The sequence below is a fragment of the Reyranella sp. CPCC 100927 genome (assembly GCF_007859315.1).
Classification (GTDB): Bacteria; Pseudomonadota; Alphaproteobacteria; order Reyranellales; family Reyranellaceae; genus Vineibacter.
Genome location: NZ_VOHA01000009.1, coordinates 115,344 through 171,987 on the forward strand (window position 1 = coordinate 115,344; position 56,644 = coordinate 171,987).

General features: G+C 67.0%; 52 protein-coding genes (1 of these 52 running past the window's edge). 37 read left to right on the forward strand and 15 right to left on the reverse strand.

Annotated features, from left to right (window positions below; all coding sequences use genetic code 11):
* Positions 1-21 precede the first annotated feature (21 nt).
* The 3 genes from FQU96_RS23400 to FQU96_RS23410 all read left to right on the forward strand — a co-directional run bounded on the left by FQU96_RS23400 (position 22) and on the right by FQU96_RS23410 (position 3,311).
* The gene (locus FQU96_RS23400) at positions 22-1,713 is read left to right on the forward strand and encodes an AMP-binding protein (protein WP_146543768.1); all 1,692 of its coding nucleotides are present in this window, start codon (positions 22-24) and stop codon (positions 1,711-1,713) included.
* Between the two features lie 309 nt (positions 1,714-2,022).
* Positions 2,023-2,838: a hypothetical protein gene (locus FQU96_RS23405; RefSeq protein ID WP_146543769.1), complete on the forward strand. Its 816-nt coding sequence runs from the start codon at positions 2,023-2,025 to the stop codon at positions 2,836-2,838.
* 101 nt (positions 2,839-2,939) lie between these two features.
* Positions 2,940-3,311 carry a potassium channel family protein gene (locus tag FQU96_RS23410; RefSeq protein WP_146543770.1) on the forward strand — a complete coding sequence of 124 codons (372 nt, stop codon included), beginning with the start codon at positions 2,940-2,942 and terminating at the stop codon, positions 3,309-3,311.
* Positions 3,312-3,593: 282 nt separating this feature from the next.
* Here the strand turns inward: FQU96_RS23410 and FQU96_RS23415 are convergent, their stop codons facing one another.
* Complete coding sequence (locus tag FQU96_RS23415; protein WP_146543771.1) at positions 3,594-4,136, reverse strand: peptide deformylase; 543 nt, start codon at positions 4,134-4,136, stop codon at positions 3,594-3,596.
* Positions 4,137-4,153: 17 nt separating this feature from the next.
* A complete protein-coding gene (locus FQU96_RS23420; protein ID WP_146543772.1) occupies positions 4,154-5,290 on the reverse strand; it encodes an amidohydrolase family protein in 1,137 nt (378 codons plus the stop codon).
* 118 nt (positions 5,291-5,408) lie between these two features.
* Here FQU96_RS23420 and FQU96_RS23425 point away from each other — a divergent pair, with 118 nt between their 5' ends.
* Positions 5,409-6,176 (forward strand): NYN domain-containing protein, encoded by a 768-nt coding sequence (locus tag FQU96_RS23425; RefSeq protein ID WP_146543773.1) that lies wholly within the window; start codon positions 5,409-5,411, stop codon positions 6,174-6,176.
* A gap of 109 nt (positions 6,177-6,285) precedes the next feature.
* Complete coding sequence (locus FQU96_RS23430; protein ID WP_146543774.1) at positions 6,286-8,772, forward strand: serine/threonine-protein kinase; 2,487 nt, start codon at positions 6,286-6,288, stop codon at positions 8,770-8,772.
* A gap of 16 nt (positions 8,773-8,788) precedes the next feature.
* Here FQU96_RS23430 and FQU96_RS23435 read toward each other — a convergent pair whose 3' ends face one another.
* Together FQU96_RS23435 and FQU96_RS23440 are read right to left on the reverse strand one after the other, a co-directional pair.
* Positions 8,789-9,952, reverse strand: coding sequence for a M20 family metallopeptidase (locus FQU96_RS23435; protein ID WP_146543775.1), 1,164 nt, complete (start codon positions 9,950-9,952; stop codon positions 8,789-8,791).
* Between the two features lie 15 nt (positions 9,953-9,967).
* The gene (locus tag FQU96_RS23440) at positions 9,968-11,221 is read right to left on the reverse strand and encodes a Zn-dependent hydrolase (RefSeq protein WP_146543912.1); all 1,254 of its coding nucleotides are present in this window, start codon (positions 11,219-11,221) and stop codon (positions 9,968-9,970) included.
* Positions 11,222-11,318: 97 nt separating this feature from the next.
* Here FQU96_RS23440 and puuE point away from each other — a divergent pair, with 97 nt between their 5' ends.
* Together puuE and FQU96_RS23450 are read left to right on the forward strand one after the other, a co-directional pair.
* Positions 11,319-12,227 carry an allantoinase PuuE gene (gene puuE / locus FQU96_RS23445; RefSeq protein WP_146543776.1) on the forward strand — a complete coding sequence of 303 codons (909 nt, stop codon included), beginning with the start codon at positions 11,319-11,321 and terminating at the stop codon, positions 12,225-12,227.
* A gap of 188 nt (positions 12,228-12,415) precedes the next feature.
* Positions 12,416-13,975 (forward strand): AMP-binding protein, encoded by a 1,560-nt coding sequence (locus FQU96_RS23450; RefSeq protein WP_146543777.1) that lies wholly within the window; start codon positions 12,416-12,418, stop codon positions 13,973-13,975.
* 217 nt (positions 13,976-14,192) lie between these two features.
* Here FQU96_RS23450 and gpt read toward each other — a convergent pair whose 3' ends face one another.
* Positions 14,193-14,702 carry a xanthine phosphoribosyltransferase gene (gene gpt, locus FQU96_RS23455; protein WP_146543778.1) on the reverse strand — a complete coding sequence of 170 codons (510 nt, stop codon included), beginning with the start codon at positions 14,700-14,702 and terminating at the stop codon, positions 14,193-14,195.
* A 152-nt stretch (positions 14,703-14,854) separates the two neighbouring features.
* Here gpt and FQU96_RS23460 point away from each other — a divergent pair, with 152 nt between their 5' ends.
* From FQU96_RS23460 to FQU96_RS23490, 8 genes are all read left to right on the forward strand, one after another.
* Positions 14,855-15,610: a TerC family protein gene (locus FQU96_RS23460; protein WP_255468454.1), complete on the forward strand. Its 756-nt coding sequence runs from the start codon at positions 14,855-14,857 to the stop codon at positions 15,608-15,610.
* A 10-nt stretch (positions 15,611-15,620) separates the two neighbouring features.
* Positions 15,621-16,052 (forward strand): universal stress protein, encoded by a 432-nt coding sequence (locus FQU96_RS23465; protein WP_146543779.1) that lies wholly within the window; start codon positions 15,621-15,623, stop codon positions 16,050-16,052.
* Positions 16,053-16,098: 46 nt separating this feature from the next.
* On the forward strand, positions 16,099-17,298 hold the full coding sequence (locus FQU96_RS23470; protein WP_146543780.1) for a deoxyguanosinetriphosphate triphosphohydrolase: 1,200 nt from the start codon (positions 16,099-16,101) through the stop codon (positions 17,296-17,298).
* Positions 17,299-17,477: 179 nt separating this feature from the next.
* The gene (locus tag FQU96_RS23475) at positions 17,478-17,672 is read left to right on the forward strand and encodes a hypothetical protein (RefSeq protein WP_146543781.1); all 195 of its coding nucleotides are present in this window, start codon (positions 17,478-17,480) and stop codon (positions 17,670-17,672) included.
* A gap of 647 nt (positions 17,673-18,319) precedes the next feature.
* Positions 18,320-20,437 carry a serine/threonine-protein kinase gene (locus tag FQU96_RS23480; protein ID WP_146543782.1) on the forward strand — a complete coding sequence of 706 codons (2,118 nt, stop codon included), beginning with the start codon at positions 18,320-18,322 and terminating at the stop codon, positions 20,435-20,437.
* A gap of 17 nt (positions 20,438-20,454) precedes the next feature.
* Entirely contained in the window at positions 20,455-21,675 is a 1,221-nt protein-coding gene (locus FQU96_RS23485; protein WP_146543783.1) for an OmpA family protein, read from the forward strand.
* Positions 21,676-21,861: 186 nt separating this feature from the next.
* A complete protein-coding gene (locus tag FQU96_RS42260; protein WP_178130664.1) occupies positions 21,862-22,047 on the forward strand; it encodes a hypothetical protein in 186 nt (61 codons plus the stop codon).
* A 114-nt stretch (positions 22,048-22,161) separates the two neighbouring features.
* On the forward strand, positions 22,162-22,812 hold the full coding sequence (locus FQU96_RS23490; RefSeq protein ID WP_146543784.1) for a hypothetical protein: 651 nt from the start codon (positions 22,162-22,164) through the stop codon (positions 22,810-22,812).
* 67 nt (positions 22,813-22,879) lie between these two features.
* Here FQU96_RS23490 and FQU96_RS23495 read toward each other — a convergent pair whose 3' ends face one another.
* Positions 22,880-23,680: an IclR family transcriptional regulator C-terminal domain-containing protein gene (locus tag FQU96_RS23495; RefSeq protein WP_146543785.1), complete on the reverse strand. Its 801-nt coding sequence runs from the start codon at positions 23,678-23,680 to the stop codon at positions 22,880-22,882.
* A gap of 98 nt (positions 23,681-23,778) precedes the next feature.
* Here FQU96_RS23495 and FQU96_RS23500 point away from each other — a divergent pair, with 98 nt between their 5' ends.
* From FQU96_RS23500 to scpB, 7 genes are all read left to right on the forward strand, one after another.
* Positions 23,779-25,095, forward strand: a complete 1,317-nt coding sequence (locus FQU96_RS23500) for an aromatic ring-hydroxylating dioxygenase subunit alpha (protein WP_146543786.1) — start codon at positions 23,779-23,781, stop codon at positions 25,093-25,095.
* 222 nt (positions 25,096-25,317) lie between these two features.
* Positions 25,318-26,754 (forward strand): glutamine synthetase family protein, encoded by a 1,437-nt coding sequence (locus FQU96_RS23505; protein WP_146543787.1) that lies wholly within the window; start codon positions 25,318-25,320, stop codon positions 26,752-26,754.
* A gap of 326 nt (positions 26,755-27,080) precedes the next feature.
* The gene (gene argS / locus FQU96_RS23510; RefSeq protein ID WP_146543788.1) at positions 27,081-28,832 is read left to right on the forward strand and encodes an arginine--tRNA ligase; all 1,752 of its coding nucleotides are present in this window, start codon (positions 27,081-27,083) and stop codon (positions 28,830-28,832) included.
* Positions 28,833-28,838: 6 nt separating this feature from the next.
* The gene (locus FQU96_RS23515; RefSeq protein ID WP_146543789.1) at positions 28,839-29,798 is read left to right on the forward strand and encodes an SPOR domain-containing protein; all 960 of its coding nucleotides are present in this window, start codon (positions 28,839-28,841) and stop codon (positions 29,796-29,798) included.
* A gap of 121 nt (positions 29,799-29,919) precedes the next feature.
* Positions 29,920-30,951 (forward strand): beta-N-acetylhexosaminidase, encoded by a 1,032-nt coding sequence (nagZ, locus tag FQU96_RS23520; RefSeq protein WP_146543790.1) that lies wholly within the window; start codon positions 29,920-29,922, stop codon positions 30,949-30,951.
* A gap of 143 nt (positions 30,952-31,094) precedes the next feature.
* Positions 31,095-31,997, forward strand: a complete 903-nt coding sequence (locus tag FQU96_RS23525; protein ID WP_146543791.1) for a ScpA family protein — start codon at positions 31,095-31,097, stop codon at positions 31,995-31,997.
* Between the two features lie 12 nt (positions 31,998-32,009).
* On the forward strand, positions 32,010-32,882 hold the full coding sequence (gene scpB, locus FQU96_RS23530; protein WP_146543792.1) for an SMC-Scp complex subunit ScpB: 873 nt from the start codon (positions 32,010-32,012) through the stop codon (positions 32,880-32,882).
* A 9-nt stretch (positions 32,883-32,891) separates the two neighbouring features.
* On the opposite strand, the gene FQU96_RS23535 is transcribed toward scpB, so the two are convergent.
* A complete protein-coding gene (locus FQU96_RS23535; RefSeq protein ID WP_218574836.1) occupies positions 32,892-33,602 on the reverse strand; it encodes a helix-turn-helix transcriptional regulator in 711 nt (236 codons plus the stop codon).
* A 104-nt stretch (positions 33,603-33,706) separates the two neighbouring features.
* Between FQU96_RS23535 and FQU96_RS23540 the strand changes: the two genes are divergently transcribed.
* Both FQU96_RS23540 and FQU96_RS23545 read left to right on the forward strand, forming a co-directional pair.
* Complete coding sequence (locus tag FQU96_RS23540; RefSeq protein WP_146543793.1) at positions 33,707-35,077, forward strand: MFS transporter; 1,371 nt, start codon at positions 33,707-33,709, stop codon at positions 35,075-35,077.
* 12 nt (positions 35,078-35,089) lie between these two features.
* Complete coding sequence (locus tag FQU96_RS23545; protein ID WP_146543794.1) at positions 35,090-36,202, forward strand: P1 family peptidase; 1,113 nt, start codon at positions 35,090-35,092, stop codon at positions 36,200-36,202.
* Here FQU96_RS23545 and pobA read toward each other — a convergent pair.
* On the reverse strand, positions 36,196-37,377 hold the full coding sequence (pobA, locus tag FQU96_RS23550) for a 4-hydroxybenzoate 3-monooxygenase (protein ID WP_146543795.1): 1,182 nt from the start codon (positions 37,375-37,377) through the stop codon (positions 36,196-36,198). The two genes, FQU96_RS23545 and pobA, sit on opposite strands and share 7 nt — an antisense overlap.
* A gap of 52 nt (positions 37,378-37,429) precedes the next feature.
* Here pobA and FQU96_RS23555 point away from each other — a divergent pair, with 52 nt between their 5' ends.
* Complete coding sequence (locus FQU96_RS23555) at positions 37,430-37,966, forward strand: hypothetical protein (protein WP_146543796.1); 537 nt, start codon at positions 37,430-37,432, stop codon at positions 37,964-37,966.
* A 295-nt stretch (positions 37,967-38,261) separates the two neighbouring features.
* On the opposite strand, the gene FQU96_RS23560 is transcribed toward FQU96_RS23555, so the two are convergent.
* Genes FQU96_RS23560 through FQU96_RS23575 form a run of 4 tightly spaced genes read right to left on the reverse strand, consistent with a single transcriptional unit; the run spans position 38,262 to position 42,515 of the window.
* The gene (locus FQU96_RS23560; RefSeq protein WP_146543797.1) at positions 38,262-39,869 is read right to left on the reverse strand and encodes an acyl-CoA carboxylase subunit beta; all 1,608 of its coding nucleotides are present in this window, start codon (positions 39,867-39,869) and stop codon (positions 38,262-38,264) included.
* Positions 39,870-39,881: 12 nt separating this feature from the next.
* Positions 39,882-40,388, reverse strand: a complete 507-nt coding sequence (locus FQU96_RS23565; RefSeq protein WP_178130671.1) for an acetyl-CoA carboxylase biotin carboxyl carrier protein subunit — start codon at positions 40,386-40,388, stop codon at positions 39,882-39,884.
* A gap of 1 nt (position 40,389) precedes the next feature.
* Positions 40,390-41,865 carry an acetyl/propionyl/methylcrotonyl-CoA carboxylase subunit alpha gene (locus FQU96_RS23570; protein WP_146543799.1) on the reverse strand — a complete coding sequence of 492 codons (1,476 nt, stop codon included), beginning with the start codon at positions 41,863-41,865 and terminating at the stop codon, positions 40,390-40,392.
* Positions 41,862-42,515, reverse strand: coding sequence for a TetR/AcrR family transcriptional regulator (locus FQU96_RS23575; protein WP_178130672.1), 654 nt, complete (start codon positions 42,513-42,515; stop codon positions 41,862-41,864). Before FQU96_RS23575 ends, FQU96_RS23570 begins: the two co-directional genes overlap by 4 nt.
* Positions 42,516-42,603: 88 nt before the next feature.
* On the opposite strand from FQU96_RS23575, the gene FQU96_RS23580 reads away from it, so the two are divergent.
* On the forward strand, positions 42,604-43,815 hold the full coding sequence (locus FQU96_RS23580; RefSeq protein ID WP_146543801.1) for an acyl-CoA dehydrogenase family protein: 1,212 nt from the start codon (positions 42,604-42,606) through the stop codon (positions 43,813-43,815).
* Positions 43,816-43,856: 41 nt separating this feature from the next.
* Here FQU96_RS23580 and FQU96_RS23585 read toward each other — a convergent pair whose 3' ends face one another.
* The gene (locus FQU96_RS23585) at positions 43,857-44,768 is read right to left on the reverse strand and encodes a LysR family transcriptional regulator (RefSeq protein WP_178130673.1); all 912 of its coding nucleotides are present in this window, start codon (positions 44,766-44,768) and stop codon (positions 43,857-43,859) included.
* A 75-nt stretch (positions 44,769-44,843) separates the two neighbouring features.
* Between FQU96_RS23585 and FQU96_RS23590 the strand changes: the two genes are divergently transcribed.
* From FQU96_RS23590 to FQU96_RS23610, 5 genes are read left to right on the forward strand one after another with little or no spacing between them, the layout of a single operon-like run.
* On the forward strand, positions 44,844-46,082 hold the full coding sequence (locus FQU96_RS23590) for a CaiB/BaiF CoA-transferase family protein (RefSeq protein ID WP_218574837.1): 1,239 nt from the start codon (positions 44,844-44,846) through the stop codon (positions 46,080-46,082).
* 37 nt (positions 46,083-46,119) lie between these two features.
* Positions 46,120-47,130, forward strand: coding sequence for an ABC transporter substrate-binding protein (locus tag FQU96_RS23595; RefSeq protein WP_146543804.1), 1,011 nt, complete (start codon positions 46,120-46,122; stop codon positions 47,128-47,130).
* Between the two features lie 23 nt (positions 47,131-47,153).
* Positions 47,154-48,356, forward strand: a complete 1,203-nt coding sequence (locus tag FQU96_RS23600; RefSeq protein ID WP_146543805.1) for an LLM class flavin-dependent oxidoreductase — start codon at positions 47,154-47,156, stop codon at positions 48,354-48,356.
* Between the two features lie 5 nt (positions 48,357-48,361).
* Positions 48,362-49,177, forward strand: coding sequence for an ABC transporter ATP-binding protein (locus FQU96_RS23605; protein ID WP_146543806.1), 816 nt, complete (start codon positions 48,362-48,364; stop codon positions 49,175-49,177).
* The gene (locus tag FQU96_RS23610; RefSeq protein WP_146543807.1) at positions 49,174-50,022 is read left to right on the forward strand and encodes an ABC transporter permease; all 849 of its coding nucleotides are present in this window, start codon (positions 49,174-49,176) and stop codon (positions 50,020-50,022) included. Before FQU96_RS23605 ends, FQU96_RS23610 begins: the two co-directional genes overlap by 4 nt.
* Before the next feature lie 60 nt (positions 50,023-50,082).
* Here FQU96_RS23610 and FQU96_RS23615 read toward each other — a convergent pair whose 3' ends face one another.
* Positions 50,083-50,937 carry an SDR family oxidoreductase gene (locus FQU96_RS23615; RefSeq protein WP_146543808.1) on the reverse strand — a complete coding sequence of 285 codons (855 nt, stop codon included), beginning with the start codon at positions 50,935-50,937 and terminating at the stop codon, positions 50,083-50,085.
* A 12-nt stretch (positions 50,938-50,949) separates the two neighbouring features.
* The gene (locus FQU96_RS23620) at positions 50,950-51,729 is read right to left on the reverse strand and encodes an enoyl-CoA hydratase-related protein (protein WP_146543809.1); all 780 of its coding nucleotides are present in this window, start codon (positions 51,727-51,729) and stop codon (positions 50,950-50,952) included.
* 193 nt (positions 51,730-51,922) lie between these two features.
* Here FQU96_RS23620 and FQU96_RS23625 point away from each other — a divergent pair, with 193 nt between their 5' ends.
* From FQU96_RS23625 to tatB, 6 genes are all read left to right on the forward strand, one after another.
* Positions 51,923-52,897 carry a tripartite tricarboxylate transporter substrate binding protein gene (locus FQU96_RS23625; RefSeq protein ID WP_146543810.1) on the forward strand — a complete coding sequence of 325 codons (975 nt, stop codon included), beginning with the start codon at positions 51,923-51,925 and terminating at the stop codon, positions 52,895-52,897.
* A gap of 98 nt (positions 52,898-52,995) precedes the next feature.
* On the forward strand, positions 52,996-54,168 hold the full coding sequence (locus FQU96_RS23630; protein WP_146543811.1) for an alpha-hydroxy acid oxidase: 1,173 nt from the start codon (positions 52,996-52,998) through the stop codon (positions 54,166-54,168).
* 245 nt (positions 54,169-54,413) lie between these two features.
* Positions 54,414-54,593 carry a hypothetical protein gene (locus FQU96_RS23635; protein WP_146543812.1) on the forward strand — a complete coding sequence of 60 codons (180 nt, stop codon included), beginning with the start codon at positions 54,414-54,416 and terminating at the stop codon, positions 54,591-54,593.
* A 96-nt stretch (positions 54,594-54,689) separates the two neighbouring features.
* Positions 54,690-55,811, forward strand: a complete 1,122-nt coding sequence (locus FQU96_RS23640) for an ABC transporter ATP-binding protein (protein ID WP_146543813.1) — start codon at positions 54,690-54,692, stop codon at positions 55,809-55,811.
* A 118-nt stretch (positions 55,812-55,929) separates the two neighbouring features.
* On the forward strand, positions 55,930-56,190 hold the full coding sequence (locus FQU96_RS23645) for a twin-arginine translocase TatA/TatE family subunit (RefSeq protein WP_146543814.1): 261 nt from the start codon (positions 55,930-55,932) through the stop codon (positions 56,188-56,190).
* Positions 56,191-56,213: 23 nt separating this feature from the next.
* Positions 56,214-56,644, forward strand: partial view of a Sec-independent protein translocase protein TatB gene (tatB, locus tag FQU96_RS23650; RefSeq protein WP_146543815.1) — the 5' portion only. The gene runs 121 nt beyond the window's last position; 431 of the gene's 552 nt are visible here — the first part of the coding sequence; its start codon is at positions 56,214-56,216; its stop codon lies off the right edge, out of view.

The window sequence follows — 56,644 nt, forward strand, 5'->3', positions numbered from 1 at the left end:
AAGGCAGGGAGGAACGCGTTCATGACAGCACTGCCGTCCTATGATCACGGCACGTCGACGACCAAGCTGATCGGCGAGACCATCGGCGTGTTTTTCGACAAGGCAGCCACGCGCTGGCGGGACCGCGATGCCCTGATCGTGCGGCATCAGAACGTACGGTGGACGTACGGCGAGCTGGCGCGGCGGGTCGATGACCTGGCCGCCGGCCTGCTGGCGCTGGGCCTGGAGCCGGGCGATCGCATCGGCATCTGGTCGCAGAACAACGCCGAATGGGTCCTGACCCAGCTCGCCACCGCCAAGGCCGGCCTGATCCTGGTCAACGTCAACCCGGCCTACCGCAAGGCCGAAATCGAGTACGCGCTGAACAAGGTGGCCTGCAAGGCGCTGATCACCTCGCCGGCGCTGAAGACCAGCGACTATATCGCGATCCTGAACGACCTGATGCCGGAGATCGCGACATCGGCGCCCGGCAAGCTCAAGGCCAAGGCGGCACCGGAGCTGCGCACGGTGATCCGGCTGGGCACCGACAAGACGCCCGGCATGATGAACTTCGACGAGATATCGGCGCTGGGCGGCAACGCCGAGCGCAGCCGGTTGGTCGAGCTGGCCGACCGCCTGCAGTTCGACGACCCCATCAACATCCAGTTCACGTCGGGCACGACGGGGTTCCCCAAGGGCGCCACGCTCAGCCACCACAACATCCTCAACAACGGCTATTTCATCGGCGAGGCGATGCGGCTGACGCCGGAGGATCGCCTGTGCATTCCGGTGCCGCTCTATCATTGCTTCGGCATGGTGCTGGGCAACCTGGCCTGCATCACCCACGGCGCGGCGATGATCTACCCGGCCGAGGCCTTCGAGCCGCTGGCCGTGCTGCAGACCGTGCAGGAGGAGCGCTGCACGGCCTTGCACGGTGTGCCCACGATGTTCATCGCCGCGCTCGATCATCCCGCGTTCAAGACGTTCGATCTCTCGAGCCTGCGCACCGGCATCATGGCGGGCTCGCCCTGTCCGATCGAGGTGATGAAGCGCGTGGTGGCGGAGATGAACATGCAGCAGGTGACGATCGCCTACGGCATGACCGAGACATCGCCGGTCTCGACGCAAAGCTCGACCGACGATCCGCTGGAGCGGCGCGTGGCGACGGTAGGCCGGGTGCAGCCGCATATCGAGATCAAGATCGTCGACACCGACGGCCGCATCGTGCCGCGTGGCACCACGGGCGAGTTCTGCACCCGCGGCTATTCGGTGATGACCGGCTACTGGAACGACGTGGAGAAGACCCGGGAGGCGATCGACGGCGGCCGCTGGATGCACACCGGCGATCTCGCCACCATGGACGACGAGGGCTACGTCAACATCGTCGGCCGCCTGAAGGACATGGTGATCCGCGGCGGCGAGAACGTCTATCCGCGCGAGATCGAAGAGTTCCTGTACCGCCACCCCAAGGTGCAGGACGTGCAGGTGATCGGCGTGCCCGACGTCAAGTATGGTGAGGAGATCTGCGCCTGGGTGAAGCTGCGCGAGGGCCAGTCGGCGACCGCTGAGGAAATTCGCGCGTTCTGCAGAGGGCAGATCGCGCACTACAAGATCCCGCGCTATGTCCGCTTCGTCGACGAGTTCCCCATGACCATCACCGGCAAGATCCAGAAGTTCGTGATGCGCGAGCAGACGATCAAGGCGCTGGAACTGAAGGAACAGAAGACCGCGTGATCGCGGCGAGCCGCGCAACGCGGCTCTGGTCAGGGCGATCGCATACGGTTCAAGGGGGCGCGCCACGCCGTGGCGCGCCCCCAACGTTTGAGGTGCCGCCCAGACCGGGAAGCGCGCCGTCTCAAAGAAATTCTTATAGCCTCGATTTGAAGAGCCAATGGGCCTTCATGAGCCTTTTTGCAGTTGCACCGGAATACTTCGGCGCTTCTTGCGTCTGTTCACCAGGGATGGGTCATCAGCACGGTCGCCGACCTTCCCCCGCACAGCGTTGTTGGACCTCGTTGAATCCCTTCGGAATCGGAGTCCACAATGGACCTTGCCTTTCACAACTTCACCATCAATCCCGTCGGCCTCGCCGGTACGGCAGCACGGCAGTACATCGCCCAGGTGCACGAGCATTTGCGCTGGATCCATCGCACCACCAGCGGCCGGATCCTGCTGAATGTCATTCGCCGCCCGACTTTTCCCGTCGAGATCCGCCCCTACGCGGGAGCCGACTGCAATGCCATGGGCGGCGGTGAGTTCAAGACTCCCGGCAACCTGTCGGGCTTCGTCGAATACTCGCCCGGAACGTTTTCGCGGCACGGCGCCTGCAGCGCCCTGCCGGCAGGCCAGGATCGTGGACGCATCTGGGACGAGATCCTGTTCCACGAACTGGTGCACGTGTTCAGGAACGCGACCCGCAAGTGGGATGCGGCGACGCCGCTGTCCTTTGCGATGCGTCACTACAACAACAACGAAGAATTCATCGCCGTGCTGTGCACGAACATCTACGTGTCGGACCGCACGAACCGCATCAAGAGCGGCCTGCGCAAGGGCCACATCGATTACTCCGCCATGGATCCGCTCGATGCCACGCGATTCGGACTCTTCCTGAGTTCGAGGAACGCCTTCGCCCTGGTCAAGAAGTTCTGCGACGACAACCCGATCTTCACCAAGGCGCTGAGCGACAAGCTGCCGGACATCGTCTACAACCCGATCGCCGACTACTATCGCTACCCGAAGTTCTGCGAGGCCCTGTCGGTCTTCGGTGCCATGAAGGACCGGATGGCGCTGTCGAAGTCGCTCACGTCGCTGGGCGTGCCCAAGCCCTTCGTCGATTGGATCGTGTCGGCGGTCATGTGAGGGCGGGCTTCCCTGCTTCCCTTGTTTCCGTTCACCCGCCGAGCCCGTATCATCGGGTACCCCGGCGCAGACCGGGCAAGGGAAGAAAAGCAGGGGCAGTCATGAAGAAGCTCATCGACGCGACGGATACGTTCAAGGAGCTCGGCGCGATCTATCTCGGCGTCGTTTCGCTGGCGGCCGTGGTCTATCACATGGCGGAAGGAAAGCCGCTCCAGGAAGCGTTCTGGTGGGCCTTCGTCACGGCAACCACGGTGGGCTACGGCGATATGTATCCCGTGACCTGGGTCGGCAAGATCGCCGCCATCCTGCTCATGCACGTCGTGCCGTTGTTCGTGCTGCCGCTGATCGTCGCCCGGTTGCTGAACAAGGTGCTGGTCGACCGGCACGAGTTCAGCCATGAGGAGCAGGAAGCGATCAAGCGCGACCTGGACGCCATCAAGCAGGCACTGGGCGTGAAAACGCCGGTTGCGTAGAGCGGTTCGTACGTTGATCGGCTGATCGTCGTCCTGACAGCCTGTGATTTTTTGAGCCCACGCCTGTCATCCCGAGCGTAGCGAGGGATCTTTTCGGCCGCGAACGGCGCGAAAAACTGCTGAAAGCTTCCTCGCTACGCTCGGAATGACAGCGCGCGGCAATAAGATCACAGCCTCTGAGCGGAGCGAAGGACCTTGCGGCGGATCACTCAAAGAATCGGGCCATGGTGATCATCAGTGCCGATAGCGCCGATGCCAGCACCGCAAGATCCTTCGCTGCGCTCAGGATGACGGTGAACCGCTTCCATTAAGACGTGACTCACTCCAGGTACCAAGCCCGCGCTTGGCGTATCGCTTGGTGAGCCGGTCCCGCTTCAGGCGGGAGAGCCGGTAGATCCAGAAAATGCCGTCGAGCTGGTCGATCTCGTGCTGCAGGCATACGGCCAGCAGGCCATCGGCTTCCTCGGTCCGCGCCGCACCGCCGATGTCCTGGTAGTGCACGCGCACCCGCGCCGGCCGTTCGACGTCCTCGGTGATGCCCGGCATGGAGACGCTTCCTTCCGCGTGCCGCGCCGTTTCGGCCGACGTCCAGACGATTGCCGGGTTCACGTAGGTGCGCCCGCCCGCGGTGTCGTCGAGGGCGATCACGGTCACGCGCTGCAGTACGCCGATATGGGGTGCGGTGATGCCGATCCCGGGTGCGGCGCGCATCGTCTCCAGCAGGTCGTCGGCCAGCGCGCGCAGGCCGTCGCCGAAATCCGTCACCGGCGCGGCGGCCAGGCGCAGGCGGGGATCGGGAAACCGCAGGATCGGCTGTACGGCCATCGGCGCCAGCGCGGCATCTACTGCAGGCGGTAAAGTCTGGCCGCGGTGTCGCGAACGATCTTGCGGCGCGTCGCCTCGGGCAGATGGCTGAGTTCGCGGGTGATGAATTCCTGCGAGTCGGGCCAGATCCCGTCGGGATGCGGGAAGTCGTTACCCCACATCACGTTGTCGATGCCCAGATCGTCGATCAGCTTGATGCCGATCGGATCGGTCTGGTACGTCGCGTAGCATTGCCGGTGCCAGTAGTCGCTGGGCTTCATCTTCAGTTCGAGATCCTTGAACTGGTCCTCCCACTCCAGATCCATGTGCTGCAGCACATAGGGAATCCAGCCCAGGCCGGCCTCGCCGATCACCACCTTCAGGTTCGGATAGCGCTCCAGCGCGCCGCTGTAGATCAGCTGCATCAGCATGTAGCTCATATGCATCTGGAAGCCGGTGATGTGCACGGCAAAGGCGCGGCGCGCGATCTTGCGCGTCATCTTGGTGTAGTCGGGCGAGCGGCCGCCAATGGTATGGAAATGCACGGGCAGGCCGGTCTCGTGCGCGATGCGCCACAGCGGCTCGTAGACCTCGTCGAACAGCGGGATCATGTCGGGCCGGTTGGCGACGTCGATGCCGCGCACGCCGCGGTCGGCGGCGCGCTTCACCTCGGCCACCGCCGCATCGATGTCGTGGCTGGGGATGTTGGCTAGCCCGATCAGGCGGTCGGGATGGCTGCGGCAGAAATCGTGCAGCCAGTCGTTGTAGATGCGCAGCATCTCGACGGCGGCCTCGCCGTCATTCAGCCGGCCGCTGGAGCCCAGCACGCCGTACAGCACTTCGGCCTGCACGCCGTCGCGGTCCTGGTCCTGCAGCCGCAGCGCCGGGTCGGTCAGGCGGCGAATGCCCTTCCTGCCGTCATCGTAGAGACCGGTCGATGCCATGCGGTCGGAGCGATGGATGACGCCCGGCTCGTACTTTCGCCCGGCCGATCCCATGCCGTTCACCAGGCCGAAGCGGGCACCGTTGCGGCTGACCCAGTGCGGACCGTCCAGGCCCTCCTCGACATAGGGCATGCGGTCGCGAAACCTCGCCGAGGCGTTGGCGGTGAAGAGATCGGGCGGCAGCCAGATGAGATCGATATGTCCGTCGGCCGAAATGACATCGTACTGCATGGGGCTTGGCTCCGATGTGCCGGTATCCCTGGTCTAGTCGACGGCCCGTTTGAGGAGGATACTCAGTGTAGCATGGGACGTATGTAACGTGCCTGTGGCACAGGCAGGATGGTCGTTCATGGCAACGGAAACACGCTCGCCGCGACTGGCGGTGCTGATCGATGCGGACAATGCGTCGCCCCGCATCGCCGACGGATTGTTCGAGGAGGTCGCCAAGCTGGGCGAAGCCAGCGTGCGGCGCATCTACGGTGATTTCTCGGGCCCGCGTTTGAAGGCGTGGGCCGAGATTCTCGCCAAGCACGCCATCATCCCGCAGCAACAATTCGCCTACACGACGGGCAAGAACGCATCCGACATCACGCTGGTGATCGACGCCATGGACCTTCTGCACAGCGGCCGCTTCGACGGCTTCTGCCTGGTGTCGTCGGACAGCGATTTCACCCGGCTGGCGGCGCGCATCCGCGAGCACGGCATCGATGTCTTCGGCTTCGGCGAGCAGAAGACTCCGGAGAGTTTCCGCCAGGCCTGTCGCCGGTTCATCTATACCGAGAATCTGCTGCCCGGCGCCCCGGCGCCGGGGCAGGACGTGGCGGCGCCGGCCAGCGCGTTGGAACGGCCGACCGCGGCTGTTCCCATCCTGACGCGGGTCATCGCGCAAATGGATGCCGAGGACGGGTGGGTCGATCTCGGGACCGTCGGCCGCCGGCTGTTCAATCTGGCGCCCGACTTCGATCCGAGGACGTACGGCTACGGCAAGCTGAGCGACCTGGTGCGCGGCACCGATGCGTTCGACGTCGATCAACCCAAGGGTCGGGGCATGCGCATTCGCATCAAGGCAACGCAACAAACCGGTCGCCGGCGCAGCAGAACGTCATCGCCGGCGTGACATCGGCATGACCACCGATCGAATCATGGGCGTTTCGCGGCGCTTTCCTGGACGTCAGACGATCGGCCTCGCAGCCTCGTAGCCCGATCATCGATGCGGGGGGAGTGCTGTGGCTGCAGGCGATTCACCCGACGAAGCCCTGCCGCACCCGTCACCACTGAAGGCGGGTGCGCGGATCAGACAGTATCGCATCGGCAAGCTTCTGCGGCGCGATGCGCTGGGCATCACCTACGCTTGCCGGGACATGGCGCTAGAGCGCGATGTTGCCATCACGGAATATCTGCCCTCGGGTGTCGCCGTCCGTGACGGCGATACTGCCGTCGTGCCGTGTCCGACGCGGTGGGCCGAGGACTTTCGTTGGGGTTGCAACCGTTTTCTGGCCGAAGCTCGAACTCTGAACGAACTGGCGGGAACGCCGGCCATCGTCGGCGTGTACGACGCGCTGGAAGCGCATGGAACGGCCTATGTCGTGACGCATCCCATGCGCGGTCAGACGCTGGCCATGCGCCTGGCGCGTTACGGCACGCTGCCGCGCGATGCCGTGGAGCGCCTGCTGCCGCCGCTGCTCGTGGGTCTCGACAGGGCGCATGCCCGCGACCTGTTGCATCTGAACATCACGCCGTCGACGATCGTGATCGACCGCTGGAATCGGCCGACCCTGATCGATTTCCGGGCCGTAACCGCCGCGCTGGCCGCGCGCCGACAGGTCACGGTGGCGCACAGCCCGGGATATGCCGCCGTCGAACTGATCTCCGATGGGCATACCGGGCCGGCCACGGACATCTATGCCCTGGCGGCAACACTCTATCGCTGTGTCACCGCCGCCGCGCCGCCGCCGGTGATCAACCGCCTGACCGAACCGATGGCGCCGGCCGCACAGCAGGCGATCGGGCGCTATCCGCACGGCTTGCTGGCGGCCATCGACGCCGGCCTGGCGTTCCGATCCGCCGACAGGCCGGCATCGATCGCGGGTTGGCGCCCCGTGTTCAACACGCGTGCGCCGATACCCGTGCCATCCGATGTGGCGGCGCTGGTCCCGACGGTTGCATCGTCGCCGTCCCCGGCGCTCGATACGGCCGAACCGCAGCCCCGGCTGGACGACGGCGCACCGGCCGCCACGACGTGGGCCACACTGACCGGTCGACTATCGTCGATGGCCACGCCCATCGATCTAGGCCCGTTGCGGGTGAAACTGCGCGCGACACACCGCGGCGCCAGCCGGCGCGTATCGGCGCTCGTGGCGAATGTCAGTGCCGCTCGTTTACATCGTCATTCGCGGACAGTGTTGCGTGCGACGTCAACGGCGCTGCGCGATCGGCTGTCATCACTCGTTGCCTATGTTCGTGACGACGGTGGGCGCACCAACGCGCGCATGGCCGTCGCCGGGCTGGCTGTCCTCGTCGTGACCATGGGGCTTGCCGCCAGCAAGACGTTGCAGCCCGAGCCTGAACCGGATGTGACTCGGCCCGATCGCCCCACCGTCTCACAGGAAGCGGCGGCTTTGCGGCAGCGGGAGGAAGCCGAAGCCAAAACGCGTCTCGATGCGCAGCGACGTCAGGACGAGGCTGCAGCGCGCGCGGAGGCCGAAGCCCGGCAGCAGGCGGAAGCTGACGCCCGGGCGCGAGCCGAGGCGGACGCCAGGCGCCAGCATGAAGAGGCGGCGCGCCAGGCGGCTGCGATGCGCGCGGAGGCCGAGGCCCGGCAGCAGGCGGAAGCTGACGCCAGAGCACGCGCCGAGGCGGCAGCGCAACAGCGTGCTGCCGCGGCAGCAGCGATGCGCGAACAGGCGGAAGCCGCTGCCAGACGTCAGGCCGAGGATGAAGCGCGCAGGCTGGCAGCGGAGAAGGCAGCGGCTGTCGAACGGCAGCAGCAAGCGGAAGCGGCTGAACGTGCGCTGGCGCTCACACCACGGGATCGCGGGCGGGTGCAGGTCGCGTTGACGGCACTCGGCTTCGATACCGCCGGTATCGACGAGGTGTTCGGTCCCCGCACGCGGCAGATGGTCGGGTCATGGCAGAAACGCCAGGGCATGCCGGAGACCGGTTTTCTGACGGCGGCACAGGTCGCCATCCTGGTACGGCAGGCCGCTGCGGCGGTAGCGCGATACGACGCCGAGGAGACGCGTCCGGCCAGCAATCTGCGGCGCGCGGAACTGGCCGACACGACTGACACCGGACAACGGCCGGTCACGGCCGCACGTGGGGCCACCAGCGACGTACCCGTGACCGCGGCGCTGGCGCCTGCGCCGAACGCGGATCCCTCGACGCAGTCGGCGGAATACAGAGGTTCGCGGCGTATCCCGCTGTATGGCAGCAGCGATCCGCGCATGTACGCGGAGTACACGCTGATCCTGCGTGTCGCCCGCTCCACGGTCAGCGGTGTTGTCACGCGCTATTGTCCGGCCTGCGCGTCCGACGGCGGCGAGGAGCGCAAGAGCTATTCCTGCGGTGCCGAGGCACTTCGCTTCGGCGGCGGGTTCAGCCTGCACTGCGATCCCATCTCGGTCTGGGGCGACCTGAAGAGCGCGCGGATCCATCACTCCGCCAATGTGGGTGGCATCCCCATCCCGCTGACGCGGGTGGACGACGGTGGATGAAACGCCGTGGTCGCCCTTACGACCGGCGCAGCCCGTTCAGCTGGCCCACGACATCGAGCAGGATATGCGCGGCGTCTTCCATCTGTGCGACCGGGACGGACTCGTTTGCCGCGTGCCCCTGGACGCCGGAGCCGGGCCCGAAATTGATGATCTCGATGCCGTCGTCGGCGAAATAGCGGCCGTCGCTGACGCCGGTGGCGTTGAGGAACCGGGCTTTCCGGCCGGTGCGCGACCTGATGGCGGCTTCGAGAGCGCCGACGCCGGCGCCGTTCTCGGGCGCGAAGAAGCCGTTGGTGCCGGTGAGGAACTCGACCTTGTAGCTGGCGCGCGGTTCGCCGGCGGAATCGGCGACCTTTTTCAGCTCGGCAAAGGCCGTCTTGACCCGCTCGGTCGGCAGCAGGCGGCGATCGATTTCGACAGTGCAGGCACTGGGCACGACATTGGTGTTGTGGCCGCCATGGAACATGCCGACATTGACCGTCGACTTCATCGCGCCGGACGTTCGCTTGCGCAGCGCGCGGTCGTAGAACGCCTGCAGCGCCCCGACCAGGCGCATCATGCGCAGGATGGCATTGTCGCCGGCGGCGGGATTGCCGGCGTGCGCCGCCTTGCCTGACGTGGTGATGCGGGCCCACATCACGCCGCGCTCGGCGACGATGAGCTGGTTCTCGGTCTGCGCGCCCAGGATCAGCACGTCGGGCTTCACCTTGCGCGCCGCGCGCAGGAATTCCATCCCGTTGGGACCGAGATTTTCCTCGTCGGCGACGAAGGTGAAAACCACCTCGCCCTGCACCGGCCCGCCGCACCGGGCGATCTCCTCGGCCAACCACAGCTGCACGGCCATGCTGCCTTTGCAGTTGCCGGCGCCCAGGCCGTAGACCAGCCCGCCCTTGTGTACGGCCTTGAACGGATCGGTCTTCCAGTTGCCGCGTTCACCGACGCCCACCGTATCGACATGGGCGTTGAACACGGTGCTCGGGCCCTTGGTCGAGCCTTTCAGGCGCGCCACGACGTTGTCGACGCCCTTGACCTTGCGCACGACCTCGACCTTGTAGCCCGCCTTCCTCAGGCGCCTGGCCGCATAGGCGCAGATGTCGACACTCTCGCCGGGCGGGTAGGGGCTGGGGATCGCGACCAGGTCGGACAGGATGCCGACGAGCGGCTTGGCGAGCGCGGGCATTCGGAATCCTTCGTCTCAACGGTTTGCAAGTCGTACCAGCGCCTCGACCAGCACGCGCGTGCCGGCGGCAAGATCGGACGGCGTCGCGTTCTCGATCTCGTTGTGGCTGACGCCGCGCTCGCAGGGCACGAAGACCATGCCGGCGGGGCACAGCGCCGCGATATGCATGGCGTCGTGGCCGGCGCCCGAGGGCATGTCCATGTTGCTGAAGCCCTGGCGCTGCGCTGCATCGCGCACCAGGCCGATCACGCCAGGATCGAACACCGTCGGCGCCACCGACGTCAGGCGCTCGATGGTGGCGGTGCAGGGGGCTGCCTTGCTGGCGACGATCGCGCGCAGTTTGGTTTCGTGCGCCTCCAGCACCTCCATCGACGGATGGCGCATGTCGATGGTGAAGCTCACGCGGCCGGGCACGGTGTTGGGCGAGCCGGGCAGCACGTCGACACGCCCGATGGTGAACCGCAGCGTATCGTCGGCATCGCGCGTGGCGTCCTGCATGGCGCCGGCGATGGCGACGGCGGCGACGAAGGCATCCTTGCGTGCGGCGCGCGGCGTGGTGCCGGCATGCGCTTCATCGCCCAGGATCTCGACCATGAAGCGGCGGCTGCCCTGGATGCCGGTGACGACGCCGATGGTCGTCCTGGCATCTTCCAGCCGTGGGCCCTGCTCGATATGCGCCTCGACATAGCCGTCGAGCGCGAAGCCCGGCGTATCGCCGCGGCGCGGCGCCGGTGCCGCCGCCAGAGTCTCGGCCAGCGCATCGCGCAACACGACGCCTTTCCAATCCTTGACCGCCAGCATGGCATCGAGTGCGTTGTGGCCGGCGAACACGGCCGAACCCATGGCGCCGGGCTGAAACCGGCTGCCTTCCTCGTTGGTCCAGGCGACCGCCTCGACCGGCCGCTTGGTGCGCACGCCGGCGTCTTCCAGTGCCTCCAGCGCTTCGAATGCCGCCAGCACGCCGTACATGCCGTCGAAACGGCCGCCCGTGGGCTGGCTGTCCATGTGCGAGCCGCTGAGGATCGGCTTCGCACCCGCATCGCTGCCTTCGCGGCGCACGAACAGATTGCCGATGACGTCGGTGAAGACCGAGAAGCCGCGCGCCGCGGCCCAGGACATCAGCAGGTTGCGGGCCGCGGCATCTTCGGCCGACAGCGCCTGGCGGTTGACGCCGCCCCTGGGCGTGCCGCCCAGCTTCGCCATGTCCATGTGCCGCTGCCACAGCCTGTCCTCGCGAACCGCCTGCGCCGCACGCTCGAAATCGCTCATCATCCCGACCCGTTCGCATGTGCCGCGCGACGGCGGCATCGTCCCTGCTATACAAAGGCAGCCACGCATCGGCAATGCCGGGCCGAGGGGAGGATATATGCTGCGCGATCATCAGACCCGGGACCTTGTCGGCTACGGCCCCCATCCGCCCGATCCGCAATGGCCGGGCGGCGCGCGCATCGCCGTCAGCTTCGTGCTGAACTACGAGGAGGGCGGTGAGAACACGGTGCTCAACGGTGACGCCGGTTCGGAGGTCTATCTCAGCGAGACGCCGGGCGGCCAGCCGTTCGCCGGCGTGCGCGATCTCAGCACCGAGACGGTCTACGAATATGGCAGCCGCGCCGGTTTCTGGCGCATCCTGCGCCTGTTCGCCGAGCGCGATATCCACTTCACGTCCTGGGCCGTGGGGCGGGCATTGGACCTCAACCCCGCCGCCGGCCAGGCGATGGTGCAGGCCGGCCACGAGGTCGCCAGCCACGGCTGGCGCTGGATCAACTACAAGGACGTGACCGAGGCCGAGGAGCGCGACCACCTGCAGCGCGCCGTGCGCGCCATCGAACAGGCCTGTGGCCGCCCGCCCGTGGGCTGGTACACCGGCCGGCTCAGCGCCAACACGCTGCGGCTGGTGGCCGAGCACGGCGGCTTTCTCTATTCCAGCGACTCCTATGCCGACGATCTGCCCTACTGGGTGCGGGTGGCCGGCCAGCCGCACCTGATCATCCCCTACACACTTGACGTGAACGACATGAAGTTCGCCGTGGCGCCGGGCTTCACGTCGGGCGACGGCTGGTTTGCCTACATGCGCGATGCCTTCGACGTGCTCTATGCCGAGGGCGCCACGGTGCCCAAGATGATGTCGATCGGATTGCACTGCCGGCTGGCCGGCCGGCCCGGCCGTGCCGCGGCATTGGCCAGGTTCATGGACCACGTGCTGAGCCACGATCGCGTCTGGGTCGCCCGTCGCGAGGACATCGCGCGCCACTGGATGAAGGTCCATCCGGCGTAATTCCCTTCCCCGCTTGCGGGGAAAGGTGGCCGAAGGCCGGATGAGGACCCGACGTGGTCTCTGTTATCAAGACCACGTCGGGTCCCCTCCGCCCACCGACGTTTCGACGCCAAGCGTCGAAACGTCGTATCGGGGCACCTCCCCAGCAAAGCTGGGGAGGAAAAACATTAACAAAGGAAGGAAACGCCATGACTGCGCTCTACGGCTGCCCGACAGGAGTCGATCTCTCGCTGCGGGCCTTGCGGCGGCATCCGGATCGTACCGCCTTTGCCTGGGATGGCGGCGCGCTGACCTATGCCGGCGCCTGGTCGTTGATCGGACGCATGCAGGCGGCGATGGCGGCGGCCGGCCTGACGAAGGGCATGCGCATTGCCCTGCTCAGTGCCAACCGGGCCGATGCGTGGTGCGCCGGCGTGGCGGCCCAGGCGCTGGGCCTGATCAGCACCTGGCTGCACCCGATCGGGTCGCTCGACGATCACCTCGACGTGCTGGACGACGGCGAGATCGAGGCGCTGGTGATCGATGCGCAGAACTACCGTGACCGCGGCGGCGAGCTGGCGGCCAGCCGGCCCGGGCTGAAATGCGTCTTCACCATCGGGTCGGCCAACTATGGCCGCGACCTGCTGGCGGCCGCCGACGCTGCCGGCGAAGCCAGCCCGCGCAGCGCGGCTGGGCCGGATGATCTCTCGAGCCTGGCCTACACCGGCGGCACCACGGGCAAGTCCAAGGGCGCGATCCGGCGCCACGCATCGTGGACGGCGGTGACCACATCGATCCTCGCCAACTTCGAGCTGCCGCCGCAGCCACGCTATCTCGCGGTAGCGCCGATCACCCATGTCGCCGGCACCAAGGTGCTGCCGAGCCTGATGCTGGGCGGCACGGTGCACCTGCTCAAGGGCTTCGATCCCGAGCGTGTGCTGGCCACGATCCAGCGCGAGCGCATCAACATGACCCTGTTGGTGCCGACCATGATCTACGTGCTGCTCGACCACCCGACGCTGGCGCGCACCGACCTCTCGTCGCTGGAACTGCTGATGTATGGTGCGTCGCCGATGTCGCCGACCCGGCTGGTCGAAGGGCTCCAGCGCATCGGGCCGGTGTTCTCGCAGCTCTACGGCCAGACCGAGGGCTATCCGCTGTCGGTACTGCACAAGGCCGACCACGATCCGGCGCGGCCGGAACTGTTCGCCTCCTGCGGTCATCCCGTCGCCGATGTCGAGATCCGGTTGCTCGACGACGACCTGCGCGAGGTGGCGCCGGGCGCGGCGGGCGAAATCTGCGCCCGCGGGCCGCAGATCATGGAGCAGTACTGGAAGCGGCCGCAGCAGACGGACGAGACGCTGAAGGGTGGCTGGCTGCACACCGGCGACATCGCGCGCGCCGACGAGCGCGGCTATCTCTATATCGTCGATCGCAAGAAGGACATGATCGTCACCGGCGGCTTCAACGTCTTCCCGCGCGAGGTCGAGGACGTGCTGACGTCGCACCCCGATGTGGCGATGGCCGCCGTCATCGGCGTGCCCGATCCGAAATGGGGCGAGGCGGTGACGGCGCTGGTGGTGCCCAAGCCTGGCGCCTCACCCGACGCGCAGGCGCTGACCCAGCTCGTGAAAGACCGCAAGGGGGCGGCCCAGGCGCCCAAGCGGGTCGAATTCGTCGACGCCCTGCCGCTCACCGCCGTGGGCAAGGTCGACAAGAAGGTCCTGCGCGCCCGCTTCTGGGCCGGTCAGGAACGCATGGTGGGGTAATTTTTGGACCGCGCGTGTCCACACGCGCATCTTCCCCCGTTCCGCGTCGCTACGCGTGCGTGCAAAGATGCGGGCGGTCCGGGGAAGCGCTCCCTGGGAGCGCGGGCGTCCCGCCCGCTCATGACCGCGTGCCACACGCAGAGGCGACAGCAAGTTTCGCCGAAGATGCGGGCGAGACGCCCGCGCTCCCAGGGCGGGCGTCACTCGCGGGGAAGACTCATCCGCTCCGGCCGCCCGACTTCAGTTCGACGATGGGGGTCGACATCACGGCCTCCTGGTCCCAGGGGAACAGGATCCAGGTGTCCTGGCTCACCTCGGTGACGAACGTATCGACCATCGGCTTGCCGGCGGGCTTGGCATAGACGGTGGCGAAATGGGCCTTGGGCATCATCTCGCGCACGCGTTCGGCGGTGATGCCGGTGTCGACCAGGTCATCGACGATCAGCCAGTCCTCGCCCTGGTCTTTCTCGGCCTGGGTGCCCTTCAGCACCTCGACCTTGCCGCCGCGCTTGGTCTTTTCGTAGGTCGAGCAGCAGACTGTGTCGATCAGACGCACGTTCAGCTCGCGGGCGACGATCGCCGCCGGCACCAGGCCGCCGCGAGTGATGGCGACCAGACCCCTGAACGGGCCGAGATCGGCCAGCCGCCATGCCAAGGCCTTGGCGTCGCGGTGCAGTTCCGTCCACGACACGGGAAACATCTTCGTGTAAGTCGACTTGGCCGGCATGCGGCTTTCTCCCCCTGGTCTCGGGTCGGGGATAGCATCCGCTGCCGTCGGAACGGAAGCAGCACGAACTGCGAATTGCGGGGGTATTTACACCCCGGGAGCGGACGCTATGGTGCCGGCCGTTTCCAGCAATCCGCCGTACAGGGGGGTGTATGAATTTCGTAATGCCGGATCTCGCCAGCGCCGTCTTCTGGTTGGCGCTCGGTAAGATCATCGTGGCCAATATCATCCTGTCGGGCGACAACGCCGTGGTCATTGCCATGGCCTGCCGGAACCTGTCGGACCAGCACCGCAAACCGGCCATCATCGGCGGCAGCCTCGGCGCCATCGTCCTGCGCATCATCTTCGTGTTCATGATCACGTGGCTGTTGAGCGTGCCGTACCTGAAGCTGATCGGCGGCGCCCTGCTGATATGGATCGGCGTCAAGCTGCTGAACGAGGATGAGGGGCACGGCGACGGCGTCAAGGCGAGCGGCAATCTGTGGGGCGCCGTGTGGACCATCATCGTGGCCGACGCGGTCATGAGCCTTGATAACGCCATCGCGATCGCCGCCGCCGCCAACAACGACGGCGTGCTGATCATGCTCGGGCTGGTCATCAGCATTCCCATCATCATCTTCGGCAGCACGTTGCTGACCAGCATCCTGCAGCGCTATCCGGTGCTGGTCGTGATCGGCGGCGCCCTGCTCGGCTGGATCGGCGGCGAGGTGATGGCCACCGACGGCAAGCCCCCCAACGCACTGGTAGCGCCGGAAGGCACCATCGCTGCCTGGCTCGAGCACAAGATCCCGCACGCCGAGCACGTCTGTGCTCTCGCCGGCGCCGTTTTCGTCGTGGTGCTGGGTCTCTATCTGTCGCGCCGCCGCAAGCCTGCGGATGTGGTAGACTTGGCTGAAAAGAAGGACTGAGGGGTACGCCATGGCCGATACGACCGCGATCCTGGTCCCAGTCGACGGATCGGAGAACTCCGATCGCGCCGTGAAATATGCCGTCGGGCTGGCCAAGGCCGTGCCGGGCACCGTCCTGCACCTGTTGAATGTGCAGGCGTCCGTCGGCAGCCTGGTGACGATGTTCGTCCCCAAGGCGAACGTCGATGCCCATCATCGCGAAGAGGGTGAGAAGGCGCTGGCCTCGGCCGTGAAGATCTGCGCCGATGCCGGCGTCGATACCAAGACCCACATCAGCGTCGGCCGGCCCGGGCCGGTGGTGGCCGAGTTCGCCAGGCGCCTGGGTGCCAAGTCACTGGCCGTCGGCACCCGCGGACATACCGGCGTCGGTGGGTCGTTGCTGGGGTCGGTCGCGCAGGACATCGTGGCCAATGTCGATGTACCGGTCTGCCTCGTGAAGTAGTCGGGCGCCGGCGGTCCGCGCACACACCTGCGACGGCGGAGGAACCATGTCGGAGCAGGACAAGGCGATCGGACGCGACGGCCGCGTGCTGGCGCCCTACGCGTCCAACCCTCATGCGTCGCGGGGGCGCCTGCATGCCGAGGCCGAGTCGGCCACGCGCTCGCCCTATCAGCGCGACCGCGACCGGGTGATCCACTCGACCGCCTTCCGGCGCCTGAAGCACAAGACGCAGGTCTTCGTCTATCACGAGGGCGATCACTACCGGACGCGACTGACGCACACGCTGGAGGTGGCGCAGATCGCGCGCTCGATCTGCCGCACCCTGGCACTGGACGAGGATCTCGCCGAAGCGTTGGCGCTGGCGCACGATCTTGGCCATACGCCGTTCGGTCACGCCGGCGAGGATGCGCTCGACGCGGCGATGAAGCCGTTCGGCGGCTTCGACCACAACGCCCAGACGTTGCGCATCCTAACCAAGCTGGAACACCGCTACGCTGCGTTCGACGGGCTGAACCTGACCTGGGAAGCCCTGGAAGGCGCCGTGAAGCACAACGGTCCGTTGCTGAAGCCCGGCGTGGCGCCGACCGACCTGCCGGCCGCCATCGTCGAGTTCAGCGGCGACTGGGATCTCGAACTCGACACCTGGGCCGGGCCCGAGGCTCAGGTCGCGGCCATCAGCGACGACATCGCCTACAACAACCACGACATCGACGATGGGCTGCGCGCCGGTCTGTTCCACGTCGATGACCTGCTGCCCCTGCCGCTGGTGGGCGATATCATCCGCGCGGTACGCCAGCGCTATCCGACGCTCGACCAGGCCCGCCTGATTCACGAGACGGTACGCCGGCTGATCAACGTCATGGTCGAGGACGTGGTGGCCGAGACGACGCGGCGGCTGCAGGCGGCGGCGCCGGCAAGCGTCGACGACCTACGCCGCCTCGACAGGCCCGTCGTGGCCTTCTCCGACGCGCTGACCCGCGACAACGATGTGCTGAAATCATTCCTGTTCGATCGCATGTATCGGCACTGGCGCGTGAATCGCATGACATCCAAGGCGCGGCGTGTGGTGGCCGACCTGTTCAGCCTGCTGTTCCGCGAGCCCGAGTGCCTGCCCGACGAGTGGCGCAGCCGGGCCAAGCCGCAAGATGAACGCGGCCGCGCCCGCGTGGTCGCCGACTACATCGCCGGCATGACCGACAACTTCGCGCTCGAGGAACACCGGCGGCTGTACGATCTGTACGCCTAGTACCCGGAATCACGCGTCACTGATACGGCTGTCATCCCGAGCGGAGCGAGGGATCTTCTGCAAGTGACGCACGGGGTGCGTCTGCACCGAAAGATCCCTCGCTGCGCTCGGGATGACAGTCCCGAGTCACACTCGAGCGATAGTCGGTACCAGCCTGGAGCGCCGGCGTCTGAAGACTATTGAAGCTGATGTTCGGCGCCATGAGCCGAGCGGCAGATCGGTGGAAGGCGATCTGGATTACTGACTTGGAGCGCCGACAGATGGCCGCCGTCAGGCTCGAACTCGATCACGAATACGAGGCCGACAACGGCCGCGACAAGCCGTCTTCTACCAAGGCTTTCTCTTCTAGACTTTCCAGCAATCCCCGGGCTTGACCCGTCGCACGGCTGAATGAGGTTCGTCCGCATTCGAGTCTCAGCCATTTGACGCCAGCTCTGTCCGCACTCTCTCAAAGCACGTCTTATCGCTCCTATCAGAAAGTCTGATGGGGTGGCACGGCATCGGCCAATGTACTGTGTGTGATCACTTATTTACTTAGGGGAATGCCGTGGTGTCTTGTCCGTGAACTTCGAATGGTTGTGGAAGCACTATATCAGACGGCGCTTCAGGGCCGTCAGCGGGGACTTCAGCGCTGCCCTGACGGTGGCCGAGATGGGCAAATAGCAAATCGGCCAGAAGTAACGAACTGTATCGCTCCGGAGAGGCTTTCAATTACCTACATCGTCGGGCCATTGCCTCGAATGAATCTGCTGTGATTCTGTCCGTGACGCCGAAGCACGGAGGCGTCACGGATGCGACCGGTAGTGCATAGGAGGGGCCCGCGCGCGTCGCGCAGTGCCCCCAACGCGCGACTTCGAAGCTGAAGTCCTCGGCGTCCTTGGCCAGCGGCAGCTTGGCACCCGGTGCCCGCATCGCCACGCCGTCTTCGCCGGTCTCGTCTCGTCGTCGAAACTAGCATACCCGCGCGTCACTCATTTCAGTCAATGCAGAAGTCCTGCCCCTCTGTTGCAAGAAGAGGAAGATGATTCTGGAGTATCCGGACGTGGTCGGCGAAATCAAACCCCAGAAACCACCGCAGCATTCCGGTGCGAGCGCCGTTGTCACGCGGTCCGATAACCTGACTGCCCTGGCGCCGGGCACGCGCGTCGGCAAATACGAGATCCTTGCCATTCTGGGCCAGGGCGGCTTCGGAATCACCTATCGCGCCGTTGACGTCCAGCTCGACCGTCAAGTCGCGATCAAGGAATATCTCCCGACCAGCTTCGCGGTACGCCAGTCCGATTTTTCCGTGCTGCCGCGTTCGACGCAGGTCGCCGAGGATTTCCGCTGGGGTCGCGAGCGCTTCCTGGCCGAGGCGCGGACGCTGGCCCGGCTCGGCGACGCTCCCGGCGTTGTCGATGTGTTCGACTATCTGGAGGCTTACGGCACGGCGTACATGGTGATGGCGCTGGTCCGGGGCGAGACTCTGGAAGCGCGCCTCAAACGCGAGGGTCGCCTACCGCAGCTGGTCATCGATCAGCTTCTCTATCCGCTGCTCGATGGGCTGGAGCAGGTGCACGAAGCAGGCTTCCTGCATCGAGATATCAAGCCCGACAACATCGTGATGGACGTATTGGGCGGGCCGACGCTGCTGGATTTCGGCGCATCGCGCATGGCGCTGCAGGGCCGCTTCAAGGCGCTGACCGCCGTTTACACGCCAGGCTATGCCGCTCTCGAACAGGTGGCTTCCGGCGAGCAGGGTCCATGGACCGACATTTATGCGCTAGCGGCAACACTGTACCACTGTATCACCGGTCGGCAGCCACCGAGTGCGATCGAACGCATGGCCGGGGACACCGCCATGCTGCCGGCGGCCGAGGCGGGCAAGGGTCGCTACGCGACGGGACTGCTGGCGGCCATCGATGCCGGCCTGTCGCTGAAAGCGGCGGACCGCCCGCAATCGATTGACGACTTGCGTCGCATTATCTTGGACGGCGCGAGACGCCCTGCGCCGCCACGCGCGCCGCTCCGGGAAATGGAATCGACGGTCACAGTCGACGTCCAGCCGCGGAAACGCCGCAGCCGCGTGTGGCTTGGCGCAGCGGTCGTCGCTGTTTGCCTCGCCGGCGCGGGAGCCTATGTCGTCTTCCAGCCGCCGATCGAAACGCCTGAAGAGGCGGCGCGCCGTACCGAGCAGCAACGCCAGCGCGCCGAGGAGGAGGCCCGCAAGACGGCCGAAGCAAAAGCCAGGGCAGAGAAGGCAGAGGCCGACCGACGGATGGCCGAAGAGGCACGCGCCAAAGCGGCAGAGGATGCCCGGCGGAAGGCCGAGGCGGCGCGTCTGGCCGCCGGGGAAACGCAGCGCAAGGCCGAGCAGCGACGCCTGGCAGAGGAAGAAGCCAAGCGGCGCGCCGACGAGGAACGCACGCGCCAGGAGGCGGAGCGGGCGAAGATTGAGGCGGATCGCAAGGCTGCCGAGGCAGCGCGCACCAAGGCGGCCGAGGAGGCTCGGCGCAAGAGCGAGCAGGAGCGGCAGGCGGCCGAAGCGCAGCAGCGCGCCGAGGAAGAGCGCAAGCGGATCGACGCTGAACAGGCGGCGGCCGCCGATGCCAGGCGAAAGGCGGAAGAAGAAGCCAGGGTCCAGGCCGAGCGAGAGCAGGCGGACCGGGAAGCCGGACAAAGGCGTGAGCAAGAGGCTGCACGGCGTGCGGCGGAAGAACAAGCGCGGGCAGAGGCGGAGGCCAAGGCGAGGGCGGATGCCGAGGCCAGGCAACAGGCCGAAGCGACAGAAGCCGAACTCAGGCTGTCCGACGTCGACAGACGCCGGGTACAGGTCGCGCTGGTCGCACTGGGGTTCAACACGCAAGGGACTGATGGCGTGTTCGGGCCGCGCACGCGCCAGATGATCGCGGCATGGCAGAAGGGCCGAGGCTATCCAGAGTCGGGTTACCTGACGGCACCTCAGCTGGCGACGCTGCGGGAGCAGGCATCGGCGCTTGGCAGGGTCGACGAGAGCCTGAAGCCACGTGAGCCCCAGCCTGCGACGGCTGGAAACACCGTCGCGGCCGCGCGTTGCCGCGCGATTAACGCACGCGCCCAGATCGGCGAGCCGTTGTCGGATGCCGATCTGGCGTTTCTTCGGAGTAACTGCAGGGGCTGATCCACGGAGGGGAGAAAATGTCGACAATCGTGCGAACTCGATGCTTGGGCATCACAGCGTTGGCGTTCCTGATACCAGTGGTCATGGTCGGCTGCGCGCAGAGTCCGCAGCAAGCCGCCGCCCCACCTGCGGCACCGGCTACGGCGCCGGCCTTGCCGCCGATCCTTCCTTTCGATCAGGCGGTCGACAACGCCGCCAACGCCGTGCTGGCTGCCAATGCCGGCAGCCCGCGCGTCGTCGTAATCGATCCGCTGGTCGATGGCGTCACGGGTGATCAGTCCGCCGCCACCCGCCGCATCGGTGCGCGCATATCGACCCTGATTCGCGAGCGCTATCCGAGCTATCGCATCGTGCCCTTCACGGCCGACTCGGTGGCGCAGCAACCGCTGGTGATGGTCGGCACGTTCACGCCGGTCAACGCCACGAACCAGACGACCGGACCACGGGTGGCCTATCGCTTCTGCCTCGTGATAGCCGATCTCAAGAGCGGCCGCACAGTGGCCAAGAGCGTCGCCCGTGCGCAGCTGGAGAGTGTTGACTCCAGCCCTGCTGCCTTCTTCCAGCAGAGCCCGGTATGGTCGGAGGATTCGGCGATCCGCAGCTACGTGAACACCTGCCAGGGGACCAAGGTCGGTGACCCGATCCCCGAGCAGTATGTGCGCGGGATCGAAACCGCCGCCCTGGTGCAGGAAGCCATGACGCTCTACGAGGCCGGCCGTCTGCAGCAGGCGCTTGCGAAATTCGAGACCGCGCGCGCCGCGGCTGCCGGCGATCAACTGCGCGTCTTCAACGGACTGTACCTGGTGAACCACCGCTTAGGTCGTGAGGCGGCGGCGTCGGCGCAGTTCGGCCAGCTCGTGGACTACGGCCTCGTGCATCAGCGGCTGGCCGTCAAGCTGCTGTTCCAGCCCGGATCGACGGCGTTCGTCGCCGGGGAGGGTGGCGGCCAATACCCGATGTGGCTGGGCCAGATTGCCGATCGCGCGAGTCAGCGCCGGACCTGCCTCGAGATCCGCGGACATACGAGCACGTCGGGCGCTACCGACGTCAACGAGCGGTTGTCGGTGCAGCGCGCTCAAGCCGTGCAGGGGCGCCTGACCGTGCTGGCACCGGCGCTGTCGGGCCGCATGACCGCAACCGGCGCCGGCCCGCGCGAGGCCATGGTCGGCACGGGACGCGATGATGCCAGCGACGCGCTTGACCGCCGGGTGGAGTTCCGCGTCAAACCGCAGTGCTGAAGCGGTGGGGCGTTCCAGGATCAAGTCGGCCGCTGGTTCCGATCGAAGTCGACCGGCGGTCCGATTGATGCCGGCCAGGCTGGTCTTCGCCGTACGCCTGCGGCGTAGGCCGCCTTGCGATGAGGGAGGTGCGTAGCACCGGCTCAACCGCTGTCGTGCGTCTCGCCATTCCTGGGCACTCTGGCCATGGATGGCGCGCTCGATCTCGAACAGCGCACCATCTCGATGGCGATCGGCGACAGCGGGATTTCTTTCTTGCCGGCTTTGCGCCGCGCATTCTCCTCGATATCGGTCGGCGTCTCCAGGTCAGAAGACTGGGCGCTTTCAATTCGGGAAACCTGGGCGACTTCGTCGGAATCAGCATTCTCCTAAAAGCGCGCCTTATCATTCCTATTTGGAAGTCTGATGGGGGACACGGTATCGGCTCGTATATAATGTGAATGCTCACTCTATTCGGGGCGTGGAATGAAATAGGGGTGCGGGGTAATGACGATCGAATACAAGTACGAGCACTTCCTGGTCCGCGCGATCGGCTTGGAGGGCGTCGAAGCCAAACGCTACGTCGCACAGGTGGTCGGAATGCTGCGCGCGCTCGACAGCCTCCGCACTGGCAGAGCGGTACAGACCTTCATCCGCGCCGCTTCGCAATGGACCAGGGTGCAGCCCTATGACGGCCGGGGTGGCCCCTGCAATGCATGGGGCGGCGGCAACAACGACGGCGGTTCGATTTTTTTCACGCCCCTCACCTTCGCCAAGGCACCGTGCGCTTCCTCTGGTGCGGCCGGCAACACGCCGATGGAAATCCTGATGCACGAGCTTGTGCATGTGGTGCGCGTCATCAGCGGAAACTGGCTAAAGGGGAGTGTCACGAAAGGCGACGAAGAACTGATTGCCGTGATGATCACGAACATTCTCTCGTCGGAATTGAACCGGTGCCTGCGCGGCGGCTATGGCAGCTTCCCGTGTGTCAACAGCCCTATTGGCGAGTACCAGACAAGCTACTACAAGGCGTACCTGCCGCTGATCGAAACGGTCCACAAGCAGAACCAGAGCCTAGCCCGCGTGCTCGCGCGCATCGACGTACCGTTCAATCCGATCCGCATGTACTACCAGCGCACACAGCCCGGCGTCTGGTAGATCATCGGAAAACTCACGCCGTTTCGTTGGACAAGCTCACTATGAAGACGTAGCGACGCGCTACGCCTCAGATCAGCTGCTCCTTCAGCCGCGCCGCCTCGCGGCGCAGCACCGGCAGGTAGTCGTTGCGCATGGTGTCGAGCGAGACACGCTCGATCTGCGTACCCAGGTTCATCGCCGCGACCGGCACGCCGTCGTAGCGGACCAGCGGGACGGCGAGTGAGCGGAAGCCGACCTCCGCTTCCTGGTCGACCAGCGCGAAGCCATTGGCCCTGACGTCGAGGATCGCCTGCCGTACCCGTGCCTTGTCGGTGACCGTTTGCGCCGTCGCCGGGGCCGGCTCCAGACGCTCGAGAAAGGCATCGAGACGATCATCCGGCAGGGTGCTCAGCATCGCGCGGCCCAGCGCGCTGCAGAACGCGGGCAGCCGGTAGCCGACACCCAGGCCGACCGAGATCGGCCGGACCGGGGAAGCGCGCGCCACCATGACGACTTCCGCGCCGTCCAGCACAGCGACGGAGCATGTCGCGTCAACCTGTTCGCAGATCCGCTCGCAGGCCGGCTGCAGAACGCGCGACACCAAATTCGACGTCAGGTACGCCGATGCCAGCCGGAGGATCTTGGGCGCCAGCCGGAACAGGCGGCCCTCCATTTCGACGTAGCCCAGGCGGGTCAGCGTGTAGAGCGCGCGCCGGGTGGTGGCGCGCGGCAGGTCGATGGCGCGCGCCACGTCGCTCAGGGTCAACTGGCGGTGGTCGGCATCGAAAGCGGTAATGACGGTCAGACCGCGCGCCAGCGCTTCGGAGAAGTCCGGCCCGTGGTCGCGCTCGGCGCGTTTGTCGGCGTCCTGTTGTCGAAGTCGTCCCATGACCGCAGAGTTGCTGGAGGATCGTGGTTGGTATATTATAGAACATACGTTCGATAATCGAACAAATTCGAACGGGCGCGGTCGGGAGGAAGCACAGCATGATCAGCCGTGAAGAAAACGCGCGCATGACGCTGACCGGTGCGGCGGCCCCGGCCGGCAAGCTGATGCGTCTGTACTGGCAGCCCGTGGCGTTGACCGAGGAACTGGCCGGTCCGCGGCCGGTCAAGGCCGTGCGGCTGATGGGCCAGGACCTGGTGCTGTTCCGCGACGAGCAGGGACGGCTGGGCCTGCTCGACCGCGACTGCCCGCACCGTGGTGCCGACCTCTCCTACGGCCGGCGCGAGCATGGCGGCTTGCGCTGTCCGTTCCACGGCTGGCTGTTCGACGTCGAGGGCAAGTGCCTGCAGATGCCGGCCGAGCCCGAGGGCAGCCGTTACTGCGACCGCATCCGCCAGGGCGCCTATCCCGCGCGCGAGCGCAACGGCATCATCTTCGCCTATCTCGGCGCCGGCGAACCGCCGGCCTTTCCCGACCTCGACTGCTTCATCGCGCCCGACAGCCACAGCTTCGCCTTCAAGGGCCATATGGAATGCAACTGGCTGCAGGCGCTGGAGGTGGGCATCGATCCGGCGCACGCCTCGTTCCTGCACCGCTTCGAGGAGGACGAGAGCACCGAGACCGGCTACGGCAAGCAGTTCCGCGCAGCCTCGATCGACTCCAACATTCCGATGACGACGCTGATGCGCGAGTATCCGCGGCCTATCATCGAGGTCGAGCCGTCGCCGTTCGGCCTGCGCCTGCTGACGCGCCGCCCGCTCAACGAGCGGCAGACGCATCTGCGGGTCACCAACCTGCTGTTTCCCAATGCCTTCGTCATCCCGATGAGCGCCGAGATGACGATCGTGCAGTGGCACGTGCCGGTCGACGATACGACCAACTACTGGTACGCGATGTTCACCAGCTTCGGCCGTGCCGTCGACAAGGACGAGATGCGCCGCCAGCGTCTGGAGCTCTACCAACTGCCCGACTACACGCCGCGGCTCAACCGCAGCAACAACTGGGGCTACGATCCCGAGGAACAGCGCACCAAGACCTATACGGGCATGGGCTTCGACATCAACGTGCACGACCAGTGGGCCTGCGAATCGCTGGGGCCGATCGCCGACCGCACGCGCGAGCACCTGGGCACGTCGGACAAGGCGATCATCGCCTATCGCCGCCTGCTGCTGCGCTCGATCGAGCAGATGGAGAAGGGCGAGACGCCGATCATGGTGCTCGATCGCGCCGCGGCGGCGGGTATCACCGGCCCGGCGTCGATGGACGCGATCGGCCCGGCCGAAGGCTGGGAAGCCTATTGGAAGGACGTCGACCGCAAACGCCGCGGCAATGCCAGCTGGGCGAAGTCGGCAGCGTGATCGTGGCATCGATCGCGCGTGGTGCCGGCGGGCAGAACGGCCAGAAGATTAACCACAGAGGCACAGAGGTGACACAGAGGAAGACGCCATCGCGCGCCAAGGGCGCGCAACCCTTCTTTCTCTGTGCCGCCTTTGTGCCTCTGTGTCTCTGTGGTGACCTTTCATGGTGTCATGCGGCAGCTCTGCCCTTCGGGGGAGGGATGAGAGTGGGCGGAGAGGGGCATGAGCTTGGTTGATCGTCACGGGCTATGGAACGCCGCGCAGGTCGAGGCGGCGATCGAGGTCGAGCGGCAGATCCGGGCCGAGGAGCTGGAGGTCGTGCGGCTGTCGTTCGCCGACCAGCACGGCATCCTGCGCGGCAAGTCGGTGATCGGCGCCGACGCCGTGGGCGTGATGCGCGATGGCTGTGCCGTCACGTCGACCCTGTTGGCGAAGGATACCGCGCACCGCACGGTGTTCCCGGTGTTCACGGCGGGCGGCGGCTTCGGCATGCGTGAGATGGAGGGCGCCGCCGACGTGGTGATGGTGGCCGATCCGACGACGTTTCGCGTACTGCCCTGGGCACCCAAGACCGGCTGGGTCCTGTGCGATCTCTACTTTGCCGATGGCCGCCCGGTGCCGTTCTCGACCCGGCATCTCTATCGTTCCGTGCTCGACCGCCTCACCGCCGCCGGCTACGACTTCATGGCCGGACTGGAAGTCGAGTTCCACGTCTTCAAACTGCTCGACCCGCGTTTGCGGCCCACCGACTCCGGACAGCCGGGTGAGCCGCCCGAAGTGGCGCTGCTGACGCAGGGCTACCAGTATCTCACCGAGCTGCGCTACGACCAGTTCGACCCGGTGTTCGACATCCTGCGGCGCGACGTGATGGCGCTGGGCCTGAAGCTGCGCAGCATCGAGCTGGAGTACGGCCCCAGCCAGTGCGAGTTCACCTTCCATCCCGGCATCGGGCTGGAGCCGGCCGACACGATGGTGCTGTTGCGCAACGCGGTGAAGCAGATCGCGCGACGCCATGGCTATCACGCCAGCTTCATGTGCCGGCCGCGCATTCCCAATGTGATGTCAAGCGGCTGGCACCTGCACCAGTCCTTGCGCGATCGCCAGAGCGGCGCCAACGCGTTCGTCTCGCACGACGAACGGAGTGACCTGTCGCCGACGGCCCGGCACTGGCTCGGCGGGCTTCTCGCGCATGCCCGCGCGGCGGCGGCCTTCGCAACGCCGACATTGAACGGCTACAAGCGCTTCCGGCCCTATTCGCTGGCGCCCGATCGCGCCATCTGGGGGCGCGACAACCGCGGCGTCATGGTGCGCACCCTGGGCATGGCCGGCGATCCGGCGACCCGGCTCGAGAACCGCGTCGGCGAGCCGGCGGCCAATCCCTATCTCTACATGGCATCGCAGGTGCTGGCCGGCCTCGACGGGCTGAAACGCAAGCTCGACCCGGGGCCGTCGGCTGACACGCCGTATGAGGCCGACGCCGAACTGCTGCCAAAATCGCTGGGCGAGGCGGTCGCCGCGTTGCGCGCCGACGCCTGCTTCCGCGAAGGGCTGGGTGCGGGATTCATCGACTATTACGCGCGCATCAAGGAGGCCGAGGTCGCCCGCTTCCAGGCCGAGGTCACGGAGTGGGAGCAGCGCGAGTATTTCGAGCTGTTCTGAGGGGTCCTGTCATCCCGACAGCCTGTGATGTTATGGGCCCACGCTGTCATCCCGAGCGTAGCGAGGGATCTTTTTCGGCCGCGAACGGCCCAGAAACTGCCGAAAGATTCCTCGCTACGCTCGGAATGACAGCGCGAAGCGATAAAGATCACATCCTCCGAGCGCAGCGAGGGATCTCCTGAGAAAATGCACGTGCGCCTGGCCGCAGGAGATCCCTCGCTGCGCTCGGGATGACGCCGTGTCATACGTGCGGCGCCACAGTGGTTGCCAGAACACCGCCGGCCGCGCTAAGGCCGGGGCGTGTGCGCCTTTTGCCCTGGGACGTCATGAACCTGTTCCGCCATATCGCCGACGAAATCACTGCCGCGCTGCGGGCCATGGAGGCTGCCGGCGAGCTGCCATCAGGGCTCGATTTCTCCGCCATCACGGCCGAGCCGCCGCGCGATGCCAGCCACGGCGACATCGCGACCAACGCGGCCATGGTGCTGGCCAAGGGCGCCAGGAAGAAGCCGCGCGAGATCGCCGATGCGCTGGTGGCCCGCCTGCGTCAGGTCGCCCATGTGACCGAGGCGTCGGTCGCCGGACCTGGCTTCATCAACCTGCGCCTGGCTGATGATTTCTGGCGCGCCCGCCTGGCCGATGTGCTCAAGGCCGGCGCCGCCTATGGCGACAGCACGCTGGGCAAGGGCACGCCGGTGAATGTTGAATATGTGTCGGCCAACCCGACCGGGCCGCTGCATGTCGCGCATGCGCGCGGTGCCGTCGTCGGCGATGCGCTGTCCAACCTGCTGGGCAAGGCGGGCTACGCCGTCACCAAGGAATACTACATCAACGACGCCGGCGCGCAGGTCGACACCCTGGGACGCTCGACCTACCTGCGCTACCAGGAGGCGCTCGGCCTGCCCATCGGCGCGATCCCCGAAGGCCTGTATCCGGGCGAGTACCTCAAGGACGTCGGCCGCAAGCTGGCGGCGCGCGACGGCCAGAAATGGCTGAACCAGCCGGAAGATGTCTGGCTGCCGGCCGCGCGATCCTTCGCCATCGACGAGCTGATGGACTCGATCCGCGCCGATCTCGATGCCATGGGCGTGCACATGGACGTCTTCACGTCCGAACGGGCGCTGGTGGAAAGCGGTGCGGTCGATGCGGCGTTCAAGGCGCTGTCGGATGCGGGGTTGATCTACCAGGGCAGGCTCGAGCCACCCAAAGGCCAGAAACCCGACGACTGGGAAGATCGCGAACAGACACTCTTCCGCTCGACGCAGTTCGGCGACGATGTCGATCGGCCGCTGAAGAAGTCGGACGGGTCGTGGACCTACTTCGCCAACGACATCGCCAATCACTACGACAAGTTCCGTCGCGGCTCCGCCGAGATGATCGATGTCTGGGGCGCCGACCACGGCGGCTACGTCAAGCGCCAGCAGGCGGCGGTGAAGGCCATCACCGCCGGCAAGGGCGCGCTCGACGTCAAGCTCTGCCAGCTGGTGCGCATCCTGAAGGGCGGCGAACTGGTGCGCATGTCCAAGCGCGCCGGCACGTTCGTCACCCTGCGCGACCTGCTCGACGAGGTCGGGCCCGATGTCGTGCGCTTCACCATGCTGACGCGCAAGAACGACGCACCGTTCGACTTCGACCTCGAGAAGGCGACCGAGCAGTCGCGCGACAACCCGGTCTGGTACGTGCAGTACGCCCATGCGCGCACGCGCTCGGTGCTGCGCCAGGCCGCCGCAGCCGGTTTCGATCAGCTCGATGCAGCAACCCTGGCGGTCGCGCCGCACGGCCGGCTGGTCGATGCCGGCGAACTGGCGCTGATCAAGCTGCTGGCCCAGTGGCCGCGACAGGTCGAGGCGGCGGCCCAGGCGCATGAGCCGCACCGCATCGCCTTCTATCTCTACGAGCTTGCCTCGCAGTTCCATGCCCACTGGAACCGCGGCAAGGAGGACAGCAGCCTGCGGTTCGTGGTCGAGGCTGACCGCGACCTCACATTGTCACGCATCGCATTGGTGCAAGCTGTTGGTTTTGTGATACAATCTGGACTTGGAATCTTCGGCGTCCCCCCTGCCGAGGAAATGAGATAAGAAACCATGTTCCAGCGTACCCCGCTGCCGGCTGGCGGGCCTGTTGTGTACCACCCCGGACAAGCCGAGCCGGCGTGGCAGCCCGAACCGGCGGTTCGCACCCTCTCGCTCGATGACATCGCGGCCCAGCAGACCGGCGAGGAATCGCCGTCGCTGCTGTACCGCGTCAACCAGCGCCGCGGCACCATCGTGACCGTCATGGTGACGATCGCGGCCCTGTCCAGCTTCGGCGGCACGGTCTACTGGGCGCACAAGCAGGATATCGAGCGCGGCGGGCCGGGATTGCCGATCCCGACGGTCAGGCCGGCGGACGGGCCGGCCAAGGTCAAGCCGGACGATCCCAAGGGGCAACAGATTCCGAACCAGGACGTGGACGCCTATCGGCGTGTCGATCCCAATGCGGTGCCGTTGCCGCCGGAACGGCTGATGCCGCCGCCGGCGACGCCGCGGATGCCGACGACGGCCGCGCCGACGCCGCCGTCGGAGCCGAGCCCGCCCGCGTCGACGCCGCCCTCGACCGCAACGCCGCCCAGCACGACGGCGGGCACGCAACCCACCCCGACCCCGATACCGACTCCGGCAGCCACGCCGCCGGCGCCGCCGCCCACGGCCAGCACCGCGCCGGATCCGGCCGTACAGCAGCCCAAGATCAGCGACACCGGCGGTGGCCCGTCGATCGGCTCCATCGTGGATGGCCTCAACGGTCCGGCGGCCGGTGGTGGTTATCGCATCCAGGTCGCCTCCGAGCGGTCGGAGGACACGGCCAAGGCCACCTGGGCGCGGCTGCAAAAGGCCAACGGCGATGTGCTGGGCAGCCTGCGCATGCAGTCGGCACGGGCCGACCTCGGCGACAAGGGGATCTGGTATCGCGTGCAGGCCGGTCCGCTGGAAGAGAGGCAGGCCAAGGACACCTGCGCCAAGCTCAAGAACCGCAACGTCGGCTGCGTGCTGCTGCCGCCGCGATAGGCGAGGCCATGCATGTCATCCCGAGCGCAGCGAGGGATCTCCCGCGAATGGCGTAACGTGCGTCCCACGCAGGAGATCCCTCGCTGCGCTCGGGATGACGGTGATTGCGGATAGGGCTGTCATGACGACGACTGCGGTGATTTTTGGCTGTGAAGGCCAGCGCCTGTCGGCTGCGGAGCGCGCTTTTTTCCGCGATGCCGATCCGCTGGGCTTCATCCTGTTCAAGCGCAACGTTGCCGCGCCCGACCAGGTGCGCGCGCTGACACGCGACCTGCGCGATTGTGTCGGTCGGGCCGATGCGCCCGTGCTGATCGATCAGGAGGGTGGCCGTGTCGCACGTCTGAAGCCGCCATACTGGCGGGTCGCGCCGCCGGCGGCGCTGTTCGGCGAACTCCACGCGCGCGATCCCGAGGCGGCGATCGAGGCGTCGCGCCTGAACGGCCGGCTCCTGGCGGCGGACCTGACGCCGCTCGGCATCGATGTCGACTGCGCGCCGGTGCTCGACGTCCCGACCGCCGGTGCACACTCCGTCATCGGCGATCGCGCCTTCGCCACCACGCCGGCCACCGTTGCCGCCCTGGGGCGTGCCCAGGCCGACGGCCTGTTGGCCGGTGGCGTGATCCCCGTGATGAAGCATGTGCCGGGGCATGGCCGGGCGCACGCCGACAGTCATTTCGAGCTTCCGGTCGTCGATGCCGGACGGGCCGAACTCGAGGCTTGCGACTTCGCGCCGTTCCGGGCGCTGGCCGACCTGCCGTGGGCGATGACGGCGCACGTGCTCTATCGCGCCCTCAACAGCAACCAGCCGGCGACGACGGCCGAGAGCGTGGTGCGCGAGGTCATCCGCGGCCATATCGGCTTCGACGGCCTGCTGGTCACCGACGACCTGTCGATGCAGGCGCTGGACGGCACCCACGCCGAGCGCACACGGGCCGGGCTCGCCGCCGGTTGTGATGTCGCGCTGCACTGCAACGGCGACATGGCGCAGATGCAGGAGATCGCGGCGGTCGTTCCGGCGCTCACGCCGGCGGCGCAGGCGCGCGTGGCGCGCGCCGACCGGCAGCGCCAGGCCGCGGCCGACGGTGCCGACGCCGACACCCTGGAGCGCATGCGCCGCCGCCTGGCGGCGCTGCTGGATCGTCCGGTGGCATAGGCGCCGCCTGGCCGAATCACCCAACACATTGTAACGACTGGCCTTTTACGTTAGGGGATTGGGGATAAGGCTGTCGCGAATCTGGTGGCGGTCCAGGGTTTCGATAGACTACATCTAGTAGTCATGACACGCGACGCGCCCTCATGACCGACGCTGACGCTCCGCTGCCAACCGATCCTCCGGCCGACGCCGCGCCGGTCGCGGCCGAGTCGGCTCCGGCGGCTGGCGATACCAGCTTCGACAGCGGCCAGCCGGAGGTCATCGCACCGGGCGAAGGCGAGCTGATCCTCGACCTGGAAGGCTACGAGGGTCCGCTCGACATCCTGCTGGTCCTGGCACGCGAGCAGAAGGTCGACCTGCGGCGCATCTCGATGCTGGCGCTGGTCGACCAGTACCTGGCGTTCATCGCCAGCGCCCGGCGCCTGCGGCTGGAGATCGCGGCCGATTACCTCGTGATGGCGGCATGGCTTGCCTACCTCAAGTCGCGCCTGCTGCTGCCGGAGCCGCCCAAGGACGAGGAGCCGAGCGGCGAGCAGATGGCGGAGGCGCTGCAGCGCCAGTTGCGCCTGCTCGAGGCCATGCAGGAGGCCGGGACGCGGCTGATGGCGCGGCCGCGCCTGGGTGTCGACACGTTCAACCGGGGCCAGCCCGAGGGCGTGCTGGTGGTGCGCAAGTCGCAGTGGCAGTTGCAGCTCTACGAGGTGCTCAAGGCCTACGGCGAGATCCACAAGCCCAAGAAGCCTGATTCCTATCACATCGCGGCGATGCAGTTCTTCTCGCCCGAGGAGGCGACCGAGCGGCTGTCGCGCATGCTGGGCATTGCCATCGACTGGGCATCGATCGCCACCTTCCTGCCGCCCGGACTCACCGATCCCATGAAGGTGCGGTCCGCCATCGCGGCCACTTTCGTGGCGTCGCTGCAGCTCACCAAGGATGGTCTCGTGCAGCTGCGCCAGACCGAGACCTTCGGCCCGATTTTCCTGCGCAAGCGCACCGAGGCGCGTGTCGATGACGATGACCGGCCGCAGCCGGCACCGGCGCCGTAAGGGAATGGACGCATGACGGACACCATCGACGACAACAACAATGCCCTCCAGGCCCCGGCGGCCGAGGACGAGGCGGCCCAGGCAGCGGCATCCGAGGCCGCGGAAGACGAGGTGACGGAGACCCCGGCGCCCGACGCTGCCGAGGATGAGGGCACGGAGACTCCGGACCACGACCCCGCCGAGGATGAGGTGGTGGAGTCCGCGGCGCCTGAAGCCGTGGAGCCATCGCCCGAGGATCGCCATGCGCACAACCTGCGGCTGGTCGAGGCGCTGATCTTTGCGTCGGCCAACACGCTGAGCCTCGATGCGCTGGCCGATCGCCTGCCGCCCGACACCGACGTCGAAGCGCTGCTGGCCGAACTCGCCGAGCATTACGCCGCGCGCGGCGTCAACCTGGTGAAGGTGGCGGGCGGCTACGGCTTCCGGACGGCACCCGATCTGGCGCAGCGGCTGAAGATCGAGCAGCCGATCAATCGCAAGCTCTCGCGCGCCGCGGTGGAGACGCTCGCCATCGTGGCCTACCACCAGCCGGTGACGCGGGCCGAGATCGAGCAGATCCGCGGCGTGGGCCTGAGCAAGGGAACGCTGGATTTCCTGTTCGAGCAGAACTGGATCCTGCCCATGGGACGCCGGCGGGCGCCCGGCAAGCCGGTGACGTGGGGCACCACGCCGTTTTTCCTGGAGCATTTCGGGCTGAGCGCGCTGGAGGACCTGCCGGGCCACGACGAACTGAAAGCCGCTGGCCTGCTCGACGCCCGGGCCGAGGTCTCGATCTATCGGCCCGAGGAAGCGGACCTGCCGCTGGAAGACGACGAGGACACGACGGAGCCGCTTGACACCGGCGCCGACGAGAGCCCGCCCAAGGAGACGCAGGCGGCGGAGTAGTCCTGGCCACTACAGGGCGCGGACATCGATATTCAGCAATTTGCGCAAGCCGCGGTCTCCGGCATCGGTGACGCGCATCACGCGGTTCTGGCGGTCTCTGGATAGCCACGCCATCTCCACCAGTCGCTGCATCAGGCGCACGCCCAACAGGCCGCCGACGTGGTGTCGGCGTTCCGTCCAGTCGAGGCAACGCCGCGCCAGCCCCCGCCGCGTCGGCTTGATGGCCGCGACGTCCAGGCCAAGGGCTGTGAACCACCCCGCGCCGTGCTTGCTGATGTCGTACAGCTTCAGCGCGGCCGGCTGATCGGGCGCCGTGATGAGGATTTGGCGGGTCTCGAGTTCCTGCGCCAGTGTGACACCCAGGCGGCCGGCGAGATGATCATAGCAGCGGCGCGCCAGGCAGAACGCATGCTGCTGCGGCAGTCGTGGTTGGCGCAGCGGGCGCGGCGGTCCGCCCAATGCCGCGAGCGCCTCCAGGACGGTGGCGACTTGCACATCCGCCAGCCGGTAGTAGCGGTGCCGGCCTTCGCGCTCGACCGCCAGCAGGCCACCCTCGATCAGCTGCACCAGGTGATTGCTGGCGGCCTGTGCCGTCAGGCCGGCGATGTACGCCAGCTCGCCGGCCGGCAGCGCGCGCCCATCGATGAGCGCCATCAGCATGGCGGCACGCCCCGGCTCTCCGATCAGGGCGGCGGCCTGTGCGATTCCCGAGTCCAACATGGTGCCTCCATTGGCGTGCGTACCGTGAAGGTAACGCCATTCCGCGGTCGATGTTTCAGTCGATACTGAAACATCGGCCAGGCGCGGCTCCGTATCTTGGAGGCATGAAACGCCAACAACCACTCGCCATGATCCTGACGCTGAGCTTCGGCTTTGTGCTGGTGCAGCTCGACGTCTCGATCGTCAATGTAGCGGTCGCGCGCATCGGCACTGCCTTGGGCACGGCAATGACCGGCCTGCAATGGATCGTCGATGCCTATTCCGTCGCTTTCGCAGCGCTCCTGATGAGCGGCGGTGCCTTGTGCGATCGGCTGGGCGCGCGCCGTGTTTTCCTGTCCGGGTTCGTCCTGTTCGCGCTCGCGTCCGCCGCGTGCGGGGCGGCGTCGGGTATCGCTTCCCTGATCGTCGCGCGTGCGGTGCAGGGTGTGGCGGCAGCCATGCTGGTGCCGGCCTCGCTGAGTCTTTTGGCGCAGGCTTGCGATGACGCGCGCGACCGTGCACGCGCGATCGGTATCTGGACCGCAGCCGGTGCGTTCGCTGTCGCGGCCGGTCCCATCGTCGGCGGCGTCCTGGTCGACACCCTCGGCTGGCGCTCGATCTTCCTGGTCAACATCCCCATCGCGGCGCTGGCCATTGCGTTGACCCGCCGTCAGGTGCCGGTGGTCGCGAACCCGAAGGATGGCCCGCGGTTGGACTTCACAGGCGTCGTGCTGGCGGTCATCGCGCTGTTTGCGCTGATGGCGGCCATCATCGAAGCGCCCGTCCTGGGCCTGCGCCATCCGGTGCTGCTGGTAGCGGCTGCGTTGGCCGTGGTGGCGGCCGTCGCTTTCATATGGGTCGAAGCCCGCGGCGGTGATGCTGCCATGCTGCCGCTGCGCCTGTTTCGGCGCGCGGCGTTCTCAGCCGCCCTCACGGTGGGGTTGATGGTCAACCTCACGATGTATGGCTTCCTGTTCGTGATGGCGCTCTATTTCCAGCACGTCGCGCACCTGTCGCCGTTGTGGACGGGCCTGGCGTTCCTGCCGGTGGCGGCCTTGGTGGGCGGCGCCAATCTCTTGGCCGGGCGTTTGACAAGCCGCTTCGGTGCCCGCCTGCCGATGCTGATGGGCCTGGTGGCTGGGGCGACAGGCTATGTCCTGCTGATCGGCATCGATGCCCAGACGCCTTACACCGCGTTGCTGCCGGGATTGTGCCTGGTCTCCTGCGGGCCCGGTCTGGCGGTACCGGCGATGACGAGCGCCGTGCTGGCATCTGTTGAGCAGCGGCGCGCCGGCATCGCATCGGGCGCCCTCAACACCGTGCGGCAGGCCGGCGGCGCTGCCGGGGTGGCCCTGTTCGGTGCGCTGATCCATGGCGATGCGGATGCGTTGATCGGCGGGTTGCATATCGTCTTCGCGATCGCCGCAGGCCTGCTCGTGGTTGCGGCAGTAGCGGCGTTTTTTCTGGGCGCTATGATCCCCCAATGCCGGCAATGAAACGAGAGGGACATGCGCACCGTACACGATCCGATCGTCTTTTCTTCGAACGGACGTAAACGCGCCCGTGGGCTGGGATTGCCGCTGTCCGGCAAGACGGGCCCTCTCAACGCCATCACCGACGTCCCCGGCGTGAGCGTCGGCATGACCACGCTGATTGCCGGTGATGGCGAACATGCGATCCGGACGGGTGTCACGGCCATCCTGCCGCGTGCCCGCTCGGCCATGCTGCATCCGTGCTGGGCGGGAAACTTCGCCATGAACGGCAACGGCGAATTGACGGGCTGCCACTGGATCAACGAGGCAGGCTGGTTTCATGGTCCGGTGCTCATCACCAACACCTGCTCGCTCGGCATGGCCCATCATGGCGCCGCGCGTTGGCTGATCCGCGAATTTCCCGGCAAGATGGGCGAGACCCAATGGCCCCTGCCGATCGTCGGGGAAACATTCGACGGCTGGCTCAACGATATCGCCGGCCAGCATGTCAGCGAGCGGCATGTCCTGGATGCGCTGGACAGCGCGGTTGGCGGCGCTGTTCCCGAAGGCAATGTCGGCGGCGGGACCGGCATGATTTCGTACGAGTTCAAGGGTGGCACGGGGACTGCATCGCGCCTGGTCGAAACCCGGGCCGGCACCTTCAGCCTGGGGGTGCTGGTGCAGGCCAATCACGGGCTGAGACCCTGGCTGCAGGTGTGCGGTGTTCCCGTCGGGCCGGCTATGCCGGAGGATCGCGTCTACAAGCGAGAGCAGGGTTCCATCATCGTCGTTCTGGCAACGGATGCGCCGCTGACGCCGACCCAGCTCAACCGTATCGCCAAGCGCATCGGCATCGGCATCGGCCGGGCGGGAACGCCGTCGAGCAATGGCTCGGGCGACATCTTCCTCGCCTTCTCGACGGCGAATGACCCGGGCGAGGCACCGATGCCGGCCGAAGTCGGCTTTCGCGCCCTGGGCGATGCCGAGATGGATGCGGTCTTCCTGGCAACGGTGAGCTGCGTCGATGAAGCGGTCCTCAATGCCCTGTGCGCGGCCGAAACCATGACGGGCAGACGCGGGCGTGTCGTCAAGGCGATCGACGGTGACCGGCTGGCGCAACTCGTCGGCGCACGTGCGGTCGCTCAGTAGGGCAACCCGACATAGTTCTCGGCCAGCGCCGTCTGGGCGGCGCGCGAGGAGGCGAGGTAGTCGAGTTCGGCAAGCTGCATCTGTGCCTCGAAGCTGGTCTCGTCATGCAGCTTATGCAGCATCGTGGTCATCCACCACGAGAAGCGCTCGGCCTTCCAGACGCGGGCCAGCGCCGTTTCGGAGTAGCGGTCGAGCAGATCGGTTCGCTTGTCGCCGTAGAAAGCCGTCAACGCGCGACAGAGGTAATACACATCCGAGGCTGCGAGATTGAGTCCCTTGGCGCCGGTGGGCGGCACGATGTGTGCCGCGTCGCCGGCCAGGAACAGACGACCGTGGCGCATCGGGGCCGCCACGAAGCTGCGCAGCGGTGCGATGCTCTTCTCGATCGCCGGTCCTGTCGTCATCCGCGCGGCGGCCTCGCTTCCCAGCCGGCGTTTGAGTTCCTCCCAGACCAGGGCGTCGGGCCATTCATCCAGGTCTTCGTACAGGCTGCACTGGATGTAGTACCGGCTGCGCGTCGGTGAGCGCATGGATGCCAGGGCAAATCCGCGCGCATGCTTGGCGTAGATCAGCTCGTGCGAACAAGGCGGAACGTCGGCCAGGATGCCGAGCCATCCGAACGGATAGACCCGCTCGAAATGGCGCAGCGCGTTTGCCGGAATCGATTGGCGGCTGACACCGTGAAAGCCGTCGCAGCCGGCGATGAAATCGCAGGTGAGTTCGTGTTCCTGCCCGTCGCACCGGTACGTAAGCCTTGGCCGCGCGCTGTCGATATCGTGGATCGTCACGTTTGCGGCATTCCAGACGATCGGGCCGTCGCCCCCCAGTCGCGCCGCGATCAGGTCCTTGGTGACCTCCGTCTGGCCATAGACGACCACCGTCTTGTCGGTCAGGTCACGAAAGTCGATGCGAAAGCTGCGGTCGCGAACGACAATCTCGATGCCGTCGTGCACCAGTCCTTCGCGCTTGAGCCGGTCCGCGACACCGGCTTCCTCCAGCAGAGACGCGGTTCCCTGTTCCAGAACGCCGGCACGGACACGGCCTTCGACATAGGCACGATCACGTTGTTCGAGGATGACGCTCTCGACGCCATGGAGTTTGAGCAGCCGCGCCAGGAGCAAACCGGCAGGCCCGGCGCCGATGATCCCGACCTGCGTGCGTCCCTGCGAAACCATCAGCCTTCCCCTGCGTTCTTTTGTCCTCTGCAGCGTGCAGTACCTGCGACCAATGAACAAGATCGTCAGTGATGTGATCGCTCATTGTTCAAGACGTCGCGCCCAAATCATCGTCTCGACCGCGTTTTGCCCGGTTTGCGCCATGCTTGTTCACGACCTGCAAGCCAGTCATCCAACCCATGGAGGTCTTACCATGCCGCGCCACATGCGGATGTTTGCTTTTGCCGCTGCCATGGTCATGGGCGGCGCGACCGCCCAGGCGGCCGATCCGACGCGCATTCCCGATGCCAATCCAGCGCTGATGCGCGACCTCAACGGCGACGTCACCCCGGTACGCGACATGCGTCCCGCGCCCGCCACGCCCGGCCGTGAGATGAAAGGCGTCGCGCCTGACAGCAAGATGATGCCCATTCATCCCAGCGACGCGGATCGCAAGGCCGGTGGCGCTTCCAGAACATCAGGGAAGGCCGGCGGCACCATGACGCCGATCGGCACGCTCAACATCGTGCGCGGCGAACAGGCGCGCGAGCCGGTGGTGAGCCCGCCGGTTGCCGAGCGGCCGGGCCAACGCACGGATGGCACCTTCTAGCTCAACGCGCAGCCGTCATGTCGACAGAAGAGGTGCCCGTCGGGCACCTCTTCTGCGTTTGGACAATCGCGCTGCAGCAGGTCGCGAGCTTGCCGCACTAGATCATCGCATTGCCGCATTGGCGCCGCGCTTCCTCCATGTCGATCGCCGACGTTTGCTGCTGCGGACGGGTGGCCATGATCGTGGTGAAGGACCTCATGTCTCCCTCTGTCGCATGCGACCCGGATGTCCCCGGCCATCCCGTGCGATCGTTCCTCCCATGGGGTCCTTCTCCTCGATCGCGGCGCTCACGCGCTTACATGCGGAACACGCCGTAGCGCGGATCGCCCCAGGGCGCGTTGAGCGCGCACGACAGCGCGATGCCCAGCGCGTTGCGCGTATCGACCGGATCGAGCATGCCGTCGTCCCACATCTGGGACGTCGAGTACCAGGCACTCGATTCGCGGCGGTAATCCTCCAGCACGGGATCGCGGATGGCGGCGATCTGCTCGGCCGACAGGGTGCCGCCGTGTCGCGCCAGCTGGCGGACCTTCACGTCGGTCAGCACGTTGGCAGCCTGTTCGGCGCCCATCACCGAGATCTGGCCGTGCGGCCAGAAGAACAGGAAGCGCGGATCGTAGGCGCGCCCGGCCATGCCATAGTTGCCGGCCCCGAACGAGCCGCTGACGATCACGGTGAACTTCGGCACCTCGGCGCCGGCCTGCGCCATGATCATCTTGGCGCCGTCCTTGGTGATGCCGCGCCGCTCGTACTCGCGGCCGACCATGAAGCCGGTGATGTTCTGCAGGAATAGAAGCGGCGTGCGGTTCTTGTCGCAGAGCTGGATGAAGTGCGCCGCCTTCAGCGAGCTGTCGTTGAACAGCACGCCGTTGTTGGCCAGGATGCCGATGCGATAGCCCCACAGGTGCGCGTAGCCGCACACCAGCGTCGTGCCGTAGGTCGGCTGGTATTCATGGAAGCGGCTGCCGTCGACCAGGCGCGCGATCACCTCGCGCATGTCGAACTGCACCTTGGTATCGGGCGGCACGATGCCGTAGAGCTCGGCCGGATCGTAGTAGGGCGCCTCGGGCGCCTGCTGCTCGATGATCATCTTCTGCGGCCGGCGCAGGTTGGCGACGATGTCGCGCGCCATCGCCAGCGCTTCCTGCTCGCTGCTCGCCGCATAGTCGGCGGTACCGCTCACCTGGGTGTGCATGTCGGCGCCGCCCAGTTCGTCGACCGACACGTCCTCGCCGGTGGCGGCCTTCACCAGCGGCGGGCCGCCCAGGAAGATCGCGCCGGTGCCGCGCACGATCACCGAATAGTCGCTGAGCGCCGGTACGTAGGCGCCACCCGCCGTGCAATGACCCAGCACGACGGACACCTGCGGGACGCCGAGCTTGCTCAGGATCGCCTGGTTGCGGAAGATGCGGCCGGCATAGTAGCGGTCGGCGAAGAATTCCGACTGCAGCGGCAGGAAGCCGCCGGCGCTGTCGCACAGGTGGATCACCGGCAGGCGGTTCTCGATGGCGATGTCGAGCGTGCGCACGATCTTCTTGACCGACAGCGGATACCAGGCGCCGCCTTTGACGCTGGCATCGTCGGCATGGATGATCACCTCGCGGCCGGCGACGATACCGATGCCGCTGACGATGCCGGCGCCCGGCACTTCGCCGTCATAAGCGCGGTTGGCGGCCAAGGTCGACAGTTCCAGGAACGGCGTGCCGGGATCGAGCAGCAGTTCCAGCCGCTCGCGGATGAAGAGCTTGTTCTGCCGGCGCAGGCGGTCCATGTCGCGCTGCGGCCGTTCGAAGCGTGCCCGCCGCTGCGCCTCGCGCAGTTCGCCGGCCAGCGCCAGGTTGCGCTCGCGGTTGGCGAGGAAGGCCTCGGAGCGTACGTCGATGCGGGTCTCAATGCGGCGCATGATCTCGTCCCTTCATTCCGCCGTCTCGGCCAGCAGCGAGACCAGGGGCGCGTCGCGATCGAAGGTCTGACCAACGGCGAGGTGGAAGGCGTCCACGGTTCCGTCGCGCCAGGCCGCGATCGCCGTCTCCAGCTTCATGCTTTCGATCACCATCAAGGTCTCGCCTTTGGCGATCCGTGCGCCGGGTTGAGCCCGGATGGAAACGACGGTGCCGGGCATGGGCGCGCGTGCCGTCAGGTCGGCGTTGGCGGCGCCGGCATGGGCAAACACGGTCAACGGCTCGATCGTGCGGATCGCGAAGGATCGGCCGGCGACCTGCACGAAGGTGGCATCGCCGTCGCGCGCGACATGGACGCGATAGCGGCGATCGCCGACGCGCAATGTCCTGGCGCCATCGGCTGCCGGCGGCGACAGGTCGATCGCCTGACGCTCGCCGCCGACCTCGAGCGCATAGCCGTCGCCATGGCGCATCAGCGCGGCGTCGATGGCGGTGTCGTCGATCTCGAAGTGCCGGCGCATGTCAGTTCCTCCACGCGCCGATGGCGGCATAGAGCGGCGGCACCGCATCGGCTTCGGCGCGCAGGTTGTCGTCACTGAGCGCGGCGGCCGCGACCAATGCCATGAGTGTCTCGTGGTCGGGCGGCGGCAGTGCCAGCTGCGATGCGCGTTCGTCCAGGAAGCCGGTGTGCACGGCGCCGGCCGCGAACAAGTCGTCGCCCAGCACGCGGTCGAGGAACTCGCGATTGGTGGTGATGCCCAGCAGCACGGTTTCCGTCAGGGCCCGGCGCGCCCGCGCGATGGCCTCCGTCCGGTCGGCGCCATGCACGATGACCTTGGCCAGCATGGGATCGAAGGCGGCCGACACGCGCTGACCCTCGATGATGCCGCTGTCGACGCGCAACCCGGCGATGTCGGGCCAGCGCAGGCGCGCGATCCGTCCCGTGGTCGGGGCATAGTTGCGCGCCGGATCCTCGGCGTAGAGCCGCAGCTCGATGGCATGGCCGTTCTGGCGCACGTCGCCCTGGCCGTAGCCCAGCGCCTCGCCCTCGGCGATGCGCAGCTGGTCGGCGACCAGGTCGCGGCCGGTCACCAGTTCGGTCACCGGATGCTCGACCTGCAGGCGCGTGTTCATCTCCAGGAAATAGAAGGCGCCATCGCCATAGATGAACTCGACCGTGCCGGCGTTCCGGTAGCCGACGGCGCGCGCAATGCCGGCGGCGGCATCACAGATGTCGCGCCGCTCGGCCGGCGTCAGCGCCGGCGAGGGCGTTTCCTCGATCACCTTCTGAAAACGGCGTTGAACGGAGCATTCGCGCTCCCACAGATGCACGACATTGCCGTGGGCATCGCCCAGGACCTGGACTTCGATGTGGCGAGGCCGCTCGACATAGCGCTCGACGTACAGCCGGCCATCGCCGAAATAGCGCTGGCCTTCGCTACGGGCGCGCTCGATCTCGGAGTCGAGAGCGGTCATGTCCCGAACGATGCGCATGCCCTTGCCGCCGCCGCCGGCGGCCGGCTTGATCAGCAGCGGCGGCCCCAGTGCCCGGGCACGCTTGGGGAAGCTGGCGGGATCGTCGTCCTCGATGGCCGACGGTGCCACGGGAAAGCCGCGGGCTGCCACGAAGGCGCGCGCCCGCACCTTGTCGCCCATCAGATCGATGGCCTCGGGCGTCGGCCCGATGAACACCATGCCGGCGTCGGCGACCTGGCGTGCGAAGGCGGCGTTCTCGGACAGGAAGCCATAGCCGGGATGGATGGCATCGACGCCGACATCGCGCGCCACGGCGATGATCTGTGCGCCATCCAGGTAGGCGGCCACCGGCGTGGCGCCGTCGATGCGCACGGCGAGGTCGGCCTCGCGGACCGCCGGCGATCCGGCGTCCAGCTCATGGAAAATCGCAACGGCGCGGCGGCCGCTGGCCTTGACCGTGCGCAGAATGCGCAGCGCGATCTCGCCGCGGTTGGCGATCAGCACCGTGCCGATTCGACTCATGTGACCCTCGTGATGGGGCTGCGTGGCGCGCCGGTGCGCGGTACGATTCCGTCCAGCACGATGCCCAGCAGCTGATCGGTGGTCTGCTCGATGCGCAGGCGGCCGCCCCGGCTGACGGCTTTCCAGGCAATATGCTCGATCGCGCCATAGAGCATGTCGCGCACCAGCCGCGGCTTGAGGTCGGCCCGCACCTCGCCGGCCGCGATACCGGTCTCCAGGATGCGCACCACGATCGACGTGTAGCGCCGGTTCAGGTCGTGCAGCGGCGAATCAGGATAGTCGTCGGCGGTGCGCACCTCGCGGATGAACAGCCGGCAAAGGTCCTCGTCCTCGACGAAGGCCTCGATCTGGCGGCGCACCAGCAAGCGCAGCCGCGCGGCCAGCGTCGATTGCTGCGCCACGCCGGCCTCCACGTCGGCGATCAGTCCCTCGTAGAACTGCCGCATGACGTTGAACAGCAGGTCCTGCTTGCTGGCGAAGTACTTGTAGATCGTGCCGTCGGCGATATCGCAGGCACGCGCGATCTCGATGATCGAGGCGCCGGCGAAGCCCTTCTGGGCAAAGGCGGTGCGGGCGGCGGCGAGGATTGCGGCCCGCCGATCCAGCTTGCGCTGCTCGCGCGTGCGGCGCTGCGGCGTGGCTATCGGCATGACTCGGCGGCGTCGTTTCGGCCTTGTATCATGACGAAAAGTGAATACCATTCACTTTTCGAAGTCAACGAGGCAAACGGAGGAAATCATGCCGTCGCCATCCGCCGCCGATCTGGTGAACCGGCCGTCGCCGTCCTCCTTCGATCTGACCGCCGACCAGCAGGCCGTGCTCGACCAGGCCGACCGTTTTGCGCGCGCCGAAATGGCGCCGCTGCAGCAGCGCATGGACGACGAGGAGTGGTGGCCGCCGCAGGTGATGCCGGCCCTGGCCCGCATGGGCTATCTCGGCGTCACGGCGCCATCCGAGCTGGGCGGCGCCGATGGTGACTTCTTCACCTCGGGCCTGATCGCCCAGGCGCTGGGGCGGGCCAACCCGGCCGTGTCGCTGAGCTACATCGCGCACGAAAACCTGTGCCTCAACAACATCCTGCGCAACGCCGACGATTCCATCCGCCGCCGCTACGTGCCGCGGCTGTGCGACGGAACGGCGATCGGCTGCCTGGCGCTGACCGAGCCGGGCGCCGGTTCGGACGCCCTGGGGGCGATGGCCACGACGGCACGGCGCGACGGCGATCACTACGTGCTCAACGGCACCAAGCTCTACATCACCAACGGGCCGGTGGCCGATGTGATCCTGGTCTATGCCAAGACCGATCGCGAGGCCGGCGCCAAGGGTATTTCGGCGTTCGTCGTCGAGAAGGGCTTTCCCGGCTTCAAGGTGGCGCAGAAGCTCGACAAGATGGGCTTCCGCGGCAGCGTTACCGCCGAACTCGTGTTCGACGATTGCCGCGTGCCGGCGGCCAACCGGGTCGGGGCCGAGAACAAGGGTGTCGCCGTGGTCATGAGCGGGCTCGACCTGGAGCGCGCCATCGTGGCCATGATCAATCTCGGCATGGCCGAACGGGCTTTCGATCTGGCGCTGGACTATGCCCGCACGCGCCGCCAGTTCGGCAAACCGATCGGCGAGTTCCAGATGGTGCAGGCCAAGCTCGCCGACATGTATGTGCTGGTCGAGACCATCCGTACGTTCTGCTATCGCACCATGGCGGCGGCCAACGAGCTGGAGGTTGGCGGCGGCGGGCGCGGCGACATCCACAAGCTGACCGCGGCCTGCATTCTCTATGCGGCCGAAGGTTGCACCAAGGTGGTGACCGAGGCCGTGCAGATCTTCGGCGGTGCCGGCTACATGCGCGAGACCGAGATCAACCGGCTGTACCGTGCCACCAAGCTGCTGGAGATCGGCGCCGGCACCAGCGAGATCCGCCGCCTGATCATCGCCGGCGAGCTGATGAAGGGGTGAGGCAGCGGGCGCGCCATTGGAGTGGCGCTCTTCTGCGAACCCTAGTGTCGTCCGCGCACGGTCTGCAGCAGGGCCTTCTCGAAGGCCGCGGCGCTGCGCGTGGTGGCGCGCGACCGCCGCTTCACGATCGAGAACGGCGCCGACGCCTCGCCCACGTTCACGGCCAGGATCCGGATCGCATCCTGGCTGGCGAAGTGACGGGCGACCTCGTGCGGCACCATCATCAGGCAGTCCGACGTCCGCAGAATGGCGATGCAGGAGTAGAACGAGGCCGAGCGGTAGATCGGCTGCGGCGGCCGCAAGCCCCGGCGCAGGAAAGCCTCGACGAAGAAGTTGTGCAACGCAGTGTTGTGTGGCGCCTCGATCCAAGGCGCCGCCTGCAACGCCGGCCAGGAGATTCGCCGCCGCCCGGCCAGGCGATGGTGCCGGCCGGCGATGATGTGGAACGACTCGGCAAACAGGAATACGGAGTCGAGGTCATGGCTATCGGTGAATTCCGGCAGCATGCGACCGACCACCATGTCGAGGGCGCCTTCCGAGAGCGCGGCCAGCAGTTCCGACGCGGCGCCTTCGCGGAACTCGACCTGCACGCCGGGCACGGCGTGGCGCAACTGCACCAGGGCCTGGGGCACCACCTCCAGCATCACCAGTGGCAGGACACCAATGCGCAGCAGCGATCGGCCTTCGCGCGTCGAAGCGAATTCGTCCTGCACCCGTCGGAGGTCGGCCAGGATCAGGCGGGCCTGGCGGATCAGGTACGCTCCCATTTCGGTTGGCACCAGGCCGCGGCGCGTGCGCTCGAAGAGCTTGCCGCCCAGGGTGCGCTCGACCTCCTGCAGCATGACCGACAGCGCCGGCTGGGACGTGTTCATGCGCCGGGCCGCCTGGTGCAGCGAGCCGGTGTCGGCGAGCGTCTCCACCAGGGTCAAGGCGCGCAGGCGAAGGTGATCCACCTGATAAGGCTTCTCTATCGGTACATCAGAAACCGCTATTACCAGCTTATCATCAGCGCGGATAGCGTATGGTCCATGGAAACCGAGCAAATGCCGCCGCCATGCCTGTCCGACGTGCGGGTCATCGACCTGTCGCACGTCATCGCCGGGCCGGCGGCATCGATGTACCTGGCTGCCCTGGGCGCCGACGTGCTCAAGATCGAGAACCCACGGGCACCCGACGTCATGCGGTTCGTCGAGGGTGAGGCCGAGGGCGCCATGTCGAGCACCTTCGCGACGCTGAACGCCGGCAAGAAGTCGCTGGCGATCGACCTCAAGAACCCGCGGCTGCGCGACGTGCTGTTCGGCCTGCTGCGTGATGCGGACGTGCTGATCGAGAATTTCCGGCCTGGCGTGGCTGAGCGGCTGGGCATCGGATACGAGGCGGTCCGGGCCATCAACCCGCGGATCATCTATCTGTCTATTTCCGGCTACGGCCAGACCGGTGCCTGGAGCCGCTTCGGGGCCTATGACCAGGTGGTGCAGGCATTGACCGGCATGATGATGGCCAGCGGCGAGGAGGGCGGCCCGCCGACCAAGGTCGGCTTTCCCGTCGTCGACATCGCCACCGGGATGCTGGGTGCGATGTCGGTGCTGGCGGCACTGCATCGGCGCGGGGCGACCGATGCTGGCAGCCGCATCGACACCTCATTGGCGCAGGGCGCGCTGCAGCTTATGCGGCCGATGGCGGTCCGTGTGCTGGCGACCGCGCAGGACGGCCCGCGGCCCGGCAATCGCGGCTTCAGCGGCTCGCCCGGCGCGGCCACTTTCCGCTGCGCCGATGGCTGGCTTGCCGTCGCAGCCAACACGAGGCGTCAGTTTGGCGTGCTGTGCGACCAGCTCGGACTGCCGGGCATGGCTGACGATCCGGCGTTGGTCCGGCAGGTGGGCGAGGGCGGCGCCACCAACGTCCTGCCGGTCGATGCCGCCGAACTGCGGCGGCGCCTCGAAGGCGCGTTCGCGCGCCACGATGGGGCGGCTCTGGAAGTCAGCCTGAATGCGGCAGGCGTACCGGCGGCGCGGGTCCGGCGCATGGGCGAGTTCCTGTGCGAGGCTCGGCATGGCCAGCATGTCGATCCCGGCCTGCAACGCCTGCAAGGGGACACGGGCGAGTTCCTGCAGCTGGGCCCCGGCGTGGCCGGCCTGGGTGTGGCCAGCGCGACATCGGCGCCGATGCTGGGCGCCGGCACAGCGGACATTTTGCGTCGGGCCGGGCTCAGTCCCGAGGAGATTGGTGCCTTGGCGCAGGACGGCGCCATTCGCGTATCGGGGTGATGTTGCGCAACGACCAGATAACGGGGGAGGAGAGACGATGAAAAGAAGGCAGGTGGTGGGGGCCGCGATTGCGGCGGCGCTGGGCCTGGCGCCCGATATGGCGGCGGCGCAGGCGATCAAGGCGCGTGTTGCGGTCTACACGGGCGCGCTTGTGGCGGTGCCAGCCTATGTCGCCAAGGACCTGGGTCTCTATGCGAAGCACGGGCTGGACGTGACCCTGATGGACTTCCGCGCCGCGCCGGACGCCACCGCGGCGCTGTTCAGCGGCGCCGTCGACCTGATGAGCAACAGTCCCGGCAACATGATGCTGGTGAACAGCCGTGGCCGCGATCTGGTGACGATTGTCGATAATTTTCCGGCGCCGGTCTGGAGCATCGTGGTCTCCGCCGGCATGGCCACGCCGAGCAAGGCGGCGGGTTACCCCGCCCTGGTTCGCGACCTGCGAGGCAAGAAGATCGGCGTGCCGGCCATCGGCTCGGACGGCCACAACTTCGCGCGCCGCTTCTTCCGCGACGCTGGTCTCGACCCTGAGAAGGACGCCACCTTCCTGGCCGTTGGACTCGGGCCGGACGCGGTGGCAGCGTTCAAGGCGGGACAGCTCGACGCGGTCATGGCCATAGAGCCGGTGCAGACCGTGCTCGAAAGCATCGGGGGCAGGGTGCTGCTCGACCTGCAGGCCGACAAGACCATTCCCGAGTTCGCGTCGTGGACGTCGAGCGTCTATCATTCGACCAAGGCGCATGCCGACAAGAACGGCGAGATGATGCGGCGCTTCCAGTCCGCGCAGGAAGCGGCCATCGCCGTGGTGCGCGATCCGGCCAATGCCGCGCAGGTTGCGGCCGTGTGGTCGAAGTACAACAAGGCGCTGCAGGCCGAGCAGATGAAGGGTGTGTTGCTGCGCCTCGGCAAAGCCTTCGATGTGCGGTTCAATTGCACCGGCACCGAAAATGTCGGCAAGTTTCAGGTCGACAACGGGCTGATCAAGGCCAACCAGATGCAGGACTGCCGGCAGCTCGCCTGGTCGGGCGCCGGCAAGTATCTGCCGTGACAACCCCGGAAAGGATGGACCAGATGACGCTCGACAGCGCCATGAAGTTCGGGATTTTCCTGGGGCCCTTCCATCGTCTCGGCGAGAACCCGACGCTGGCGCTGGAGCGCGACCTCGAGTTGATCGAATGGCTCGACCGGCTGGGCTACGACGAAGTCTGGATCGGCGAGCACCATTCCGCCGGCTGGGAGCTGGTCTCCTCGCCCGAGTTGATGATTGCCGCGGCCGCCGGACGCACGCGGCGCATCATGCTGGGCTCGGGCGTCACCAGCCTGCCGTATCACAACCCTTTGATGGTCGCGAACCGCTTCGTGCAGCTCGACCACATGACTCGCGGCCGCGCAATGCTGGGCTGCGGTCCCGGCGCGCTGACCTCCGACGCCTATATGCTGAACATCCCGCCGGCGGCGCAGCGATCGCGCATGGAGGAGGCGCTGGACGTCATCATGCGCCTGCTGATCGGCGGCGAGCCGGTGACGGCTGCGACCGACTGGTTCGAGTTGCGCGATGCCCGTCTGCATCTGGCGCCCTACACACGGCCGCACTTCCCGATCGCCGTAGCCAGCACCATCACGCCGTTCGGCATGACGGCAGCCGGCAAGCATGGCCTTGGCGTGTTGTCGATCGGCGCCGGGTTGCCGGGTGGCCCCGAGGCCCTGGCCCGGCAATGGCAGATCGCAGAGGACACGGCCGCCCGGCACGGCAAGACGGTGAGCCGTGCCAAGTGGCGCATCGTGGTCAACGTCCACGTCGCCCAGGACGATGAAGAAGCCTTGGCGCAGGTGCGGCGTGGCGAGCGCGCCGAAACGGTCGAATATTTCGACCGCACGCTCGGCCGGCCGGCTGGCCGGTCCGATGACCCGCTGCGCGACGGCGTAAAGATGGGAACGACCCTTGTGGGCTCGCCGGAACTCGTTGCGCACGGCATCCGTCGACTCTACGACGCGAGCGGCGGCGGCTTCGGCGGCGTGCTCTTCCGTGCCCATGAATGGGCCAGCCGCGAGGACACGATGCGCAGCTACGAGCTATTCGCCCGTTACGTGATGCCGCAATTCCAGGACGTGCTGACGTCCCTGCACGCCTCCAACGCCTGGGCGCGCGAGAACCGCAAGGCCATCTTCACGCCGAGCGTCGAAGCCGTGAAGCGCGCGTTCACCGATGTCGGCCGCGAGGTGCCGGCGGACCTTGCCGACCGGGCGCTTGGCGGCAGGGACGTGCAATCCTGATCACGATGGACGCCATCCTCTCCGAGGCTGCGTCCCGTGCCGATCTGGATCTCGCGATCCATGTCGAGCGCGTTTCGCACGCTTTCCAGACACCGGCCGGAACGCCCGTCCTGGCGCTCGACGACGTGTCGTTCGCTGTGCCGCGCGGTCAGTTCCTGGCACTGGTCGGCGCCAGCGGCTGCGGCAAGACCACGATCCTCAACATGGCTGCCGGGCTGGTGCAGCCGGTGGCCGGCTCCGTTGTCGTGAACGGCGCGCGCGTGACGCGCCCCTCGCGGCGCACCGGCTACATGTTCGCACGCGATGGCCTGCTGCCGTGGCGGTCGGCGCGGCGCAACATCGAGGTGGGGCTGGAACTGCGCGGCGTGCCGGCAGCAGAGCGGCGCGCAGCCGGCAGTCGGCTGCTCGACCTTGTCGGCCTGAAGGCGTTCGGCAGCTCCTATCCCTGGCAGCTCTCGCAGGGCATGCGCCAGCGTGTGGCCCTGGCGCGGACGCTGGCCATCGACCCCGACACGCTGCTGATGGATGAGCCGTTCGCGGCGCTCGACGCGCAGACCAAACTGATGCTGCAGACCGAGTTCCTGCGCATCTGGGAGCGCGACCGTAAGACGGTTCTGTTCGTCACCCATGATCTGGCCGAGGCGGTGGCACTCGCCGATCGCGTGATCGTGCTGACGCGCCGCCCTGGCCGCATCCAGGCCGACATCGCCATCGACCTGCCGCGGCCACGCGATCCCGAGCGCATCCGCTTCGACCACCACTATCTCAGGCTCAGCGAGCGGGTGTGGCAGGCATTGAAGGCAGGGGAGGCGGCGTCGTGACGACCGCCGCCCCGCCGGCCGGCGAGGGCCGCGTGCTCGACACGCTGGCGCGCAGCGAAGCCGACCGCCGTGCCCGCCGCCGCTGGCGTACCGCCTGGGTATGGGCCGCCCGCGCGATCGTGCTGGGGCTGTTCGTCGGGCTGTGGCAATGGACCGTCGACATCGGCGCCATCGATCCCTTTTTCTTCTCCCAGCCCAGCGCCATCGTCGGCTTCCTCGTCGAGGAGGTCCGTGACGGCAGCATCTGGCCGCACGTCCTGGTTACCTTGCGCGAGACTCTGGCGGGATTTGCCATCGGCGCCGGGACGGGGGTCGCGGCCGGGATCGTGCGCATGCAATTCCCGTTCGTGGCCGATGTCAGCAATCCCTTCCTGACCATTCTCAACGTTCTGCCGCGCGTCGCGCTGGCGCCCATGTTCATCATCTGGTTCGGCGTCGGCGAAGGCTCGAAAGTGGCGCTGGCTGTCAGCCTCGTGTTCTTCATCCTCATGCTGAACACTGAGGCCGGCATCCGTTCCCTCGATCGCGAGTTGGTGCTGACCATGCGGGCGCTGGGTGCGACCGACCGGCAGCTTTTCTGGAAGGTGTTGCTGCCCGGCGCCGTGCCGGCAATCTTCGGCGGGCTGCGGCTGGGCGTAGTCTATGCCCTGCTGGCGGTGGTGGTGGGCGAGATGATCTCGGCCCATATGGGGCTGGGCCAGCGCATCGCCTTCCATGCGGCGAGCTTTCGCGCCGAAGGGGTGCTGGGCACGATCTTGGTGCTGGCTGTGATCGGGCTGGGGCTCAACCTCACCGTGGTGCGGGTCGAGCAGGTGTTGCTGCGCTGGCGCGGTGACGCACCGTAGGCGGAGCGCCGGCGTCAAGCCGGCGCATGATCGGGTGCCGGCAGGAAGCCGGCCTCCCACTCACACCCGGAAATACTCCGGCCGGCCCGCGGTCCACTGCTCGCCCCAGAGCTGGTTGCCGCCGTCGACGGTGATCACCTCGCCGGTGACGAACTTCCCCGACGGGCCGGCGAGGTAGCAGCAGGCGTCGGTGACATCCTGCACGTCGCCGAAGCGCTTCATCGGGTTGGAGCGGTCGAATTCGGCACGCGCTTCGTCGGGATAGACGTTCATGCCTTCGGTGGCGATCACGCCCGGCGCCACGCAGTTGACGCGCACGCGCAGCGGCGCCCATTCCACGGCCAGCGTCTTGCTGAGATAGATCACGCCGGCGCGCGCCGCGCAGGTGTGCGCCACGCCCGGCATGCCGCGCCACACCACGGCGACGACGTTGACGATGCTGCCGGTGGTGCCGGTATCGCGCCAACGCTTGGCCGCCTGCTGCATCATGTACCAGGGGCCGTTGAGGTTGGTGTCGATGACCGCGTTCCACCCCTTGGTCGAATAGTCGATGGCGGGCTGTGGAAACTGGCCGCCGGCATTGTTGATTTGCACATCGAGCCGGCCATGTTCCGTCCACACCGTGTCGATCAGCTGCTCGACCTGCGCCGGATCGCGGATCGTCATGGGATGAACCGAGCAGGTGCCGCCCACCTCGCGGATGGTGGCTGCGGTCGCCTCCAGGCGCTCGACGCGCCGGCCGCAGATCGCCAGCCGCGCGCCCAGGCGCGCGAACTGGATGGCGATCGCCTTGCCCAGCCCGCTGCCAGCGCCCGACACCAGCACCACCTGGCCGGCGAACAGGTCCGGACGGAAATGAAGCGGCAATTTCAGCAGGTCTTCGTCACTCAGTCCGAAGGAAACGGGCGTGCTCATCGGATCGGCTCCTCACCGGCCTGGCCAGTTGGGACGCCGGCGTTCGTTGAACGCGCGGAAGCCCTCGCGGGCATCCTCGGTGCGGGCCATCTGAACCAGGAAGTTCTGTGCGAAGTCGAGGCTCTGCGGCAGGGTCATGTCCTGGATGGCATGCAGGGCGTGCTTGCCCAACCGGACCGCGGTCGGTGAGTTGTCGGTGAAGCGGGCCAGGAACCAGTCGAGCTTGTCGTCGAGTTCGGCCGCCGGTGCGACGTGGTTGACGATGCCCAGCGCCTTGGCTTCGGCCGCCGTCCATGGCTCGCCGGTGACGCACATTTCCAGCAGGGCGCGGCGCGGCACGACACGCAGCATGTAGGGCAGGATCATCATGGGGAACAGGCCGATGCGCGCTTCGGGCGTGCCCAGTTTGGCCTCCTCGGCCGCCACCGCCATGTCGCAGGCGCACATCAGGCCGAAACCGCCGCCGAAGGCATGGCCGTTGACGCGCGCCACGATCGGCACGTCGCAGCGCTCCATCTCCTTGAACAGCTCGACGATCGGGTTGCGCGGCTGTGCCGGGTCGGCATCGAACGGATTGCCCTCGGCATCCGGCTTCACGTCGCCGCCGGCGCAGAATACGCGATCGCCGGCGCCCGTCAGCACCACGGCACGGATCGAGCGATCGTCCTGGGCCAGCCGGATGCCGTCGGAGATACCGCGCGCGACGTCCTCGTTCAGCGCGTTACGCCGCTCCTCGCGATCGATGATGATCCACAACGCGGCGCCGCGCCGCTCGCACGTGACTTCCAACATGGTGCAACTCCGCGCAGGACGATCCAGTCACCATAGTAGGAAGGGTCACTGACCGCCGGCAATAAAAATGAATGCCATTCACTTTCCGGGGTCCGGGTTGCGGTGACGTCATGGATGGCCGGCGCTGCCACGCATTGACCACGGACCACGGCCCGTGCAGATCGGGCTGGCGCATCAGGGAGACGCAAAGACGATGATCAGACGCAGACAGGTCATGCAGGCGGGTATGGCGATTGCCGCGACGGCGTCGGCGGGGCCTGTCGTCGGTCAAACGGGCGGGCAGCCCATCCGGCTGGTGGTACCCTATGGTCCCGGCGGGTCGACCGATACGGCGGGGCGGTTACTGGCCGAGCGCATGGCGGCCGATCTCGGCCGGTCGGTGATCGTCGACAACAAGCCGGGCGGCGGCACCATGGTCGGCATGCAGTCCGTCGCCCACAGCAAGCCCGACGGAACGACATTGCTGCTGACGACGACGACCGCGGCGCTGCTGCCGGCGTTCGACATTCCGCTGCCGATCGACCCGCAGAAGAGCCTGACGGCGGTCGCCCAGTTCGCCGACATCCCGGTTTTTCTCGGCGTACGGGCCAGCCATCCCGCCAAGACCCTGGCGGATTTCACCGCGTGGCTGAAGGAGCAGCCCGGCACGGTGCCCTACGGGACCTCAAGCACCGGCGGCCTGCCGCACCTGTGGGGCGAGCTTCTGAACCTGAAAGTCGGCCGCAAGCTGGAGCACATCCCCTACAAGGCGGCCGCCGAGGCGTTGCGCGACGTCGTCGCCGGCCACGTGCCGGCGTTCGTCGACGTCACCACGCCGGTCGACCAGCAGGTCCGTTCGGGCACGATGCGCGGGCTGATCGTCGGCGCGCCCAAGCGCGTTGCTGCCGTCCCGGACGTGCCGACGGCGCAGGAACTGGGCCTGCCGGATCTCGAGGCTGCCGTCTATTTCGGTGTCACGGCGCCGGCCGGAACGCCAGCGGACGTCATCGCGACCTACAACGCCGCCATCAACAAGGCGCTCGGCGTCGAGGCGGTGCGCGAGCGGCTGATGTCGCTGGGCTACATTCCCACGGGTGGTCCGGCACAGGCCTACACCGAGCGCCTGGCCAGCGAGACCGTGCGGTGGCGCAAGGTCATCAAGGAAGCCGGTATCAAGCCGCCGGCGTGATCGTCGTTCTTGCCTGCCGGGCATGCGTTTTCACGGCCGTCGGACGGGCAGAAAGTCGCGTAGGGTTCGGAACGTAACCAAGAGCGGCAGGGGAAACGATGGACGGCATAGTCAACGTCGACGATCTGCGGCGCGCGGCCAAGCGGCGGCTGCCCAAGATTGCGTTCGACTTCATCGAGGGCGGCGTCGAGGACGAGGATGGCCTGAATGTCAACGAACAGGCCTTCCGCCAGCACCGCCTGGTGCCGCGTTACCTGGTCGATGTCTCGACGCGCGATCAGTCGGCGCCCCTCTTCGGGCGAACCTACGCCAGTCCGTTCGGCATAGCGCCGACCGGCCTCGCCAGTCTGTTCCGGCCGGGTGCCGACCTGATGCTGGCCGCGGCGGCGCGCGAGGCCAACGTTCCCTTCATCATGTCGGGCAGCAGCACGGCCTCGATCGAGGATCTCGCCAAGGTCGCGCCCGACCATGGCTGGTACCAACTCTACGCCGCGCGCGACAAAAAGATCTCCGAGGACATGATCCGGCGCGCCGAAGCGGCTGGCTTGTCGACCCTGGTGCTCACGGTCGACGTGCCGGTGCATTCCAACCGCGAACGCAACCAGCGCAATGGCTTCACGCGGCCGCTGAAACTGTCCTGGGGCACCAAGCTCGAGGCACTGCGCCATCCGGGCTGGCTGGCGGGATACCTGAAACAGGGCACACCCATGTTTTCCAACTGGGCGCCCTATGTCGAGAAGGGTGCCAGCGCCGATGCCGTCGCTGCCTTTGTCGCCAGCCAGACGGCCGCGCCACTCACCTGGCGCGACGTCGAGTCGTTTCGACGCCTGTGGCCGCGAAAATTCGTGATCAAAGGAATCATGCACAGCGATGACGCCGTCCGGGCCGCGTCGCTGGGCGTCGACGGGATCATGGTGTCCAACCATGGCGCGCGACAGCTGGACCGGGCGCCGTCGCCGGTGGACGTGCTTCCGGCCATCCGCGACGCCGTCGGCGATCGTCTCACCCTGATGCTGGATAGTGGCGTGCGCCGTGGCGTCGATGCGCTGACCGCCCTGTGCCTGGGCGCCAAGTTCGTCTTTGTCGGCCGTGCCACCCTCTACGGGGCCACCGTGGGCGGTCAGGCCGGCGTCACCAAGGCAATCAATATTCTGCGTCGCGAAATTGATCTGACCATGGGCCAGATCGGCTGTCCGAGCCTTGACCACCTGGGACCCGACTTTTTGCTACGGGAGCGCGAAGAGGATTGGCGCCGCAACCAGCGGTCCTAGCGGCTGCGACAGAGGCCGTCGTCTGGCAGGCGTGAAATCACCATGACCGGCGGCGGCCACCAAACGCGACGATTTCACGTCCTGACCGTTGCTGTTTTGCCAGTCGGCTGCGCGCGGTGTTCTACTTTCCCGTGCGTGGGACCGTGTTAGCAAAACACCAAGGTCATTTCATCATGTGCAAGACATTCTTCGTTGCGCCAGGATTTGAAGCCGTCAATCGGGGCGTTTGGCACGGAGCCGGGCTGTTGCTGGCCATCGAGGAAGGGGAGAGCGTCGCGGTCTACGCCAATTCCAGCGGTGCGTCGAAGACGTGCGTGGGAACCTATCTGTACGCCCAGCTCGATGCCTCGGTACCCCCCGACGGTCTCATGCGCGACCATCGAAACGATCTGCCGGCCAGTCTCGGGTTATCGAGCGCGGCCTGAAGGGGCGGCGCAGCATTCTCCCGCGGCGGCAGGCCGCCGCGCTGGAGGTTCAACGCGGTACTGGAGTAGCGTCACGCCAGCGGCTATGAACCGGGAATGACCGGACCCGCCGGCCTCGATCTCACCGACATTCACCACGCTTACGACGGCAACCCCGTGGTGCGTGACTTTGCGCTGGCCGTGGCGCCGGGCGAACTGGTGTGCCTGCTGGGCCCGTCAGGTTGCGGCAAGACCACGGTGCTGCGCCTGGTCGCCGGCCTGGAACCGCTGCAGCGCGGGCGCATCACCGTCGCCGGCCGCGTGGTCGGCGAGCCTGGGCGCGACCTGCCCCCCGAGGCGCGGGGCGTGGGTTTCGTGTTCCAGGACATGGCCCTGTTCCCCCATCTCGACATCGCCGGCAACGTCGGTTACGGGCTGCGCAAAATGGCGACGGCCGCCAAGCGGTCCCGTATCGAGGGCATGCTGAGCCGCGTGCACCTGGACGGCTACACCCGCGCCTGGCCGCATCAGCTTTCCGGTGGTCAGCAGCAGCGCGTCGCCCTGGCGCGCGCCTTGGCGCCGGCGCCGCGCGTCATCCTGCTCGACGAGCCGTTCTCGGGGCTGGATACGCGTCTGCGGTCGGCCGTGCGCGACGAGGCCCTGCACCTGCTGAAGTCGGACCAAGTCACGGCAATGGTCGTCACGCACGACCCGGAAGAAGCGATGTTCATGGCCGACCGCATCGCCGTCATGCGCGAGGGACGCCTGGAGCAGATCGGGTCGCCGTCAGAAATCTACACGCAGCCGGCCAGCGAATTCGTGGCTGAGTTCATGGGCGAGGTGAACCGTATCGATGGCGTGGTACAGGGCGGCGCCGTGCGCACGCCCTTCGGCATGCTGCCGGTGAACGGCCACGCTGACGGTTTGGCTGTCCACGTACTGATCCGGCCGGAGGCGCTGAAGGTGAACGGTGCCGAGCAGGGCATTGTCAGCGAACCGCCCATCGGTGTCCTGTCGGCCCGGGTGCTGGCGGCGCGGTTGTTGGGCCGTACCAGCTGGGTGCATGTCTGCCTGCAGACTGACCCGACGCATCGCCACGATGGCCCCGGCGGTCCTGAAACGCACAGCCACTGGCATGTGCGGGTCCCCGGCCAGTTTCTGCCGGCCGAAGGCAGTGACCTGCAGATCGCGCTGGATCCGCGGCAGGCCTTCGTTTTTCCGGCACCAGTCCCCACATGACAGGTGGCGCCCGGTGCAACTCTGCGCGAGGCTGAGTTGCGGCCCGGCGGGCGGTAGGCCATAAAACAGTTAAGGTTTCCGGGCACAGGTCCGGCCATCGACAGGCAGGAGGCGGGCTATGGGTAGTTTCAGCATTTGGCATTGGTTGATCGTGCTGGCGGTCGTACTGCTGCTGTTCGGCGGTCGCGGCAAGATCTCACAGCTGATGGGCGATTTCGGCAAAGGCCTGAGCGCCTTCAAGAAGGGCGTGTCTAGTGACGGCCAGCAGGACCAGGCAGCCAGGAGCAGCACGGCGCCCGGTGATGATGCCAAGCCGATCGGTCAGGGCTCGACCCACGATCCGGCTGCGACCGGGTCCAAGGAACACGCCAAGACCTGAGCTAAGTCCGGGCCGCGTACACCATGTTCGGCATCGACGCTCCCGAACTGCTGGTCATTGCCGCCATAGCGCTTGTCGTGATCGGCCCGAAGGAATTGCCGGGCATGTTGCGCACGGTCGGCCGCTGGATGGCGACGGCGCGCAACATGGCGGGCGAATTCCGCGGCCATGTCGACGACATGATGCGGCAGGCTGACCTGGATGAGCTGAAGAAGCAGGTCGAGGCCGGCACCAAGGATGCGGTGCTCGATCTGCAAGGGCTCGACCCGACGCGCGAGATCAAGGCGGCCATCGCCGAAGGCGCCAGCGACGTGGAAAAGGAAATGGCGGCCGCGCGCGCTTCGATCGACTCGGCGACTGCCGATGCCCAGGTGCCGCCGCCCGTCGCCACGGCGGAGCTCGCGGCTCCCGTCGAACCCGACGCGACGATATCGCCGGTGGAGGCGGAGGTGGC

Excerpts from the sequence above, each read along its gene's own strand:
- FQU96_RS23400 (WP_146543768.1), top strand. The coding sequence starts at position 22 with ATGACAGCACTGCCGTCCTATGATCACGGCACGTCGACGACCAAGCTG.
- FQU96_RS23405 (WP_146543769.1), top strand. The coding sequence starts at position 2,023 with ATGGACCTTGCCTTTCACAACTTCACCATCAATCCCGTCGGCCTCGCC.
- FQU96_RS23410 (WP_146543770.1), top strand. The coding sequence starts at position 2,940 with ATGAAGAAGCTCATCGACGCGACGGATACGTTCAAGGAGCTCGGCGCG.
- FQU96_RS23415 (WP_146543771.1), bottom strand. The coding sequence starts at position 4,136 with ATGGCCGTACAGCCGATCCTGCGGTTTCCCGATCCCCGCCTGCGCCTG.
- FQU96_RS23420 (WP_146543772.1), bottom strand. The coding sequence starts at position 5,290 with ATGCAGTACGATGTCATTTCGGCCGACGGACATATCGATCTCATCTGG.
- FQU96_RS23425 (WP_146543773.1), top strand. The coding sequence starts at position 5,409 with ATGGCAACGGAAACACGCTCGCCGCGACTGGCGGTGCTGATCGATGCG.
- FQU96_RS23435 (WP_146543775.1), bottom strand. The coding sequence starts at position 9,952 with ATGCCCGCGCTCGCCAAGCCGCTCGTCGGCATCCTGTCCGACCTGGTC.
- FQU96_RS23440 (WP_146543912.1), bottom strand. The coding sequence starts at position 11,221 with ATGAGCGATTTCGAGCGTGCGGCGCAGGCGGTTCGCGAGGACAGGCTG.
- puuE (WP_146543776.1), top strand. The coding sequence starts at position 11,319 with ATGCTGCGCGATCATCAGACCCGGGACCTTGTCGGCTACGGCCCCCAT.
- FQU96_RS23450 (WP_146543777.1), top strand. The coding sequence starts at position 12,416 with ATGACTGCGCTCTACGGCTGCCCGACAGGAGTCGATCTCTCGCTGCGG.
- gpt (WP_146543778.1), bottom strand. The coding sequence starts at position 14,702 with ATGCCGGCCAAGTCGACTTACACGAAGATGTTTCCCGTGTCGTGGACG.
- FQU96_RS23460 (WP_255468454.1), top strand. The coding sequence starts at position 14,855 with ATGAATTTCGTAATGCCGGATCTCGCCAGCGCCGTCTTCTGGTTGGCG.
- FQU96_RS23465 (WP_146543779.1), top strand. The coding sequence starts at position 15,621 with ATGGCCGATACGACCGCGATCCTGGTCCCAGTCGACGGATCGGAGAAC.
- FQU96_RS23470 (WP_146543780.1), top strand. The coding sequence starts at position 16,099 with ATGTCGGAGCAGGACAAGGCGATCGGACGCGACGGCCGCGTGCTGGCG.
- FQU96_RS23480 (WP_146543782.1), top strand. The coding sequence starts at position 18,320 with ATGATTCTGGAGTATCCGGACGTGGTCGGCGAAATCAAACCCCAGAAA.
- FQU96_RS23485 (WP_146543783.1), top strand. The coding sequence starts at position 20,455 with ATGTCGACAATCGTGCGAACTCGATGCTTGGGCATCACAGCGTTGGCG.
- FQU96_RS42260 (WP_178130664.1), top strand. The coding sequence starts at position 21,862 with ATGGATGGCGCGCTCGATCTCGAACAGCGCACCATCTCGATGGCGATC.
- FQU96_RS23490 (WP_146543784.1), top strand. The coding sequence starts at position 22,162 with ATGACGATCGAATACAAGTACGAGCACTTCCTGGTCCGCGCGATCGGC.
- FQU96_RS23495 (WP_146543785.1), bottom strand. The coding sequence starts at position 23,680 with ATGGGACGACTTCGACAACAGGACGCCGACAAACGCGCCGAGCGCGAC.
- FQU96_RS23500 (WP_146543786.1), top strand. The coding sequence starts at position 23,779 with ATGATCAGCCGTGAAGAAAACGCGCGCATGACGCTGACCGGTGCGGCG.
- FQU96_RS23505 (WP_146543787.1), top strand. The coding sequence starts at position 25,318 with ATGAGCTTGGTTGATCGTCACGGGCTATGGAACGCCGCGCAGGTCGAG.
- argS (WP_146543788.1), top strand. The coding sequence starts at position 27,081 with ATGAACCTGTTCCGCCATATCGCCGACGAAATCACTGCCGCGCTGCGG.
- FQU96_RS23515 (WP_146543789.1), top strand. The coding sequence starts at position 28,839 with ATGTTCCAGCGTACCCCGCTGCCGGCTGGCGGGCCTGTTGTGTACCAC.
- nagZ (WP_146543790.1), top strand. The coding sequence starts at position 29,920 with ATGACGACGACTGCGGTGATTTTTGGCTGTGAAGGCCAGCGCCTGTCG.
- FQU96_RS23525 (WP_146543791.1), top strand. The coding sequence starts at position 31,095 with ATGACCGACGCTGACGCTCCGCTGCCAACCGATCCTCCGGCCGACGCC.
- scpB (WP_146543792.1), top strand. The coding sequence starts at position 32,010 with ATGACGGACACCATCGACGACAACAACAATGCCCTCCAGGCCCCGGCG.
- FQU96_RS23535 (WP_218574836.1), bottom strand. The coding sequence starts at position 33,602 with ATGTTGGACTCGGGAATCGCACAGGCCGCCGCCCTGATCGGAGAGCCG.
- FQU96_RS23540 (WP_146543793.1), top strand. The coding sequence starts at position 33,707 with ATGAAACGCCAACAACCACTCGCCATGATCCTGACGCTGAGCTTCGGC.
- FQU96_RS23545 (WP_146543794.1), top strand. The coding sequence starts at position 35,090 with ATGCGCACCGTACACGATCCGATCGTCTTTTCTTCGAACGGACGTAAA.
- pobA (WP_146543795.1), bottom strand. The coding sequence starts at position 37,377 with ATGGTTTCGCAGGGACGCACGCAGGTCGGGATCATCGGCGCCGGGCCT.
- FQU96_RS23555 (WP_146543796.1), top strand. The coding sequence starts at position 37,430 with ATGAACAAGATCGTCAGTGATGTGATCGCTCATTGTTCAAGACGTCGC.
- FQU96_RS23560 (WP_146543797.1), bottom strand. The coding sequence starts at position 39,869 with ATGCGCCGCATTGAGACCCGCATCGACGTACGCTCCGAGGCCTTCCTC.
- FQU96_RS23565 (WP_178130671.1), bottom strand. The coding sequence starts at position 40,388 with ATGCGCCGGCACTTCGAGATCGACGACACCGCCATCGACGCCGCGCTG.
- FQU96_RS23570 (WP_146543799.1), bottom strand. The coding sequence starts at position 41,865 with ATGAGTCGAATCGGCACGGTGCTGATCGCCAACCGCGGCGAGATCGCG.
- FQU96_RS23575 (WP_178130672.1), bottom strand. The coding sequence starts at position 42,515 with ATGCCGATAGCCACGCCGCAGCGCCGCACGCGCGAGCAGCGCAAGCTG.
- FQU96_RS23580 (WP_146543801.1), top strand. The coding sequence starts at position 42,604 with ATGCCGTCGCCATCCGCCGCCGATCTGGTGAACCGGCCGTCGCCGTCC.
- FQU96_RS23590 (WP_218574837.1), top strand. The coding sequence starts at position 44,844 with ATGGAAACCGAGCAAATGCCGCCGCCATGCCTGTCCGACGTGCGGGTC.
- FQU96_RS23595 (WP_146543804.1), top strand. The coding sequence starts at position 46,120 with ATGAAAAGAAGGCAGGTGGTGGGGGCCGCGATTGCGGCGGCGCTGGGC.
- FQU96_RS23600 (WP_146543805.1), top strand. The coding sequence starts at position 47,154 with ATGACGCTCGACAGCGCCATGAAGTTCGGGATTTTCCTGGGGCCCTTC.
- FQU96_RS23605 (WP_146543806.1), top strand. The coding sequence starts at position 48,362 with ATGGACGCCATCCTCTCCGAGGCTGCGTCCCGTGCCGATCTGGATCTC.
- FQU96_RS23615 (WP_146543808.1), bottom strand. The coding sequence starts at position 50,937 with ATGAGCACGCCCGTTTCCTTCGGACTGAGTGACGAAGACCTGCTGAAA.
- FQU96_RS23620 (WP_146543809.1), bottom strand. The coding sequence starts at position 51,729 with ATGTTGGAAGTCACGTGCGAGCGGCGCGGCGCCGCGTTGTGGATCATC.
- FQU96_RS23625 (WP_146543810.1), top strand. The coding sequence starts at position 51,923 with ATGATCAGACGCAGACAGGTCATGCAGGCGGGTATGGCGATTGCCGCG.
- FQU96_RS23630 (WP_146543811.1), top strand. The coding sequence starts at position 52,996 with ATGGACGGCATAGTCAACGTCGACGATCTGCGGCGCGCGGCCAAGCGG.
- FQU96_RS23640 (WP_146543813.1), top strand. The coding sequence starts at position 54,690 with ATGACCGGACCCGCCGGCCTCGATCTCACCGACATTCACCACGCTTAC.
- FQU96_RS23645 (WP_146543814.1), top strand. The coding sequence starts at position 55,930 with ATGGGTAGTTTCAGCATTTGGCATTGGTTGATCGTGCTGGCGGTCGTA.